The 40,820-nt window shown below is 31.9% G+C and carries 34 protein-coding genes and 1 pseudogene; 21 read left to right on the forward strand and 14 right to left on the reverse strand.

The genetic code is table 11. From position 1 onward, the window contains the following. From RMN92_RS00615 to RMN92_RS00630, 4 genes and pseudogenes are all read left to right on the forward strand, one after another. Window positions 1–327 (forward strand): annotated as a pseudogene (locus RMN92_RS00615) (3-hydroxyanthranilate 3,4-dioxygenase); the annotation flags it as partial. A 171-nt stretch (window positions 328–498) separates the two neighbouring features. After that, window positions 499–1,452 (forward strand): 2-hydroxyacid dehydrogenase, encoded by a 954-nt coding sequence (locus RMN92_RS00620; protein WP_309607523.1) that lies wholly within the window; start codon window positions 499–501, stop codon window positions 1,450–1,452. Window positions 1,453–1,518: 66 nt separating this feature from the next. Further along, complete coding sequence (locus RMN92_RS00625; RefSeq protein WP_309607524.1) at window positions 1,519–1,935, forward strand: DUF805 domain-containing protein; 417 nt, start codon at window positions 1,519–1,521, stop codon at window positions 1,933–1,935. Between the two features lie 33 nt (window positions 1,936–1,968). Continuing rightward, complete coding sequence (locus RMN92_RS00630) at window positions 1,969–2,250, forward strand: TM2 domain-containing protein (protein WP_309607525.1); 282 nt, start codon at window positions 1,969–1,971, stop codon at window positions 2,248–2,250. 57 nt (window positions 2,251–2,307) lie between these two features. Here RMN92_RS00630 and RMN92_RS00635 read toward each other — a convergent pair whose 3' ends face one another. Next, entirely contained in the window at window positions 2,308–4,125 is a 1,818-nt protein-coding gene (locus tag RMN92_RS00635) for a GNAT family N-acyltransferase (RefSeq protein ID WP_309607526.1), read from the reverse strand. Window positions 4,126–4,321: 196 nt separating this feature from the next. Between RMN92_RS00635 and RMN92_RS00640 the strand changes: the two genes are divergently transcribed. The 4 genes from RMN92_RS00640 (at window position 4,322) to RMN92_RS00655 (ending at window position 7,829) form a co-directional block, all read left to right on the forward strand. Continuing rightward, complete coding sequence (locus tag RMN92_RS00640; RefSeq protein WP_309607527.1) at window positions 4,322–4,921, forward strand: hypothetical protein; 600 nt, start codon at window positions 4,322–4,324, stop codon at window positions 4,919–4,921. A 6-nt stretch (window positions 4,922–4,927) separates the two neighbouring features. Beyond that, window positions 4,928–5,692, forward strand: a complete 765-nt coding sequence (locus RMN92_RS00645) for an exodeoxyribonuclease III (RefSeq protein WP_309607528.1) — start codon at window positions 4,928–4,930, stop codon at window positions 5,690–5,692. Between the two features lie 35 nt (window positions 5,693–5,727). After that, entirely contained in the window at window positions 5,728–6,678 is a 951-nt protein-coding gene (locus RMN92_RS00650) for an OmpA family protein (RefSeq protein WP_309607529.1), read from the forward strand. Window positions 6,679–6,794: 116 nt separating this feature from the next. Beyond that, window positions 6,795–7,829 (forward strand): NADP(H)-dependent aldo-keto reductase, encoded by a 1,035-nt coding sequence (locus RMN92_RS00655; protein ID WP_309607530.1) that lies wholly within the window; start codon window positions 6,795–6,797, stop codon window positions 7,827–7,829. 203 nt (window positions 7,830–8,032) lie between these two features. Here the strand turns inward: RMN92_RS00655 and RMN92_RS00660 are convergent, their stop codons facing one another. The 12 genes from RMN92_RS00660 to hemA all read right to left on the reverse strand — a co-directional run bounded on the left by RMN92_RS00660 (window position 8,033) and on the right by hemA (window position 19,304). After that, window positions 8,033–9,490, reverse strand: a complete 1,458-nt coding sequence (locus RMN92_RS00660; RefSeq protein ID WP_309607531.1) for a nucleoside recognition domain-containing protein — start codon at window positions 9,488–9,490, stop codon at window positions 8,033–8,035. A gap of 126 nt (window positions 9,491–9,616) precedes the next feature. Continuing rightward, window positions 9,617–10,330 carry a 3'-5' exonuclease gene (locus RMN92_RS00665; protein WP_309607532.1) on the reverse strand — a complete coding sequence of 238 codons (714 nt, stop codon included), beginning with the start codon at window positions 10,328–10,330 and terminating at the stop codon, window positions 9,617–9,619. Between the two features lie 104 nt (window positions 10,331–10,434). Further along, the gene (locus tag RMN92_RS00670; protein WP_309607533.1) at window positions 10,435–10,905 is read right to left on the reverse strand and encodes a methylated-DNA--[protein]-cysteine S-methyltransferase; all 471 of its coding nucleotides are present in this window, start codon (window positions 10,903–10,905) and stop codon (window positions 10,435–10,437) included. Between the two features lie 118 nt (window positions 10,906–11,023). Continuing rightward, window positions 11,024–12,013: a porphobilinogen synthase gene (gene hemB, locus RMN92_RS00675; protein WP_309607534.1), complete on the reverse strand. Its 990-nt coding sequence runs from the start codon at window positions 12,011–12,013 to the stop codon at window positions 11,024–11,026. A 7-nt stretch (window positions 12,014–12,020) separates the two neighbouring features. Continuing rightward, the gene (locus RMN92_RS00680; RefSeq protein ID WP_309607535.1) at window positions 12,021–13,055 is read right to left on the reverse strand and encodes a DUF4421 family protein; all 1,035 of its coding nucleotides are present in this window, start codon (window positions 13,053–13,055) and stop codon (window positions 12,021–12,023) included. 7 nt (window positions 13,056–13,062) lie between these two features. Next, window positions 13,063–13,992 (reverse strand): oxygen-dependent coproporphyrinogen oxidase, encoded by a 930-nt coding sequence (gene hemF, locus RMN92_RS00685; protein ID WP_309607536.1) that lies wholly within the window; start codon window positions 13,990–13,992, stop codon window positions 13,063–13,065. After that, complete coding sequence (locus RMN92_RS00690) at window positions 13,982–14,518, reverse strand: GNAT family N-acetyltransferase (protein ID WP_309607537.1); 537 nt, start codon at window positions 14,516–14,518, stop codon at window positions 13,982–13,984. The genes hemF and RMN92_RS00690 overlap by 11 nt, the downstream gene beginning before the upstream one ends. A 123-nt stretch (window positions 14,519–14,641) precedes the next feature. Further along, window positions 14,642–15,193 (reverse strand): hypothetical protein, encoded by a 552-nt coding sequence (locus RMN92_RS00695; protein ID WP_309607538.1) that lies wholly within the window; start codon window positions 15,191–15,193, stop codon window positions 14,642–14,644. A gap of 124 nt (window positions 15,194–15,317) precedes the next feature. After that, the gene (gene hemE, locus RMN92_RS00700; protein ID WP_309607539.1) at window positions 15,318–16,340 is read right to left on the reverse strand and encodes a uroporphyrinogen decarboxylase; all 1,023 of its coding nucleotides are present in this window, start codon (window positions 16,338–16,340) and stop codon (window positions 15,318–15,320) included. Window positions 16,341–16,395: 55 nt separating this feature from the next. Continuing rightward, window positions 16,396–17,067: a uroporphyrinogen-III synthase gene (locus tag RMN92_RS00705; protein WP_309607540.1), complete on the reverse strand. Its 672-nt coding sequence runs from the start codon at window positions 17,065–17,067 to the stop codon at window positions 16,396–16,398. Further along, window positions 17,067–17,987, reverse strand: a complete 921-nt coding sequence (gene hemC / locus RMN92_RS00710; RefSeq protein ID WP_309607541.1) for a hydroxymethylbilane synthase — start codon at window positions 17,985–17,987, stop codon at window positions 17,067–17,069. The genes RMN92_RS00705 and hemC overlap by 1 nt, the downstream gene beginning before the upstream one ends. Window positions 17,988–18,062: 75 nt before the next feature. Then, window positions 18,063–19,304 (reverse strand): glutamyl-tRNA reductase, encoded by a 1,242-nt coding sequence (gene hemA, locus RMN92_RS00715; RefSeq protein WP_309607542.1) that lies wholly within the window; start codon window positions 19,302–19,304, stop codon window positions 18,063–18,065. Between the two features lie 229 nt (window positions 19,305–19,533). Here hemA and RMN92_RS00720 point away from each other — a divergent pair, with 229 nt between their 5' ends. The 7 genes from RMN92_RS00720 (at window position 19,534) to RMN92_RS00750 (ending at window position 26,859) form a co-directional block, all read left to right on the forward strand. Next, the gene (locus RMN92_RS00720) at window positions 19,534–20,406 is read left to right on the forward strand and encodes a helix-turn-helix transcriptional regulator (protein WP_309607543.1); all 873 of its coding nucleotides are present in this window, start codon (window positions 19,534–19,536) and stop codon (window positions 20,404–20,406) included. Window positions 20,407–20,494: 88 nt separating this feature from the next. Beyond that, complete coding sequence (gene hemH / locus RMN92_RS00725; protein WP_309607544.1) at window positions 20,495–21,517, forward strand: ferrochelatase; 1,023 nt, start codon at window positions 20,495–20,497, stop codon at window positions 21,515–21,517. A 123-nt stretch (window positions 21,518–21,640) separates the two neighbouring features. Then, a complete protein-coding gene (locus RMN92_RS00730) occupies window positions 21,641–22,768 on the forward strand; it encodes a Fic family protein (protein ID WP_309607545.1) in 1,128 nt (375 codons plus the stop codon). A gap of 2 nt (window positions 22,769–22,770) precedes the next feature. After that, the gene (locus RMN92_RS00735) at window positions 22,771–23,325 is read left to right on the forward strand and encodes a CopD family protein (protein WP_309607546.1); all 555 of its coding nucleotides are present in this window, start codon (window positions 22,771–22,773) and stop codon (window positions 23,323–23,325) included. Window positions 23,326–23,381: 56 nt separating this feature from the next. Beyond that, window positions 23,382–24,800, forward strand: coding sequence for an ATP-binding protein (locus tag RMN92_RS00740; RefSeq protein ID WP_309607557.1), 1,419 nt, complete (start codon window positions 23,382–23,384; stop codon window positions 24,798–24,800). 11 nt (window positions 24,801–24,811) lie between these two features. After that, a complete protein-coding gene (locus tag RMN92_RS00745) occupies window positions 24,812–25,594 on the forward strand; it encodes an enoyl-CoA hydratase-related protein (protein ID WP_309607547.1) in 783 nt (260 codons plus the stop codon). A 146-nt stretch (window positions 25,595–25,740) separates the two neighbouring features. After that, window positions 25,741–26,859: an ATP-binding protein gene (locus RMN92_RS00750; protein WP_309607548.1), complete on the forward strand. Its 1,119-nt coding sequence runs from the start codon at window positions 25,741–25,743 to the stop codon at window positions 26,857–26,859. Between the two features lie 2 nt (window positions 26,860–26,861). Here the strand turns inward: RMN92_RS00750 and RMN92_RS00755 are convergent, their stop codons facing one another. Beyond that, window positions 26,862–27,611, reverse strand: a complete 750-nt coding sequence (locus RMN92_RS00755; RefSeq protein WP_309607549.1) for a transporter — start codon at window positions 27,609–27,611, stop codon at window positions 26,862–26,864. 82 nt (window positions 27,612–27,693) lie between these two features. Between RMN92_RS00755 and RMN92_RS00760 the strand changes: the two genes are divergently transcribed. The 6 genes from RMN92_RS00760 to RMN92_RS00785 form a co-directional block, all read left to right on the forward strand. After that, the gene (locus RMN92_RS00760) at window positions 27,694–29,565 is read left to right on the forward strand and encodes an Nramp family divalent metal transporter (protein WP_309607550.1); all 1,872 of its coding nucleotides are present in this window, start codon (window positions 27,694–27,696) and stop codon (window positions 29,563–29,565) included. A gap of 58 nt (window positions 29,566–29,623) precedes the next feature. Continuing rightward, window positions 29,624–30,271: a metal-dependent transcriptional regulator gene (locus RMN92_RS00765; RefSeq protein ID WP_309607551.1), complete on the forward strand. Its 648-nt coding sequence runs from the start codon at window positions 29,624–29,626 to the stop codon at window positions 30,269–30,271. A 208-nt stretch (window positions 30,272–30,479) separates the two neighbouring features. Beyond that, window positions 30,480–30,878, forward strand: coding sequence for a hypothetical protein (locus RMN92_RS00770; RefSeq protein ID WP_309607553.1), 399 nt, complete (start codon window positions 30,480–30,482; stop codon window positions 30,876–30,878). Window positions 30,879–31,712: 834 nt separating this feature from the next. After that, window positions 31,713–33,896, forward strand: coding sequence for a M12 family metallo-peptidase (locus tag RMN92_RS00775; RefSeq protein WP_309607554.1), 2,184 nt, complete (start codon window positions 31,713–31,715; stop codon window positions 33,894–33,896). Window positions 33,897–33,971: 75 nt separating this feature from the next. Continuing rightward, the gene (locus RMN92_RS00780) at window positions 33,972–38,222 is read left to right on the forward strand and encodes a T9SS type A sorting domain-containing protein (protein ID WP_309607555.1); all 4,251 of its coding nucleotides are present in this window, start codon (window positions 33,972–33,974) and stop codon (window positions 38,220–38,222) included. A 3-nt stretch (window positions 38,223–38,225) separates the two neighbouring features. Next, window positions 38,226–40,820 (forward strand): sialidase family protein (locus tag RMN92_RS00785; RefSeq protein WP_309607556.1); only part of this gene is annotated, 2,595 nt, incomplete at its 3' end.

The following is a 40,820-nucleotide window of genomic DNA, read 5'->3' on the forward strand; positions in this document are numbered from 1 at the left end:
ATTATTCAAGAAAATGGTGAACGAAAAGAGTTTGAAATGAATGCTGGCGATATGTATTTGCATCCAGCCAAAACACCGCATTCACCCGTAAGATCTGAAAATTCTATTGGTTTAGTAGTTGAAAGAAAGCGTGCCGGAAAAGGTTTCACAGACGGTTTGCTTTGGTTTTGCGAAAATTGCAACCACAAACTTCACGAAGTGTATTTCGAGCTGAACGATATAGAAAAAGATTTCTTGCCACATTTCCAACATTTTTATAAATCCGAAAAACTAAGAACCTGCCAAAAATGTGGAACAATTATGGAAACAGATTCTAGATTTATTTAATTTTTTTTTGGAGCTGTTCCCGCTATTCGTTACAATCTGTCATTGCGAGGAACGGGCGCCATCTTACGATTTGATTGCTTCGTTCCTCGCAATGACAGGATTTCCACTGCTATCGGGGCTAAATCAACATTATAATTAGCATCAAATCTATTTTAAAATTTTAAATAAACTATGAAACCCCAATCCATAAAAATTCTACATATCGATAGCAATCATCCCATTTTATTGGAGCAATTGCAAGAATTGGGTTTTACAAACCACGAAGATTACACTTCCTCAAAACTAGAAATCGAAGAAATAATTCATGATTATCAAGGTATAGTTATCCGCAGCCGATTCAAAATTGACAAATCATTTTTGGATAAAGCCACAAATTTGCAATTTATAGCCAGAGTTGGCGCAGGTTTAGAAAGTATCGATTGCGATTATGCCATATCCAAAAATATTCAGCTTATTGCAGCACCTGAAGGCAACAGCAATGCAGTGGGCGAACATACATTGGGCATGTTACTATCTCTTTTTAACAAACTCAACACAGCCCACAATCAAATTTGTCAAGGCAACTGGAATAGAGAATCCAATCGCGGTCATGAACTCGATGGCAAAACTGTGGGTATTATTGGCTACGGAAACATGGGAAAGTCTTTTGCAAAAAAACTGAAAGGATTTGACGTTACCGTTTTGTACTATGATATTCTTGAAAATTTGGGCGACCAAAATGCCAAACAAGTTTCCTTTGAGGAATTGCAACAAAAAGCAGATGTATTGAGTTTGCACATTCCATGGAACACATCAACAGATAAAATGGTGAATCAAGAATTTATTAATTCGTTTGCCAAATCGTTTTGGTTCATGAATACTTCTCGCGGCAAAAATGTGGTGACATCAGATCTGGTAGAAGCTTTAAAATTAGGAAAAATATTGGGTGCTGGACTGGATGTTTTAGAATATGAAAAATCATCATTCGAAAAATTATCAACTCAGGAAATGCCAGAGGATTTTCAATATTTAATCCATTCAGAAAATGTGCTACTATCACCTCATATAGCAGGCTGGACATTTGAAAGCCATCAAAAATTGGCGCAAGTCATAGTTGATAAAATAAAAGAAAAATATTCTGGCTAAATAAACAAATTTTTCTTAACGATTTGTGTAAAATTTATATATTAGCAGAATAATAAAATTATTTTTATGGTAGAATATTACAAAAGCGTGGTTTTTGAAAACTATGCAAATTTTTCGGGAAGAGCTAGAAGAAGCGAATATTGGTATTTTGTACTTGCTCATGCTCTTATTATTTCCATTCTTGGTATTGTGTGTGCAATTTCTTTTTCAATTTCCGAAAGTTTAGGTTACATTTTAATTGGATTATTGGTGGTATATGTTCTGGCTATCATTGTTCCTAGTCTTGCTGTTATTGTGAGAAGACTACACGATATTGGAAAAAGCGGTGTTTATTTCTTTGTTAGATTTATTCCATTTGTGGGTGGAATTTGGCTTCTTATATTATTATTTACAGAAGGCAACAATGGAAGAAATATGTATGGCGAAGATCCGAAAGAAATTTTCGATGAAATAGATGAAATTGGAGAAGAAACTGGATATTAACAAATAATTATAAATTTATAAATAATCATTACAATGGAAGAAACAAGACCAACACAAGATTTTAACAATCAAATTCAACCTGTTCAAGAGAATAAAAAAGTTGTTGCAGGTATTTTAGGTATAGTAATTGGATCTTTAGGGATTCACAAATTTTATTTGGGTTACACAACTGAAGGAATTATTCAATTGGTAATAAGTATAGTAACCTGTGGTTTAGGTGGTATTATTCCATTTGTGGAAGGCATTATCTATCTAACTAAATCTGACGAAGAGTTCTACCAAACTTATCAAGTAGGAAAAAAAGGTTGGTTTTAAATAAAAAACGAAAAAGCTACAAGTCAAATTGTAGCTTTTTTTATTTATGTAAATAACTTAAATTGACTCTCCTTTTTCAGCCAATTTACGTTCAAGTTCTGCGGTAAACTCTTCCATTACTGGTTTCATGGTACTTTCTGGAATATCTGAAATTCGAATGTACATTAATCCATCCGTTGCATTATTAAAAAGTGGATCCACATTAAAAGCTACCAATCTGGCATTTTGTTTAATGTATTTTTTAATCAAAACTGGCAAACGCAAATTTCCTGGTTCCAATTCATCAATAATTTTATCGAGTTTGTTTAAATCGGCTTCAGCTTCATCAAAAATAAAATCTTTATCAGCATCTTTGAGCTTTACTTTAAATTCTTTTTTTGGATGAATGTACTGTGCAATGTATGGATCGTAGTAATGAGATTTCATAAATTCTATCATTAAAGATTTTGAAAAATCCGAAAATTGATTGCTTATACTTACGCCACCCAACAGAAATTTATGTTCTGGATATCGCAAAGTAGTATGGATAATCCCGCGCCAAAGCAAGAAAAGAGGCATTGGTTTTTGTTGGTAATCTTTAATGATAAAAGCGCGACCCATTTCGATAGATTTGTGCATCATGTCATGCAATTCTGGTTCAAATCGAAACAATTCATTTAAATAATAACCATGAATCCCATATTTTGGAAATATTTCTGAACCAAGTCCCATTCTGTAAGCTCCTGCAATGCAATTGGCTTCATTATCCCATAAAAATAAATGATGATAATACCTGTCAAACTTATCAATATCGGTTGATTCATTGGTTCCTTCGCCCACTTCTCTGAACGTTATTTCGCGCAAACGCCCAATTTCATGCAATATATTTGGAATAGCATCAGCTGGAGCCAAAAAAACTTCGTAATTTTTGCTTTGCAATAATCTATAATCTGTTTTTCTTAAAGCCTCAACTTCAACCATCATTTTTTCAACATTGGCACCCGTAACAATTTGTTTCGGACTTCTAGGAATTTTCAAACTGTTTAAGCTTGGCGGAGTCAACAATTTGCTTTCTTTTTCGAAAGGATTTGCCAGCATGTATGTTTTTTTGCGTAAAAATTCCGAATAATCTTCAATGGTTTTGTATTCGTTTTGTTCGGCCACAGAAATTGGTTTTCCTATTCGAACTTTTATAACCCGATTTTTCTGTGTTAATAGTTCCGACGGCAATTTTGCTGTACGAAGTGTATCATCTATTTTGGAAAGAAAATAAAACAAACGGCTATTTTTAGCATGAAAATAAATCGGAACTACTGGAACCTGCGCTTTTCTAATTACTTTTATAGCGCCTTCTTCCCAAGGTTTGTCCACCATCAATTTACCATCTTTATATGTAGAAACCTCACCAGCGGGAAATATACCCAAAGGTTTACCATCACTCAAATGACGCAACGTTTCTTTAATTCCTATTACGCTAGATTTGGAATCCTTATGATTTTCAAAAGGATTTACTGGCATAATATATTTTTTCATTGGTTCAATTCTGTGCAATAAAAAATTGGCAATGATTTTAAAATTCGGTTCTCTTTCTAGCATCAATTTCAGTAGCAAAACGCCATCAATGCCGCCCAACGGATGATTTGAGATTGTAATATAGGCACCATCTTTGGGCAAACGTTTGAAATCTTCTTCTGGAATTTCAAATTTAATTTTGAATTCATCCAATATAGCATTCAAAAACACAGTGTCTTCTAGATGCTTGTTTCTATCATATATTTTATTCAAAATCGAAATTCGAAGTACTTTCATCAACAACCATCCTGAAAAGGTACCGAAAACCCCATATTTATCGGTATTTATAGCTTTTGAAACTTCTTTGGCGGTAACTAAACCCATTTATTTTTTAGCTTTAAGTAATGTTTACAAATATAGAAAAATTGACGAGAGTTTAACAATTGTTTTTGGTTTTATAAATTCAAATCTGGATAGTTTTGTTTTGCAAATAAAAATAGTTTTTGTGGAAAAGGAAACTGGTTTTCTGTTTTAATTTGATTATTTTTTATATACTTTTGAAACAAAGAATTATTTAGTAATGAACAGAAAAATATACTATTTGTTTTTGTTGTTTTTAATGATGTCGTGTGCTACTTCGAGCTATGTTTTAGAAAATAGAACCCAAACTACTGGATTGGATTTTACAAAAGGAAAATGGCTATTAAACGAAATTGATGTTCCATATAGTTTAAGCTATGAATTGAATAAACAAATTTTTACAGATTTCGAAAAAAACTTAGGCAGTCGTCTTGTTAGATTAAGTGATACAAAAGGAGTAATAGTTCCATATAAAATGGGATTTTATCCAAACAAGGAAACTTTAAAAAATCTGAAAATTGGTGCAAATGATTTTGATTATTTTATAAATGTAAAAGCAGAAATTAAAAAAAATCAATTTGGAGAAATTGACATTACTCCTCAAAAATTAAACCATGGAGGTAAAAAGCAATCTGAAGTTACCATAGAAATTTATGACCTCAATCTTTTGCAAATAGTATATTCGCAAAAAGCAATTGGTTCAGTTAACTTACCACAAAACAATGGTGACGTTAATTTATCAAATTCAGTTTACAACTTAATTCGAGGAGGTTACAAACGATTAATTAAAGATATAAATAATAAATCAATTATAGAATAATAACTAATGAAAATCATATCCTACAATGTCAACGGAATTCGAGCCGCTATAACAAAAGGCTTTCTAAATTGGTTGCAAGTTGCCAATCCAGACGTTATTTGTCTTCAAGAAATTAAAGCCAACGAAGACCAGATTCCAGTTGACGATATTATAAAAGCGGGATATCCTTTTCAGTATTATTTTTCAGCTCAAAAAAAAGGATATAGTGGCGTGGCTATTTTATCTAAAACCAAACCCAATAATGTAGTTTTTGGCGCCGGAATCCAACATATGGATTTTGAAGGCAGGGTTGTCCGTGCCGATTTTGATGGTGTTTCTGTCATGAGTTTGTATTTGCCATCGGGAACAAATATTGATAGGTTGGACCATAAATTTATGTTTATGGACGATTTTCAACATTACATAAATGACTTAAAAAAAGATTTTCCAAATCTTGTTATTTGTGGCGATTATAACATTTGCCATGAAGCAATTGATATTCACGATCCAATTCGGAACGCAAAAGTATCTGGATTTCTACCTCAAGAACGAGTGTGGATTGATGGTTTTATGAAATCTGGATTTATAGATAGTTTCCGTCATTTTAACAAAGAACCAGACAACTACAGTTGGTGGAGTTATCGCGCCGGCGCTCGAGGCAATAATAAAGGTTGGCGAATTGATTATAATTTGGTTAGCGAAAATTTAAAAGATAAATTAGTGCGTGCCGTAATTTTGCCCGAAGCCAAACATTCTGACCATTGCCCCATTTTGGTAGAAATCGAAGATTAATTTTAATAATAGTTTACAAATAAAAACCCGAAATAATGATAAAAAAAAGCCTACTCGTGTTACTAGCAATTGCTTTAACCACCTCCTGTGTTTCTAAAAAAATATTTTCAGATCTTGAAAATAAGTATACCGAATTAAAAAAAGAGCGCAACGCACTTGCCGATGAAAATGAAACCCTAAAAAACGTCAAGAAAGAAGCAGAATTGCTTAAAACTGATTTGGAAAAAACAAAAGCGGAAAGAGATAAATTAACTACAGATTATGCGGCTTCAAGCAATAACTTGAAAGCTTTGAAAAGTGCTTATGATGCTTTAGAAAAAAATAGTGGCGAAGCATTGCAATCAAACCTAGGTAAAAACAGAGAATTGCTGGCACAATTGGAAGCCAAGGAAAAAGCATTGGCAGTAGAAAAAGACCGTTTGAATAAATTAAATGCCGATTTAAAAGACCGCTCAGACCGCGTGAATGAGTTGGAAGGTTTAATTGCTTCTAAAGAAGCTTCTATGAAAAAATTGAAAGAAACCTTATCAAAATCTTTAAAAGCATTTGAAGGCAAAGGATTGACTATTCAACAAAAAGATGGAAAAGTCTATGTTTCTATGGAAAACAAATTGCTTTTTGAATCTGGCAGTTGGGCTGTTGGAGCCGAAGGTAAAAAAGCAGTTGTTGCTGTTGGAAAAGTACTGGGCGATAATCCTGATATTTCTGTTTTGATTGAAGGTCACACCGACAATGATAAATTTACAGGCGCTGTGGGTCAAATAGAAAATAATTGGGATTTATCTACCAAACGTGCGACAGCTATCGTAAATATCATTGGCGAAAATGCCAAAGTAAAAAAAGAAAACCTAACCGCCGCTGGACGTGGTGAATATTCTCCATTAATGAGCAACGAAACTCCAGAAGGAAAATCTAAAAACCGTAGAATTGAAATTATTTTAACGCCAAAACTGGACGAAATTTCTAAAATGTTAAATGAAATCTAGTAATTTGAAATAAACAATATTTATATTTTCAAAGGTTCAGAGTTTATACTTTGAACCTTTTTTTTTGAAGGTTAGCCTTTGTATCTTTGTGATTCTAAATTTGTACTTCAAAAAAAATGAAATATACTACATTGCCAAATATCAATATTCAAATCAGCAAAATATGTCTAGGAACGATGACTTTTGGTGAACAAAACTCTGAATCTGAAGCACATTCTCAACTAGATTTTGCAGTTGATAAAGGAATAAATTTTATTGATACCGCCGAAATGTATCCAATAGCAGCCAGAAAAGAAACACTAGGAAAAACAGAAATTTTTATCGGAAACTGGATTAAAAAAACTGGAAACAGAGACAAAATTGTTTTAGCGACAAAAATCGCTGGACCCAATCGAGGCATGCAATATATAAGAGAAGATTTGAGTTTCTCTAAAAAAAATATTATTGAAGCTGTCGAAAAATCTTTAAAAAATTTGCAAACAGATTACATCGATTTATACCAAATGCATTGGCCTGAACGCATTATGAATATGTTTGGTGAACGTGGAATTTCTAAAATCGATAATAATTGGCAAGATAGTTTTCATGACATTCTTACTACTTTCGATGGATTAATCAAAGCTGGAAAAATTAAAAATATTGGTGTTTCAAACGAAGCACCTTGGGCGGTAATGCGTTATTTACAAGAAAGTGATAAACACAATTTACCAAAAATAGCCACCATTCAAAATCCATATTCTTTATTGAACAGGTTGTTTGAAGTAGGTCTTTCAGAAATAAGTATGCGCGAAAACGTAGGTTTATTGGCTTATTCTCCGTTGGGATTTGGTATTTTATCTGGCAAACATTTGTCTGGAATAGATGCCAATTCTCGCATAGGTTTGTTTCCACAGTTTGTACGATATACAAATCCAAATGCTTTGAAAGCGACCAAATTGTATTACGATTTGGCGCAACAAAATGGATTAACGCTTACGCAAATGGCAATTGCATTTGTAAACCAGCAACAATTTGTAACTTCCACAATTATTGGAGCAACAACATTATCTCAATTGGAAGAAAATATCAATGCACATTCTGTTGTTTTATCGGATGAAATAATTTCTGAAATTAATAAAATCCAGGAATTAATTCCGAATCCCGCGCCATAAACTTTTAGTAACTATTAAGCCAATTAAGAAAACTGACACGAATTTCACAAATTTTCACAAATTTATTGTTAGTCTATTATTTCAATAATTTATGCGAATTTGCAAAACTTAAATTAATTCCTTGCATTTCAATACACATATTTTGAAAAAAATTTGTGAAAATTTGTGAAATTCGTGTCGATTTTTCAACATCATTTTTCAACCTAAAAAAACCAACTCGCCACCAATATTGCAGTAACTACACAAATTAAATCTACTAGAAGCATTGTACTAAGTGTATACCGCGTATTTTTAATTTTTACGGAACCAAAATATACTGCAATCACATAAAAAGTACTCTCGGCACTGCATTGAAAAATACTACTCAATCTTCCAGTCATAGAATCAGCTCCAAAAGTATTCATAGAATCTATTAAAAAGCCTCTCGATCCAGCTGAACTAAACGGACGAAGTATGGCCACTGGTAAGGCATCAGTAATTCCTTTATTGACTCCCATATTCGAAAATACAAATGCAATCCAGTTACTAATAATTTCAAATAAACCGCTATTTCTAAATAACGAAATAGCAACTAACATACCCAAAACATAAGGGAAAATAGTAACTCCCGTTTTAACTCCGTTGTTTGCACCTACTACAAACGAATCAAAAACTGTTGTTTTTAATTCACTAAATTTTTTCTCATTTATAAAAGAAAAGATCAAAGTAAAAGCAATAATTGCAACTAATATCAATGCAGAAAGATTAGAGGTGAAATAGTTTTTCCCTATTAAATCTAAATGGTTCACATAAAACAGCAACCCAACGATAGCAGCAATCAAAGTGACTAATCCAACAACAAGAGAAGCACTTTTAAAATTTATTTTTTGCTTGATTCCTACAATTAAAAAAGCAGCAATTGTACCTATAAACGAAGTGATAATGCAAGGCAACATAACATCGGCAGGATTGCTTGCATTGGCAGCAGCACGATACCCAATAATAGAAGTAGCTATTAATGTAAGACCCGAAGCGTGCAAACACAAAAACATGATTTGTGAATCACTGGCTTTGTCTTTCTCAGCATTAAGCTCTTGTAAACTTTCCATAGCTTTTAATCCAAATGGAGTTGCTGCAGAATCTAATCCCAAAAAATTTGCTGCAAAATTCAATGTCATGTAAGATATTGAGGGATGATTTTCTGGAATACTAGGAAATACTTTTACAAAAACAGGACTCAATAATTTGGCTAATTTTCCAGAGGCTCCCGAAATGATTAAGAGTTCCATCAATCCGCAGAAGAATGCTAGATATGCCATTAATGGAATAATCAAATCAAGTATTGTAGTTTTACAGGTTGGCAATAAACCGTCAGATTTTTGTACGCCACTATAAATTTTTACCGTTTTATTTTTGTAAACATAGGTAGTGTCTAGATTTTTAGTCTTGTTTGGATTCGTTTTTATTTTATCGATCACCATGGTTTGTTCTGGTGCTTTTTCAATACTATCTTTTATAAAAGCAGGCAATTGATTTAAATATTTTTCTGATATTAAAATGGGATCGTCTTTTTTACCATTTAATATAAAATCAATCGTGTAACTATTGCCCGAAAACAGGCTAAATACCACAAATACAATCGATGAAATAAATATAACGAGCCAAAATCTACTAAGTACCATGATTTATTTTTTTTGCTAATATAATATTTTTTAGGAGCTGTTTCCAGCTGTCATTCCAATCTTTTTTTAAAATTGATGAAAAATCAATTTTAAAAAAAGGATTTTCCCTTCCATCTGGGCTAAAAATTAAACATGAATAATTTCTTCCTCAATTAATAAATCTTCTTTTCGAAGTCGTAAAAAAATCTGAGCAACTGCAATGGTATCTTTTTCGCAATAGGTAACAATCCTGTCAATGTCTTTTTCTACATAAAAAACATGACCTACTTGCGAACCATCAATATCTCCTTTGGAAGTTGGAATTCCTAATACTTTACACATTAGTTTCAACGAAGTAAAGTGTTTATAATCGCCAAATTTCCATAATTCTAAAGTATCAAGATGTGGAATTTCCCAGGGTTTTTTCCCAAATAAATTGAGTTTGTTTGGAATGGATATTTGATTTATAATCATTCTACGAGCTATAAACGGAATATCAAATTCTTTGGCATTATGACCACACAAAACATGTTGAGGTTGGTTGAAATGATTGTTGAGTAGGTTGATGAAATCATTTAAGATTTTTTTTTCTTCACCAAAAAACGAAGTTACTCTAAAATTGCGAATATCTTCCTTGATGATAAAATAACCCACTGAAATACATACTATTTTTCCAAATTCTGCCCAAATTCCTGCTCTGTCATAAAATTCTTCGGCAGTAAAATCGTCTTTGCGTTGGTATTGGGTTTTGTGTTCCCAAAGTTGTTTCATTTCGTCGTCAAGCGAATGGAAATTTTCTTCTTCAGGAACAGTTTCTATATCAAGGAAAAGTATATTGTCAAGCCGAATTTTCTCAATCATAATTTTGACACGAATTTCACGAATTTACACAAAAGTAAAAACATAATTATATTTAACGAATATAAAATAATTCGTGCAAATTAGTGTAATTTGTGTCTAAAATTTTAAAATAAACTTTGTTGTGTTGTAGGATTTTCATGTTCTAACAACCATTTTTTTCGCCACAAACCACCAGCATAACCTGTGAGAGAACCATCGGTGCCAATAACACGATGACAAGGAACAACAATCCACAAAGGATTTTTTCCGTTTGCGGAGGCGGAGGCACGAATAACTTTTGGATCACCCAACTTCTTGGCCAAATCCAAATAATTTATGGTTTTCCCAAATGGAATATTACATAATTCTTGCCAAACTTTTTGTTGGAATTCGGTTCCTTTTGGATTCCTTTTGAAACTGAAATCAGTTCTTTTTCCATCGAAATATTCTTGAAGTTGAGAAACCGCTTCTTTAAGGTTCTCTGGAATTTTATTTGAAACAACACCTTCGGATAAAACCGAAATAATGCTTATTCCATTTTCATCTCCTTCAATTTTTGCAATTCCTAACGGTGAGTTTATAAAACAGGTATCCATTTGTAACTTTTAATTTGAATAAATATACGCCATTAATGCTTTCAATTCTTCACCCATTTATTAAAAATAATACCTAACAGGTTGAAAAAAAATCTGTTAGGTTAATATTGTTATGAATTTAAGAAATCAATTTCACAATATCTTTGGCAAAATAACTCGCAATTATATCAGCACCAGCACGTTTTATGGCTGTGGTTTGTTCCATCATAATAGCATCGTGGTCAAGCCAACCTCTTTGAGAAGCCGCTTTAATCATGGCATATTCGCCAGATACTTGATAAACCGCCACAGGAACTTGAGACATATTTTTTATTTCGCGAACAATATCCAAATAGGAAATCCCAGGTTTTACCATGACAATATCGGCACCTTCCTCAATATCCATTTGGGTTTCGCGAAGGGCTTCAATGCGATTGTGATAATCCATTTGATAGGTTTTTTTATCTTTTGGAATGTTTTGCAAATCGACAGGAGCAGAATCCAATGCATCTCGAAAAGGACCATAATGTGCCGATGCATATTTGGCAGAATAAGCCAAAATTCCAGTATTGTTCAACCCTTCTTCTTCCAACGCTTCTCGAATAGTGAGAATTCGACCGTCCATCATGTCGCTTGGCGCCACAAAATCTGCTCCAGCTTTGGCGTGGGAAACGCTCATTTGAGCTAGGAAATTTGAAGTGGCATCGTTTGCAATTTGTCCGTTTTCAATAATACCGTCATGTCCGTACATGGAATAAGGATCGAGTGCAACATCGGTCATCACTATTATTTCGGGCGCAATATTTTTGACAGTTTTGATGGCGCGTTGCATTAATCCATTTGGATTTAAAGCTTCTTTTCCAGCATTGTCTTTGAGATTATCGGGTACTTTTACAAAAAGCAAAACCGATTTTAAATTCAATTTTTGCAATTCTTTAATTTCACTTTCGAGATTGTCCAAACTCATTCGGAAATAATTGGGCATCGACGGAATTTCTTCTTTGATATTTTTGCCTTCTACTACAAATAGCGGAACGATAAAATCGTTTGGATGCAAAATCGTTTCACGAACTAGACTTCTAATGGATTCATTTGTGCGTAATCTACGGTTTCTTCTTAATGGGAACATACTTTTTTTATTTAATTCCTAAATGTTTTTCTATGTATTCAAATCCTTTTTTAACGGTTTTATTTTCATCAAACCTATAACCTGCAAAAACGCCAAAACTTAATTTTGTACTGGCAATTTCTGTTCTACTATCAAAATCCAAATTTCTATAATTTGTTCTTATTCCTGTAAAGAAATTTTTATTGTTGTAGCCAACGGCAAAATTTGATTCTAAAACAAAATTTATATTGGCCGTTTTATTTTGAATGTTAGAATTATCTGCTGGATTTACAAATAAATCAATCGAATTATTGAATCCAACACCAGGATGGGCTCCTAATGTAGAAAACCATTTTTTATATATTACAAAATTATGCATATATCCTAGTTGTACAAACACATCCAACGATTTTATGGAAGACAAATAGGTTTCTGAATTTTTCACTTTATTAACGTTTAATCTGTTTTGATAGTAAGCAATGGAAGGAATAAAACTGCCATCGCTTTTTATTTGGCGTTCCGTAAGCGATTCAAAAGCCCTGTATGAAAAATTCCTGTTTATAATGTAAAATGTTTTTCCTCCAATGGTATTGATTTCCATATCATTAAAAACTTCAATAGGATCTTCTTTTTCAGGATCATCCAGATAAAATCCTTTGATTGATTTAAAAACCACTTCTTGACGTAATCTATCGGTATAAAAAAATTTAAAACTTAAATCTAAAATTTTGGTTTTTCCGTACGGAGAATCTACATTATTTCCTGATAGAAAATCTGGTGAAACAGAAATGAATAATCCTAAAAATTTATAATCGAAAGAAAATTTTGTTTTGATAATGTTGTTTGGTATAAAAGCACTTTCAATATTATCTGTATAGTTTAATTTTGGAATGTTGTAAATGTCAATATCTGAATTTAAATCTATTTGAAAAATCATTTTATTGAAATAGTTTAATCGATATTCAGGATTATAGCCTTGTGTTTTTGCATGTATAATTTCGTCTTCATCTTGTGCACAAAGATGTAAGGTTGAAAGAATAAATATTAAACTGAATATTTTCATTAAATAATTAGAGTTCGATCCAATTTGTAGGATTAGATAGCGATGTTATTAATTTTTCCTCTTCACTTCCTTTTTCTGGATGATGGTCATAAACCCATTGCACATGCGGTGGCAAGCTCATCAGAATACTTTCTATTCTTCCATTGGTTTTCAAACCAAAAAGAGTTCCTTTGTCGTGAACCAAATTAAACTCTACATAACGACCACGACGAATTTCTTGCCAAGTTCTATTTTCTTCATTGTAAGGCAAATTTTTCCTTTTTTCGACAATTGGAACATAAGCTTCTAAGAAACTATTGCCAACTTCAGTTACAAAATTGAACCAATCTTCCATTGACATAATATCAGTTGGTTTGCAATAGTCGAAAAATAATCCGCCAATTCCTCTTGCTTCATTCCTGTGAGCATTCCAAAAATACTCATCGCATTGTTTTTTGTATTTTGGATAAAAATCAACATTGTGTTTGTCGCAAGCTGTTTTACAAGTTTGATGAAAATGAATTGCATCTTCATCAAATAAATAATAAGGTGTTAGATCTTGTCCACCACCAAACCATGAATTAATAACTTTCTGTGAGCCTGTACTGAGCGCAGTCGAAGTATCGTACATTTCAAAATATCGCCAGTTGGCGTGAACTGTTGGTACCATTGGATTTTTCGGATGAATGACTAAGGATAATCCACACGCAAAAAAATCGGCTTCGCCAACATTAAACATTTTTTGCATGGCTTCGGGCAATTTTCCATGCACTGCCGAAATATTTACACCGCCTTTTTCGATTACATCGCCATTTTCTATAACTCGCGTTCTTCCGCCGCCGCCTTCGGGTCGTTCCCAAATATCTTCACGGAATTTGGCTTTGCCTTCGACAGCTTCTAATCCAGCAACGATTTGGTCTTGAAGGTTTTGTATGTATTGGTAGAATTTATTTTTCATTTTTCAATTCATATAATTCCATATTTAATGGCGATTCATTTGGCGGTGTATATTCGTTTAAAAGTGTTTTTTGCCAAATAAAATGACACTTTTGTGCAACCTTGACACTTGCAATATTGTCTTTATGAACAATTATTTGAAGCTTTTCGAGACCAATAATTTCAAATGCATATTCCGAAATTGCATTTATTGACCTTGACATAAATCCTTTATTTTCATATTTAAAATCGATACAATAGGCAAATTCTCCTTGTTTAATTTCCCAATTTATTTCTTTGATTATAACAATTCCAGCAATTAAATTACTGATTGATTCTTTTATTGCAAATGTATATTCTGATTTCGATTCATATTCATTATTTTTATCAATAATATATCTCTGAGAAGATTCAAAAGTTGTATTTTTTGATAAAGTTACCGGAAAATATCGTTTGAATCTTTCAGAATTTGATACCATCATTTCAGATAAACTTTTCGCATCTTCGGTTTTTAAATAATCAATATGAAATGAATTTAAATTTATCATTGTTTTAAAATTAATTCTTCTTTTTTTCTAATCCTGCAAGGTCTTTTTTGACCTTGTAGGTCAATCTTTTTAGTTTATAAAAATACCTAAAAGGTCTAAAAAAACCTTGCAGGAGAATCTTTATTACTCAAAGGTATATTTTTCATTCAAAAAATCATTTTTTTGATTGTGACAAAAAATAAAATTTTCTAATCCGTCAAATAATTCTAAAACCTCTTCTCTTTCTAATTTAGTCTCTTTACTTGATAAATAAGATTGATATGACGAATACTTGAATTTTGTGAAATCTAAATTTAAATGATGTTTTGGATTAAGATGTATATAAGTAATCAAATGTTTTAAATAATTTTCATCATCTAACCTTTTTCTTTTAAAATGTTTTTCAAAAAGGCTACCAGTTCTATTGTTTTCTTTATTAAATGCTTTGGCATACGAATTAAAAAAATTTGAAAATCCTTGAGTCACAATTTCAGGTTCATCGTTTAATCGAATTACGAAATGGAAATGATTGTCCATTAAACAATAAGCGAAGATTGAAATTTTATTAATTAAATATTTAGAGAATTGATTTAAGAAAAAAATTTTATTTTCATTGGTTTCAAAAATATTTGTTCCATTTATACCTTTATTGTAGATATGATAGTAATTGTCTTTTTCTAAAACTTCTAATTTCATTTGATGATCTTTTTCGTTTCGCAATCCTGCAAGGTTTTTTTAACCTTGTAGGTTTTCTTGTTCAACAAATTCTTAATATTTATACCTACAAGGTTAAAAAACCTTGCAGGAAAACCCAAAACCACTAATTATATTCCTTCACAGCATCCACAAATGCTTTCGCGTGATCCACAGGAATATTAGGTAAAATGCCGTGACCCAAATTCACAATATATTTGTCTTTTCCGAATTCGTCAATCATTTCGTGCACCATTTTTTTGATGGTTGGAATTGGCGATAACAATCTCGAAGGGTCAAAATTTCCCTGTAACGTAATATTTCCACCAGATAAATAACGCGCATTTCTAGGTGAGCAAGTCCAATCTACACCAAGAGCGGATGCTTTACTTTTTCCCATTTCACCCAAAGCAAACCAACAACCTTTTCCAAAGACAATTACTGGTGTAATATCCGCCAAGGCTTCGATGATTTGATTGATGTATTTCCATGAAAATTCTTGATAATCAACTGGCGATAGCATTCCGCCCCAAGAATCAAAAATTTGAATGGCGTTGCAACCTGCTTTTACTTTTTCGATTAAATAAGCAATAGTTGTGTCGGTTATTTTTTGCAATAAAACGTGTGCCGCAACTGGATTCGAAAAACAAAATCCTTTGGCCATGTCAAAACTTTTAGAGCCTTTTCCTTCTACAGCATAACACATAATTGTCCACGGCGAACCAGCAAAACCAATTAACGGTACTTCTTCATTCAACATTTCTTTCGTTAATTTAATGGCATCAAAAACATAACCTAACGTTTCGTGAACATTTGGAACAACAACGCGTTCCACATCTTGAATGGTTCGAATTGGATTAGGCAAAAACGGCCCAAGATTTTCTTTCATCAAAACTTCAATTCCCATGGCTTGTGGCACAACGAGAATATCCGAAAATAAAATAGCAGCATCTGGCGCAATTCTACGAATGGGTTGCACCGTGATTTCCGAAGCCAATTCTGGTGTTTGACAACGTGTAAAAAAATCGTATTTATCACGCAAAGCAATGAATTCTGGTAAATATCTTCCCGCTTGACGCATCATCCAAACTGGTGGACGTTGAACTGTTTCGCCTTTTAGCGCTTTTAGGAATAAATCGTTTTTAATCATTTTTGTTTATGTTTAGACTTGACAGGTTTTTAAAACCTGTCAAGTGTCTGGAAATTTATAAATATTTTTCGATGCAACTCTCAATCACATCTTCAATAGTTGGATTTTCGGCAATAATTATATTTTTTGTGATTTTGTGTAATGCAGTTGCAGTAGTTTCCCCAATGCAAAAACAAGTTTCCGTTTTTATTTTATTGTCTATTAAATAACTTTCCACGCCAGAAGGACTAAAAAACAATATACCATCAAATTTTTCTTCTTTTGAGATTTTAAAAGGAGCCAATTTTGTTTGATAGACTTCTATTTCATTAAATTTTATTTTAGCATCTTTGAGTGCTTTTGGCAAAGTTTCTTTTCGTAAATTTCCACTAAAAAAAGTAAATGACTCTTTAGAGTAGATTAATGTTATAATTTCTGCCAGTTCAGAGGCATAATCCATGTAAACATCTGCTACAAAGCCATTTTGTTCTAATAATTCTTTGGTTTTTATACCCACACAAAAAACGGGTTTTGTTTTTAGTTTTTCCCAATCGAGTTGTTCCGTCAAACTTAAAACCGCATTTTGACTACTGAAAATTAGATTTTGGTTAATGTTTTTTAATTCGAAATTATTATTTTCTATTTGGATAAAATCTTCTTCCAGAATGTCAATATCAGCATCAATAAATACTTGCCTTTGTTCTGATGATAATGTTTTTGTGGATAATATGCTTTTTTGCTTCTCCATTATTTTTTTACATTATCCTTTATATTTTTCATCAATTCAGTTCCGCCATTAGTAAGAATTTCTTGGGCTAAATTATAGCCTAGTTTTTTCCATTCTTCGATTGGGACAATTTTTTCAACCTCAATTTTTTGTTTTCCATCGATGGATAATAAAATGCCTTTAAACGAAATTTCATCTTCATTGAAGATAGCCAATGCGCCAATTGGTGCTGTGCAACCACCTTCTAAAGTGCGAAGAAATTGACGTTCTATATAGGTACAAATATCGGTTTCCAGATTGTTTAATTCGGCAACAGCTTCTTTACAAAATTCGTCATTTTGCATCGCATGAATGACCATGGCGCCTTGTGCTGGTGCAGGAATCATCCAATTTAAATCGATAAAATTTTCTGGTTTAATGTTAATTCTTTCCAATCCAGCTGCGGCAAATATGGCTCCGTTCCAATTGTTGTCTTTCAATTTCTGCATTCTGGTATTTACATTTCCGCGCAAATCGACAACTTTGTGATTCGGATATTTGTTGAGCCACATGGCTTGACGACGTAAACTTCCAGTGGCAATTGTTGCTTCTGAATCTAGAAAATTAAGATTATCGTTGTAAACTAAAATATCTTTTTCGTTGGCACGTTTCAAAACTGCACCTTGCATTATTCCAATTGGCAAAGCAGTTGGAACATCTTTCATCGAATGGACAGCAATATCAATCTGGCTATTTATCATAGCAATATCTAGCGTTTTGGTAAAAATTCCCGTAATTCCGAGTTCGTAAAGCGGTTTGTCTAACAATAAATCGCCTTGAGCTTTTACCGCAACAATTTCGGTTTTGTGTCCTAAATCGTTGAGTAATTTCTCGACTGTTTTGGCTTGCCAAAGTGCAAGTTCACTATCACGAGTTCCTATTTTTATTGTTTTTTCTGCCACAATTTGGTGCAATTTTTTTACCGCAAATTCACAATTTTTAGAATTTGTGAATTTAAGTTGATTTTTTATTTTGAATTATAATTGAAATATTTTATTAATGTAATTGATGCTTTCATCAACCATTGTATCTTCATCTTTTAAATGATTTGCAAAATGGTTGGTTATTTTTTGAATGATGCGGTTACTTATAAGTTCTGCTTGTTCTTCATCAAACGAAGACAGTTTTTTTCGTTGAAAATTCAATTCTTTTTCTTTAATTGTATTCAATTTTGCTTTCAAAGCATGAATTGTCGGCGCATATTTTCTACCATTCATCCAAGCAATAAATTCATCTTTAATTTCTTCGATAATGGCTTCAGCGGCAGGAATATGTTGTTTTCTTTTAACAAGAGTTTCATCAGTAATTTGAGATAAATCATCCAAATGAATTAAAGTTACATATTCTAGATCTTTTACATTCTCGTGAACGTTTTTTGGAATAGATAAATCCAGAATTAGTAATGGTTTTTTTAAATTCAAAATTGCTTTATCTATTGTTGGATTTTGCGCTCCTGTTGCTACAACCACAACATCTGTTTTTTGAAGTTCAAGTTGCAAATCGGCATAATCTTTTACAATTAAATTGAGTTTTCCAGCCAATTTTTCAGCTTTATCTTTGGTTCTATTTATTAAAGTAATGTGTTCATTTTTAGAATGTTTCACTAGATTTTCGCAAGTATTTCTCCCAATTTTTCCTGTTCCGAAAAGCAAAATATTTTTTTCTTTAATATTTTCAACATTTTTCAAAATGTATTGAACCGAAGCAAATGAAACGGAAGTAGCACCTGATGAAATTTCAGTATCGGTTTTTATTTTTTTGCTTGCTTGAATTACGGCGTTTACCAATCTTTCCATAAAAGCATTAGCCAAACCAAGCAATTTACTTTCATTAAAAGCAATTTTTATTTGACTTATAATTTCAAAATCGCCCAAAATCTGACTGTCTAGACCGGTTCCTACTTTAAATAAATGTGAAATTGCTTCTTGATTTTTGTATACATAAGCTACTTTCTGAAAATCCTCTACAGTTCCGTTAGAATTTTCGCAAAGCAACTTTATTAATTGAAATGGGTGTTGTGCAAAACCGTAAATTTCGGTTCTGTTGCAGGTTGAAGTAACGATTAAACTTTCTATTCCTTCTTCTTTGGCTTGTAGCAATAAGTTGGATTTAGATTGTGAGTCAATGCTAAATTTCCCTCTTATCACAGCATCGGCTTTCTTGTAATTTAGCCCAATGGCATAAAAAGAAACGTGCTTTGACATTGTATTATTCTCCATAGTTTTCACTTCAAGTAAAAAGCTCAACAAAAGTATTACTATCGTGTTTACAAAAATAACGCTAGAAGGTCTATTTGTGTCGCTTAAAGATTTTTATAATTAAAAGTGTCTTTTTATCGTTATTTCTTTTAAATTTGTATTAAAATCAACACTTTTGAATTTATTAATTTAGAACAATTCTAAATAAATATTTCACTTTTGATTTTTATTTACTAAAAAAAATATCGCTGTGGGTTCTAGAGAAGAAATAAAAATTGATGACGATTTTATTTTAATTCGTTTTCAAAACGATTCCGACGAGAAAATTTCGTTTGAACGTCAAGTCCATAACGGCTTGATTCAATTTCATTTTGGTTTAAAAGGCAATGCCAAATTTATTTTCAATCAAGGGAATTACACTTTGGATTTGAAGGAAGAAAAATCATTATTGTTTTACAATCCACAGAAAGAATTGCCATTGCATTTGGAAATTGCGCCAAAATCATGGGTGATTTCTATTTTGGTATCAATTAAAAAGTTTCATGGATTATTTTCTACCGATGCAGAACACATACCATTTTTGAGTGATGAAAATCGAGACAAAAAATATTACGGCGAAGAAAACATTTCGCCATCCATGGCCATTGTATTAAATCAAATGTTTCATTACAACTTGAATCCATCAATCAAAAATTTGTATTACAAAGGCAAAGGATACGAATTGTTGAGTTTATTTTTTAATAGAAATGAAGATCCAAACGCAGAGCAATGTCCCTTTTTAATTGATGAAGAAAATGTATTAAAAATAAAAAAAGCCAAAGAAATCATTATTGCCAATATGGCCGAACCACCAGGATTGCAGGAATTAGCCGATCAAATAGGGTTGAATATTAAAAAACTAAAAATGGGCTTCAAGCAAATTTATGGCGATACGGTTTACGGGTTTTTGTTTGATCATAAAATGGAACACGCAAGGAAACTGCTGGATTCTGGCTCGTATAATGTCAATGAGGTAGGATTGAAAATTGGGTATAGTACAGGAAGTCATTTTATTGCGGCTTTCAAAAAGAAATTCGGAACCACACCGAAAAAATATTTAATGGCTTTGAATGTGAATATTTAATTGGCACATCAAACAAGAAATAAATAATTGTTAATCATAAAAATTAAAAAGTAAGAATAATTACTTTTAACAAAAATTAAATTTTATAATGAAAGGAGTATTACTCGTAAATCTTGGTTCGCCAGAAAGCCCAACCGCAAAAGATGTAAAGCCGTATTTAGATGAGTTTTTAATGGATCGATTTGTTATTGATGTGCCATTTTTACTGCGAGCCTTATTGGTTCGAGGCATCATTTTGCAAACACGTCCCAAAAAATCGGCTGAAGCCTATGCCAGAATTTGGACAGATGAAGGTTCGCCATTAATTGTGATTTCTAAAAAAATGCACAAAAAAGTGCAAAGTCTAGTAGATATTCCCGTCGCTTTAGCCATGCGTTATGGCACAATAACTATCATGAAAGGTTTGCAAGAACTCAAAGACAAAGGTGTAACAGAAGTGATGCTTTTTCCTATGTATCCGCAACATGCCATGGCTTCAACCACAACAATTATAGTTTTGGCTGAAGAGTTGCGAGCCAAACATTTTCCAGAAATGAAATTTACTACGGTTCCAGCATTTTATAACAAACCAGATTATATCAAGGTTTTGGCAGAAAGTATTAAAAAACACTTGGAAGGATTCGAATATGATCAGTTGCTGTTTTCTTACCACGGAATTCCAAAACGCCATATTCGGAAGACAGATATTACCAAATCGCACTGCAAAATTGATAGAACTTGTTGCAGTACACCAAGTCCAGCACATGAGTTTTGCTACAGTCACCAATGTTACGAAACTACAAAATTGGTAACGGAATATTTAAACATTCCAAAAGAAAAGTATAGCCAAACATTTCAATCAAGATTGGCTGGAGACAAATGGTTGACGCCTTATACTGACATAGAAATTAACAAAATGCCAGAAAAAGGCATAAAAAAACTAGCGGTTGTTACGCCAGCATTCGTATCCGATTGTTTAGAAACTCTCGAAGAAATAGCCATGGAAGCCAACCACGAATTCAAAGTTCATGGTGGCGAAGAGTTTATGGCGATTCCGTGTTTGAATGATGAAGATGCTTGGTGTGAGTTAGTTGCCAGTTGGGTTGAAGAGTTTAAGAATAATAAAAACTAAACTCAATTTTATTTAAGTATGGTTTTTAAGTAAATTTTAAACTTAAACTAAATTAAGTTTAATTTTTATAATTTTTTTTAAACTAATTAATTCTATATTTGTAAAAATTATGAATATTCAAAAATGAAAAGCTTTATATCAGGCAAATACATAAGTCAAGGTTACTATAAAAGTTTTCAACCAAATCTAATTAATAAGAATTGGCAAGTAGATGAAATGTCTGTTTTACAATTGTTAAGTAAAGCGGATCGTTTTTTAGGTAGATTGGATATGTATTCGGAATACGTGAATATTGACCTTTTTATAAGAATGCACATCGCTAAAGAGGCGACGCAATCTTCAAAAATTGAAGGAACACAAACAAATGTTGAAGATGTTTTTTTAAATAAAAAAGATATTTCTGAAGAAAAAAGGGACGATTGGGAAGAAGTTCAAAATTATATAAACGCAATGAACGAAGCTGTTAAACTGTTGCACACATTGCCCTTTTCTTCGAGATTAATAAAACAAACCCATAAAATATTACTCCAAGGAGTTCGTGGAAAGCATAAACTACCCGGAGAATATCGCTCCAGTCAAAACTGGATTGGTGGCGCAAGTATTGACGATGCAGTATTTGTTCCACCAAGTTATACAGAAATAAACGAATTAATGTCGGATATAGAAAAGTTTGCAAATGACGAATTAAATCCATTACCAGATTTAATAAAAATTGCAATAATTCATTATCAATTCGAAACCATTCACCCGTTTTTAGATGGAAACGGGCGGGTTGGTAGATTGATTATCACATTGTATTTGGTCGACAAAGGAATTTTGAAGCAACCAATTCTTTATTTATCTGATTTTTTTGAAAGAAACAGAATGTTATATTATGATAATTTGATGCGAGCAAGAACGCATAACGACATCAATCAATGGTTGAAGTTTTTCTTGACAGGAGTTATAGAAATCGCAAAAAATGGGGTTGAAACTTTTAATGGAATTATGCAATTGCAAAAAAATCTGGATTTAAAGATAAAAACATTAGGAATCAGAAGTGTTGAAGCGCAAAAAATCATCGATTTTCTCTATACAAACCCTATTATTGATGCATCAATGGTAGAAAAAATCATTAATAAATCTAAAGCAACGCATTACAAACTCATTGCAGATTTAGAAAAATTAGAAATAATAAAAGAAATTTCGGGAGCACAACGAAATAAATTTTATGTGTTTAAAGATTATCTAGATTTATTTAATAGTAAATAATAATGGAACTATACAATTACCTAAAATCGCTACACTTAATTTTTGTAATCACATGGTTTGTGGGATTATTTAACATTGTCCGCTTATTTGTATATCAAATTGAAGCTAACGAAAAACCATCGCCAGATCGTGAAATTATACTTTCTCAATTTAAAATAATGTCCTACAGATTGTGGTACATTATTACTTGGCCAAGTGCCATTTTGGCTAGTATTTTTGCGTTTTGGATGTTATTTTTTACGCCTTTGGGACAAGCTTGGTTGAAAATGCCTTGGATGCACGTGAAACTTGGCTTTGTTTTTGTGCTGTATTTATATCATTTAAAATGCCACCAAATTTTTAGGCAATTACAAAATGAAAAATTCAAATATTCTTCCAATTACATGCGTATTTGGAATGAAGGCGCTACCATTATTCTTTTTGCAGTAGTATTTTTGGTGGTTTTGAAAAATGCAGTGAATTGGATTTATGGAGTTATCGGAATTATTCTATTTTCAATTTTGTTAATGTTAGGATTCAAATTTTACAAACACATTCGAGAAAAATCAAAAAGTTAGTGAATACTGTTTTATCTATTAAAAGTTGGTCGTTGCGGGTTAGAATTTTTCTTTCCATGATTCTTATTACAATTATTTCTTCAATATTAATTGCGGGTGTTTCTATTCTTCAATTTCAAATTGAAAATAAGGAATACCACCAAGAAAGATTAGAAAGAAAAGAGAAGCAAATTAAAGAACATATAATTTATGTACTTTCAAAAACGCCACATCCATTAATTACTCAAAATATTCCTGCTATTTTTCAGTCAAGAATTTTTGAAATTTCAGACATTCACAATCTAGTAATTAATATTTATGATTTAAAAGGAAGGCTCATTATTAATTCTAATGCGCCTAACATTGAAGGACAATTGTCGCCTCTTATTCCAACTTATATTCTTGAAAATGTTAAGCATTCCAAAGACAATCGTTTCGTTACTTTGGCAGAAAAGGAAGGTGATAAATACAGATATTCCTATAGCTATTTAATGGATTATATCGAAAAAAAACCTATTGGAATATTAAAACTCCCTTACAAAGAAGACGATACTTTTTATAAAAACGAATTAGAAAAATTTTTATCAATTTTCGGATTGGTTTACATTGGCATGATAATTATATCAATTTACATTGCTTATTATTTATCGAGATTTATTACCAAATCTTTAAAAACTATTGCCGATAAATTGACAGAAACTAGTTTAACACAAAAAAATAAAAAAATTGAATTAAAAAGCAATAGTTATGAGATTGATCGCTTGGTGCAATCCTATAATAATATGATTGATGAACTTGAAGAAAGTGCCAACAAATTGGCGCAAAGTGAAAGGGAAGAAGCTTGGCGCGAAATGGCTAAGCAAGTAGCACATGAAATCAAAAATCCGCTCACACCTATGCGTTTAACAGTTCAAAGTTTCCAACGAAAATTTGATGTAAATGATCAAAATGTAAATCAAAAATTAGACGATTATTCCAAAACTTTAATCCAACAAATAGACACCATGAGCGCCGTAGCGTCGGCATTTTCGAACTTTGCATCAATGCCAGCACAACAAAATGAAACTTTGAATGTGGTCGACATAGTTGATTTGACACTTGATATTTTTAACGAAGAATACATAGAATTCAATGCCGATTCTGAAGAAATTATTACCAAGATTGACAGAACGCAACTCATTAGAATAATTACCAATTTGGTTAAAAACGCCATTCAAGCAATCCCAGAAGAACAAGAAAACAAAACCATTGTTGTTTCCGTTCGAAAAGAATTTAACCATGCTGTAATTTCTGTGAAAGATAACGGAAAAGGAATATTAATTAAAGATTTTGATCGTATTTTTGAACCAAAATTCACCACGAAATCTAGCGGAATGGGACTAGGTTTGGCAATTATTAAAAATATTATAGAAAATTACAACGGAACTATTACATTTGAATCACAATTAGGAAAAGGAACCACTTTTATAGTGTCACTTCCAATAATTAAACAATAAATAATCAAATTATGGCATTAGAAAATATAATTATCGAGCACGAAAAAGGGATTGCAACTATTTTTATTAATCGTCCAGAAAAATTAAATGCTTTAAATAAAGCAACCATTCAAGAACTACACGAAACTTTAAAACTGGCAGAACAAAATCCAGAAATAAAAGTTATCGTTATAACTGGAAGTGGTGAAAAAGCTTTTGTGGCTGGTGCCGATATTTCAGAATTTGCTCATTTTTCTGACGAAGAAGGGGCAACATTGGCAAGAAAAGGACAAGAAATTTTATTTAATTTTATAGAAAATTTAAAAACGCCAGTAATTGCTGCTATCAATGGATTCGCTTTGGGTGGCGGACTAGAATTGGCAATGGCTTGTCATTTTCGCATAGCTTCAGAAAATGCTAAAATGGGATTGCCAGAAACATCATTGGGCGTAATTCCTGGTTATGGTGGTACACAACGCTTGCCGCAATTGGTTGGCAAAGGACGCGCCATGGAAATGATTATGACCGCAGGAATGATTGATGCTCAAACAGCAAAAGCCTATGGATTGGTCAATCACGTAGTACCACAAGCAGATTTGTTTGCTACCTATAATCAATTAGCTGACAAAATCATGAGAAATTCTCCCATAGCAATTTCAAAAGCAATTGAAGCAATAAATGCCAATTTTAAAGATGGTGTAAATGGTTTTGATGTCGAAATTAGGACTTTTGGAGAATGTTTTGCCACTGATGATTTTAAAGAAGGAACTAATGCTTTTTTGGAGAAAAGAAAAGCTGAATTTAAAGGGCAATAAATACGTTAAATATCAAAATATTATACTTTTTCGATATCGTAATATCAAATTATCATACTTTTTTGATATCGTAATATCAAATTATTATACTTTTTTGATATTGTAATATCAAATTATTATATATTTGTATTTTAAATAAATGCAAAATGATAGCCAGAATCCAACAATCACAAATAGATTCCTACCTTTTTAAAGGAAAAGCAATACTTATATTTGGAGCCAGACAAGTAGGAAAAACTTCTTTAATAAAGAATACTATTAAAAACAAATCATTTATTTGGCTTAATGGAGATGAACCAGACACACAACAATTATTGGAAAATATTACTTCGGATAGGCTAAAAGCTATTATTGGAACCCATTCAGTTTTAGTTATTGATGAAGCCCAAATGATTCATAACATAGGATTATTGATAAAAAGAATGGTGGACAATTTTCCTGAAATTCAAGTTATTGCTTCTGGAAGCAGTGCCTTTGAATTGGCCGATAAAACCAAAGAAAGTATGGTTGGTCGTAAAGAAGAACTACAACTTTTTCCTTTGAGTTATTCAGAAATGGTAAAACATACTAATTTTGTTGAAGAAACGAGACTAATAAATCATCGTTTGGTTTATGGATATTATCCAGAAGTAGTTATTAATTTAGGAAATGAAGAAAAAATCTTGAATGATTTAACAGAAGGGTTTTTGTATAAAGATATTTTGAATCTGGAAGGTATCAAAAAATCTTCAACATTACAAAGATTGGCACAAATGCTTGCATTTAGAATTGGTTCTGAAATTAGCACCAATTCTTTGGGCAACGATTTGGGAATAAATCGGTTAACTGTTGAAAAATATATAGACATTCTCGAAAAAAACTTTATTGTTTTTAGTTTAAATGCCTTTAGTAGCAATCAAGACAATGAAATTAAAAAGAGCAAAAAAGTTTATTTTTGGGATAATGGTTTGCGAAATAGAATCATTAAAAATTTTAAACCCATAGAACTTCGCGATGATTTCGGAGCATTATGGGAAAATTTTGTAATTAGCGAAAGAAAAAAGAAATTATTTTATGAAAACCAGTACAAAGAAACTTATTTCTGGCGCAATACCCAACAAGCTGAAATTGATTTTCTAGAAATAAAAAATGATGAAATTGACGCGTTTGAAATAAAATTCAATCCCAAAGTAAAAGTAAAATTCACAAAATCATTTACAGAAAAATACCATCCAAAAACAACGCAAGTGATTCACAAAGAAAACTTTTGGGATTTTTTACTGTAAAATTATATTTTAACTCGAAAAGAATAGCCCAATGAAACAAAATATTTTGGTGAAATAGCTGAAAATCCAATACCTCCCGAAACATCCAACTGATGATTTGGATTAAATAAGTAACAAAAGCCCGCATCAAAACGGTGGTCGGGTTTTTCCAATTGAGGAATAAATCCATATAATTCAACATAACCACTAATTTTTTCTGAAAAAGTATAACCTGTTGTTAAGGTATAAATAAAAGTGGGTTGTGCGGTTTCACCATTCCATTCTGAACCAATATTGTAACTCAAAGATTGATTTTTGCTGATGGTATGTTGCATTGTAAATCGAAATTCTGGTGTATAATATTGTTTTATATATTCTGATGATGCTAATTTTGGAACTACTATATGACCAATAAAAGAAGTTAAAGGAATTAATCCCTTTTCCTCGAAAAGTCTTGATTTAAATCCAATTAAAATTGGATTAAATCCTGAATTTCTCTCAGAATAATTCCTATTTACCAAATATTCTGTAATCAACCGCAATTCAAAATGATCATTAATTCCGAAACGAGTCAATATAGTAGGCGCAACAATTTCTTTAAAGTTTTCATTCGTTTTTTCATAAGAAAATCCGTTCTCAAATTGAAAATAATGTGTGGGAACTATAAAAGGACATTCTGTTTGGTCAGGTCTATCGGTTTGAATTGATGGCAAATCCTGCCCAAAGCAATTGTATGTAAAAAACAACAAACAAATAATATTTTTAGTTTTCATAAAATTAAATTTAGACAAAACTAAAAATATTATTTTACAAAACTAAATTTTTTGCATATATTTGAATTTTAAATATTTAAAAATGGGTAAATCATTAGAAGAAGTAAACCAAACGGTTGCCACACAAGGTAAAACAACCATTTTCAGAAAAATATTGGCATTTTTCGGCCCAGCCTACTTAATTTCTGTAGGATATATGGATCCGGGAAATTGGGCAACAGATTTGGCTGGCGGAAGTCAGTTTGGCTATTCCTTGCTTTGGGTTTTATTAATGAGCAATATTATGGCGTTATTACTGCAAAGTTTAAGCGCTCGATTGGGAATAGTTACGCAACGGGATTTGGCACAAGCATCTCGTGAAACATATTCAAAATTTATTAATTATATTTTGTATTTTCTTGCCGAAATTGCAATTGCCGCTTGCGATTTGGCAGAAGTATTGGGAATGGCAATTGGACTTAATTTGCTTTTCGGAATTCCACTCATACAAGGAGTGGTAATAACTGTTTTAGATACTTTTTTGTTATTATTTCTAATCAATAAAGGCATCAGAAAAATGGAGGCATTTATTATTGCCTTAGTAGCTATTATTGGATTTTCTTTTGTGTTTGAAATGATTTTTGCACAGCCAGAAATAAAAAGTGTTTTGTCTGGATTAATTCCTAGTATACCAAGCGAAGCAGCACTTTATATTGCTATTGGCATTATTGGTGCAACCGTTATGCCACATAATTTATACCTACATTCCTCCTTAGTTCAAACCCGAAAATTTGACCGAAGTAAGGCCGGAATCAAACAAGCCTTAAAATATAATTTTATAGATTCTACCATTGCTTTAAATTTGGCATTTTTTGTAAATGCGGCCATTCTAATATTAGCAGCAGCTACTTTTTATAAAAACGGATTATTTGAGGTGGCAGAAATTCAAGATGCACACCAACTTTTGGCACCCATGTTAGGAACAAAATGGGCACCAATTTTGTTTGCTGTAGCTTTGATTGCTGCTGGACAAAGTTCGACTATAACAGGAACGTTGGCTGGTCAAATTATTATGGAAGGCTATTTGAATTTACGCATTCAACCTTGGGTTCGACGCATTATTACTCGATTAATTGCGATAGTTCCAGCAGTCATTGTGATTTCGATTTTTGGCGAAAGCGTCACAGGAAAAATGTTGATTTTAAGTCAGGTCATTTTAAGTTTGCAATTGGGTTTTGCCATTATTCCACTGATACATTTTGTTTCTGATAAATCTAAAATGAAAGGTTTTCACATCTCAAAAACCACTCAAATTGCTTCTTGGATTGTTGCTTTAATTATAGTTTCGCTCAATGCAAAATTGGTTTTCAATGAAATTCAAGGTTGGTTGCAAAGTTCGAGTAATCCAGTAATTCTTTGGCTCACAGTTGTTCCGCTGGCTTTTGGCTTTTTAGTTTTGCTGCTCTACATTGTTTTTAAACCATTTATTACAAAGGCAAAACACAATATTGACAATCATTCGCCACACAATTTGCAACTAAAATTTTCGCAGACTGGAAGCTATACAAAAAAGAATATTGCCATTTCTGTAGATTTTTCTTCCGCTGATGAAATTGCAATTAATAGCGCATTCGAATTGGGTGGCATGGATGCAAATTATACTCTTATTCACGTAGTTGAAACTGTTGGCGCTATTATTTATGGAGATAATATTGACGATCACGAAACCATTATTGACGAAAAATTGCTAAAAGAATATAAAGATATGTTGACTCATAAAGGATTTAAAGTCAATACGAAACTAGGTTTTGGAAAACCAAATGCTACAATTGCCAAGATTATCAATGAGTCAAATTTTGATGTTCTTGTCATGGGAACTCATGGACACACAGGTCTTAAAGATATTTTGTTTGGAACAACAGTCGATAAATTGAGACACAAAATATCAATACCATTATTTATAGTAAAAAATTAAATCGGGACATTACATTATAGTATTGTTTGGGCTAAACCAATTTTTAAAATTCAATCGAATGACTGCATCTGAAGAAAATTATATTAAAGTTATTTATCATTTGTCTCATGTGTCGCCAAAAGGCGTAAACACAAATGCTATTGCCGGAATGATAGAAACCAAAGCTTCTTCAGTAACAGATATGATTAAAAAATTAACAGAAAAAGGTCTTTTAATTTATCAAAAATACCAAGGTGTAAACTTAACAGAACATGGTTTATTGACTGCTAAAATGATTGTTAGAAAACACAGATTGTGGGAAGTTTTTTTGGTTGAAAAACTACAATTTTCTTGGGATGAAGTACATGAAATTGCTGAGGAATTAGAACACATAAAATCTGAAAAACTAATCAATAAATTAGATGCTTTTTTGGGCTTTCCGACCGAAGATCCTCATGGTGACGAAATCCCAAATAAAAAAGGCGAAATCCTCATTATAGACAAAAAATTATTGTCTGACGGATTGGTTGATAAAAAATATATTTGTATTGGTGTAAAAGATACATCTAAAGAGTTTTTACAATATTTAGACAAGCAAAAAATTTCTTTAGGCACGAAACTAAAAATTGTTCAAAAAGAAATTTTTGACAATACTTTTACAGTCAAAATTAACGATAAAACAGTTACTATTTCAAATAAAATCGCTACTAATTTATATGTTAAATAGGTAAAGAAGACTTTTGTAAAAATCTACAATAATGAATGTTGTTTTATTTTCTTGTATTCATAAGCTTTTGTTATTAAATTAGGTATATATTTGTTGAACAAACTTTAATAGTCAACTTAAATTATTGCTATTTGGTTTGTTATTAGTATCAAAAGATCCATATTAGGTAAATTTGATTTTGAAATTAGCAAATCTAAAAAATAATAACATGAAAAATATAATCCTATCATTTATCATTCTATTCGGTATTTCTGCTTGTTCTCAAAAAAAAAACAGTGTGAGTAAATCTGAAATTTTTACTCAAAAAGTCATCAAGAAAAAAGGAACCCAACTTGTATTGAAAAGTGTTGTTAATGACTCTCGTTGTCCAGAAGGTGTAAATTGTATTTGGGCAGGTGAAATTGAAATTATTGTTTCTGTTTACAAAGACAATAATTTTGTAAAAGATGAAAATATTTTACTTTCTCCAAAATTATACAAAGAAAATTTGGCTTGGTTCGCAGATTATTATCCTTCCAAAAAAATAACCGAAATTGGTGTTTTACCCTATCCAAAAAACGGTGTTGTTACATATCCTAAAGATTATTTTGTAAAGATTTATTTTTAATTTCAATCCTATTAGTAAGAAAATATTATTCATTATTAAAAGAGTCAAATTTAGTTAAATTTGACCCTTTTATATTTTTCTAATTTCTACATATTGGTTTTCGAATTTATTAATTGTTTCTTTTTAACCCATTACAGTAATTATTTTTTTAAACAATTTTTTACAATTTTGTTTCACTAATGCTGTGAAGGATTCTTTACATTCAGACTTTAAAAACGGTAGACAGACAATTTGGTTTTAACTGACTTTATTTTTTAAGGGAAAAAATTAATTTGTAGTTAACCCGTTGGGTGTAATTTTTTTATAGCTAAATTATTATGATTTTGTAACACTAACTTGTTGAAGTGTCTTTTAATTGGCTCTTCGACAATCTCAGACTGACATTTACGTTTTAATATATTCTATTTTCAATAATAAATCATTTTTTTAGATAATTTAAGTAATTGAACCCAATGGGTTTGTAGTTAATTTAATTAATTCCATACGACGAATTCTTTTTACTAAATTTTAACAGAAATATAAGACAAATAATTACTTTTTTTAATACTCAGTTAAAACAAAAAGTCGTTTTTCAGGAATTTATGTCGTTTTTCAGCAATAGGATTGTTTATTCATTTTTAATTTTACAAATTAATTAGCTCTTTAAATTTAACTACAATAATCTTATACTTTATCTTACAATTGGTACGTTTTAGCAATTTTTATAAATAATCATTAACATCAGTTTTTATGTTTGGAATATGAATTGAAATTATTTTTGTTTCATTATAACATTTTAATTGATAAAATATTAAACCTATTAATTATTAACATTACAACTAAATTTTTAGAAACATGATGCAAATTATATCCATTATAAAAAAAGTATTCATTGGTATAATATTATTGAACCATTTTTTTAGTTATTCCCAACAAGAAATTCCTAAAAAAGTAGCAGAATTTATTTCTAAGAATACTAAATTCGAAACTATTTCAACTTTTCAATCATCAGATAACAAAGGTGGTATTGATATTTCAAAAACAGTCAATGAGGCAACTTTAGCAAAAATAAATCTTGAACAAGTTAATAAAATTATTACGAATAAATATCACAATATTGAAATTGAAATTCCGTATCAAGGAAAAACAATTAATGTTCAGTTGTATCAGGTAGATATTTATGCTGAAGGATTTCATGTCGATACGGATAAAGAAAAAAACATAAACTATCAAAAAGGCATTCATTATCGGGGTATTGTAAAAGGCGATGAAAAGTCTGTTGCCTCTTTTAGTTTTTTTAAAGATGAATTCTCTGGACTTGTTTCAAATGCAAATTTAAGTAATCTGACTATTGGAAAACTTCAAAAACCGAATAATATTGAAGATTATATCATTTATGCAGACTCAAATTTGAAAATACCCAAAAATTTTAAATGTAATGAATTAGAAAGTGATGGAGAAATTCAAGAAAAGAATATTATTTCAAGTCAAAACAAATCTTTAACTACAAAATGCGTAACTGTTTATTATGAAATGGATTACGATTTCTATTTAGCCAATGGAAGCAGTATCTACAAAACAACAAACTGGATGAGTGCCGCATTCAATAGTCTTCAAACTTTATATAATAATGATGGGATTTCAATTGCTTTTAAATCATTGTTTATTTGGACAACTCAAGATCCGTACCAAAGTGTTGGACCAACATCCGCAGAGTATTATAATAAGTTTGAGTCAATAAGACCAAATTTTGATGCCAATATGGGAATGCAAGTTGGTTTAAAAGATGGTGATTTGGGCGGAATAGCTGGTGGTATGCAAGATTGTAGTAGGGGTCGTAGCTACTGCAATTTGTATTTTGAGTATGATGCCATTCCGCTTTTTTCGAACACAATAAATCTAATGGCACATGAATTCGGGCACACACTTAGTTCACCTCATACCCATTCTTGTTCTTGGAATGGCAACAATACGCCCATAGACAATTGTCCATCTGTGGCATCATGGTATAGTCCAAGTGCAGAAGGATTTGCATGTTATGTTCCACCGGGTATAATACCTAGGGCAGAGAAAGGCACCTTTATGAGCTACTGCCAATTGGTGGATGTAGGTGTCAATTTTGCTAATGGTTTTGGTCCTCAACCCAAGCAGAGAATTATAAATTTTATTGAAAGCAGACCTTGTTTGGGTACAACTTGTATAAATACTTGTTTTAATAAAATCACAACTTCAAGTGTATCAAATATTACCAACACAACTGCAACAATAAGTTGGACTGAAGAAGCAAATGTTATTTCATCGGAAGTTTCAATCTTTCCTGTTGGTGAAACTTCGGGCAGTTGGATAACATTGACGACAAATCCTCAAATTATAACTGGACTTTTGCCAAATACATATTATAAAATTCTATTTAAAAATGGTTGTTCAGAAGGATTATTGGGCACCAAATCTATATTTACAACCAGCGGAGATTTTTGTTCAGGAATACAGTTAACAGATTCAGGTGGAGCCGCTGGAAATTATAAAAATAACGAAAATATTACCAGAACGATTATTCCTGGCGATACCAAAGCCCAAGCCAAAATTACATTTACTGAATTTGATTTAGAATTAAATCAGGATTACCTACATATTTATAATGGACCTGATGCAACTTTTAAAGAATTGACAAATTCAGGATTAACGGGTAATACAGTTCCAAAATCTATTACGTCAACAGCGATAGATGGATCTTTGACATTAAGATTTGAGTCCACCTCAAATAATGTCAAAGCAGGTTACTTAGCAACTGTGTCTTGTTCTGCTGGAACCATAGATTTTAGTTATTATCCAAATCCTACTATTGATTTACTTTCAATAGTTGCCAATATGAACATACAAAATGTTACAATTTATAATGTGGCGGGTCAATTATTATATGACAATCAAATGAATGATTCTGAAATAAATGTAGATATGACAAAATATGCCACGGGAACTTATTTCTTTAAACTCAAATTTGTCGAAAAGGAAGTCAATTTCAAAGTCTTAAAATTGTAAAATATGAAGTTTATTCCACTCATTTCAAATGCAATTAATTTTTATATTATTACCCAATCAACTAAAAAAAATACCATGAAAACTAAAATTTATTTATTGCTTTTTTTTCTATTTATACTGAATAGTTTTTCGCAAGAAACCAAAATGAATATTAAGGATTTTGTTAACTTTTCCGATTTGCCAGCAAAGACAAACGACACGCCAAGTTGGGCAAATCAGTTTTACACAAATCCAGATCAAATTAATGTCAATAAATTAAAAACAGATATTAATAATTGGGTTATAGCTGAAAAAAGAGAGAAAAAAGATAATGTAAAAAAAGAAAATAGAAGCGAACAAGAAAACGAACTCAAAGAAAATATCTCGGAAAATCCAATTGTTCGATTTGCAATAAATTTTGTAAAAAAAGTGCCTAGCAACTGGATAAATGATGCAGGATTTATTGTTATGCCTACAACAAATGCTTTTTTTAAAGAAGCTGATGATCAAGAAAAAAATAGAACCAGTAATTACAATAAAAACAATAATAAAAATGTTTCAGCTAATAACTGGTCACAAATTGGGTCTAAAGAAATAACGGAAAATGGTAAGCAAATTGTGAGTAGCACCAATATATATTTTATTAGTGTTGCACCATCGTCAACCAATATAAGACTGGCAAGTGGTGAAACAGGTTTGCTATACAAAACAACAGATGGTGGCGCCAATTGGTCAACTATATCAGAAAACACCGGCCCAAGCGCATTTCATCCAACAGATGTGAATAAAATTATTTTAGGCAGCAATCCGTTCAGATTAAGTTCAGACGGTGGGGCAACTTGGACAGTAAAACCAGTTACAGCAGAATGTAACGAAATTTTATGGTCAAATAATGGTACAACAATTCTAGCAGCCACAAACCAAGGTGTTTTCGTGTCTAGCGATGGCGGAATAAATTTCAGCATTAAACAAACTGGTTCATTTATGGATGTAGAATTTAAGCCTGGCAGTTCAACTATTGCTTATGCAATAAACAATGCAGGCGTTTTCTATAAAAGTACAGATGCAGGATTAACATGGGTGGTAAAACCTACCAACTACAATTCAAATAATAACAAAAATGGTTTTTTAATAGCCGTTTCGGATGCTAACCCAGAATTAGTGTGTATTGCTTCTTTAACTGGTACCACTTTTGATGTTGGTAATGCAGTAGAAATAATTAAAAGTACCAACAGTGGTGAAAATTTTGCACTACTTTCAAACTCCAGTATTGGTTATTCGCAAGGTTTTTACGATTTTGTTTTTGGTATTTCTCCTGCCGATGTAAACACCTATTTTTTTGGCATTTGCTCCTTTTATAAATCAACAGATGGCGGTTTAACATTTAATGCAATTGGTGGTTATAATCCACCTTTTGGAACCCACCCAGACATGCAAGATATGGTGCTTTTTGGAAATACTGTTGTGTTATCCACCGATGGCGGCGTGAGTGAATCTACCGATAGTTTCACAAGCCTAGATAACTGGAAAAGCACCTGCAAGGGCTTAGTTGGTTTGGATTATTGGGGATTTGATCTAGGTTTTAATACCGACCAAATGGGAGGTGGCAAATACCACAACGGTAATAATATGTTTAATCCAGAATGGAACAATGGAAAAGCATTACACCTTGGCGGTGGTGAAGAGGCGAATGGAAAAACCATTTTTAGCAGACCCAATTCAATGTTTTTTTCTGGTGTTGGTAAAAACTTTAAACAAATCGACATAACATATAACCCAAATTTTACGGTTACCTTTCCGTTTACATTAGAAAATAATCTATATTTATATGGAACGCGCAATAGCGATACCACCTCAAATACTATTGATAGTAATATTGTTTATTCAGGAACTGGAAATAGCATTATGATATCATATGACAATGGTGCAACTGGTCAAGTTCTAAAAAATTTCGGATCGCCAGTTTGGGATATAAAAACCACTCGAAAAGATTCCAAAGTGATTTATGTTATGACCGAAACTACTGGTCTTTGGAAAACTATTGATGGTGGTATAAATTGGACAAGTTGCAATATAACCCTAAATAATGTAGATTTAATACCTGAGGGACTTAAATGTCTTATTGATGTTTCACAAACAAATACCAATGAAATATGGTTAATCCATAAAAATTATTTTTCAGATGCAAAAGTTTTTAAAAGTACCGATGGTGGACAAGTTTGGACAGACTTGTTAACACCAACAATCAATAATATTGAACCAAGACAAATTCTACACCAATATGGTTCTGATGGAGGAGTTTATTTTATGGGAAGAATAGGTAGCGATGCCAAATGTTACTATAGAGACAACACAATGACCGATTGGGTTGAATACTCTGCCAATTTAATGACTAAAACATTAAACGGAAATGTTTTTTTAAAAGCAACTTACTTCAAAGAAAAATTAAGAGTCGCAGGCTCGCTAGGAGTTCAAGAGATTTCGTTTTATAAAAAAAGTAACCCTGTAGCACAACCAACCACCAATGTCAAAGACATTTGTGTAAACCAAGAAATAAAATTCAGCGATTATAGTATTTTGGATTATACAGGTGCCACTTGGGAATGGTCGTTTTCTAAAACACCAATTTATTTAAACGGTACAAGTGCAGGTTCAAGAGACCCAATTGTAAAATTTTTATCACCAGGAGTTGTAAATGCAACGTTAAAAGTAACCAACAGTTCAGGAATATCAGACACAAAAACGGTAACAAATTTTGTAACTGTAAATTATGACGCTGCTACTTGCTTAAACTTAAATTCTGATTTTGACTATGAAGTAAATTGCGTAAATACTATTCCAATTGCCCCAAGTATTGCTGTGGGAAGTCAAGGAATAGTTACGAATTTTAATGGTGCAACAACCGGAAAATTTTTAGTAAAACTGAATCTTTTTACCAATTGTCAAAATTTGACTGGCAATTTAACTGCCATGGTCAATTTAGATACCAATCAAATTAGTGTGATCCGTTATAGTCATTTTGATGATGGCGTTTTGCCAATACAAGTCACAGGAAACAATACCAACAATGTAACCAGTTTTAGCAATCGTTATGCACAGGTATCTTTTTCATTAATCAATAAAACATTATATCTAAACCATGTTTTCAATTATTGTGCATCAATTGGTCAGACTGGCAAAACTGTTACTTTACAAGAATCGTGTTGGCAACCTTACGGCACAACAGGTATTAGCAGTGGCGATTTTGCAGAATTACAAAAATGTGATAATCAAATCCCACAATCGGCAGCGGTTACAAACAATAGCGATATATTGGTAACAGATTTTGCCAATGCAACCACTGGTCTTTTTTATGTAAATCTAAATGCATTTACTTCTTGCAACAACGCTACCAATAATTTAAAAGCTATTGTAAACCTAGATTCAGACATAATACATGTGCTTGGATACCAACATTTTGCTTCAACAAATTCAGATATTGTTGGAAACGAAACCAGTTCTGTAACCAGCACATTGACTACAAATGCACAAGTAAATTATTTTATTAGCAACAATAAACTATATGTAAAAAGAATTTTTAATCCTTGTGGAAACGGAAATTTCAGACTCAACCCGTCTTGCTGGTCTGCAATGGACGACGATCAAAATGGAATTGATAATACACTTCAACCTTCAAATTGTAACAACACAATTTCTGGCAATGTAATAACGAATTCGAGTGCAAATCTCATTGAAGATTTTTCATCATTTGCACCAACACAAAAAGGAGTTTTTGTTACGCTAAACATCGGTACCAGTTGCAATAACACAACTGCAACTGCTTATTTGAATGTAGATTTAGATAATAATTTAATTCATGTCATCAATTATAAACATTTTGGATCAGCAACATTTTCGACTGTTTTAAACAATGATTCTCCAAATGTTTATTCTGAATCTGATGCAAACGGAAAATTGAAATTTTCTTTGATTAATGATAAATTGTATATTCAACGAGTGTCAACACCATGTGCAGGAAGTAATTATCAAATAACTAATTCATGTTTTTCATTGGCTTCAGACCAAGTTTTGGCAATGGAAAATTTCATTTCAAATTCTGCAACCAGCATTGTTGCTTTTCCGAATCCTACAACCAATTCATTTACTATTGATACAAAATCGAATGGTTCAGAATTTGGTTTAAGTATTTACAACATCGATGGTAAGTTTATCACCTCTAAATTTGAAAAAACAGCCGATAACTTGTTGCAAGTAAATATGGAACAATATGCTGAGGGTTTGTATTTTTTGATATTACATAATAAATCTGATGATAAATACAATTATTTGAAAATAATTAAAAAGTAAACCATGAAAACTAAAATTTATTTATTGCTATTATTTTTAATGACAATCAATAGTTTCTCGCAAGAAACCAAAATGAGTATTAAAGATTTTATAAATTTTTCTGATTTACCATCAAAAAATAGCGAAACACCAAGTTGGGCAAATCAATTTTATGACAATCCAGACCAAATTAATGTCAATAAATTAAAATCAGATGTTAACGATTGGGTTATTGCTGAAAAAAAAGAAAGAAAAGATAAAGTTAGAAATGAAAATGAAAATGAACCAGAAAACGAACTTAAAGAAAGCGTATCAGAAAATCCAATTGTGCGATTTGCAATAAATTTTGTAAATAAAGTGCCTAACAATTATATAAATGAAGTTGGATTTATAAATATGCCAACTAGAGAAGCGTTTACAAAAGATGCTGAAAATCAGGAAAAAAGCAGAACCAATAACTATAACAAAACTAATAATAAAAATGTTTTAGTAAACAATTGGTCGCAAATTGGATCTAAAGAAATAGTTGAAAATGGTGAGCAAATTGTAAGTAGTACTTGTATATATTACATCAGTGTAGCGCCAACTTCAACAAATATTAGATTGGCAAGTGGCGAAACAGGTTTGGTATACAAAACAACGGATGGTGGTGCCAATTGGAACACTATTGCGCAAACACCTGGTCCTAGCGCATTTCATCCAACAGATGTAAATAAAATAATTTTGGGAAGCAATCCGTTCCGATTAAGTTCAGACGGCGGGGCAACTTGGACAGTAAAGCCAGTGGCAGCAATTTGTAACGAAATTTTATGGTCTAGTAGTGGCTCAATAATTCTAGCATCAACAAACCAAGGTATTTATGTATCTAACGATGGTGGATTAAATTTCAGCCTTAAACAAGCTGGCTCTTTTATGGATGTGGAATTTAAGCCAGGGAGTTCAACTATTGCTTATGCGGTTAACAATGCAGGCGTTTTCTATAAAAGTACAGACGGCGGATTAACATGGACAGTAAAACCTACCACTTATAATGTAAATATCAATAGAAAAGGTTTTTTAATAGCCGTATCGGACGCAAACCCAGATTTAGTATCTATTGCTTCTTTATCGGGTATAAATTTTGATACTGACAATAAAGTAGAATTAATAAAAAGCACGAACAGTGGCGAAAATTTTGCGTCACTTTCTGTTACTAACATTAAACATTCGCAAGGTTACTACGATTTTGTTTTTGGCATTTCTCCTGTTAATGAAAATACCTATTTTGTTGGCGTTTGCTCTTTTTTTAAATCAATAGATGGTGGTATAACTTTTAATGTAATTGGTGGCTATGATCCACCTTTTAGAACCCACCCAGACATGCAAGATATGGTGCTTTTTGGAAACACAGTTGTCCTTTCTACTGATGGTGGTGTGAGCGAATCTAGCGATGGTTATACAAGCCTTTCTAACTGGAAAAGCACTTGCAAAGGTTTAGTTGGTTTGGATTATTGGGGATTTGATTTAGGTTTTAATACCGATCAAATGGGTGGCGGAAAATTCCATAATGGCAATTCAATGTACAATCCAGAGTGGAATAATGGAAAAGCAATATATGTTTATGGTGCGGAAGAAGCAGATGGAAAAGCCATTTTTAGCAGACCCAATTCGATGTATTTTTCTGGTGAAGCCAAAGATTTTAAACAAATAGATATCAATTATAATCCAAATTACGCTTCTACTTTTCCATTTACATTAGAAAATAACCTATACTATTTTGGAGAACGCAATAGCGATACTACTTCAAACACAACTGATAGTAATATTATTTATGCAGGAACTGGTAATAGCATTGTAATATCTTATGACAATGGCGTAACAAGTCAGGTTTTAAAAGATTTCGGATCACTGGTTTGGGATATAAAAACCACTCGTAAAGACGCTAAAGTGATTTATGTCATGACACAAAGTACGGGTCTTTGGAAAACGAGTAACGCTGGTTTAAACTGGACTTTATGTAAGTTGACATTTAATAATGTAGATTTAACACCAAACGGACGCTACCTTTTCATAGATATATCGCAGACCAATACAAATGAAATTTGGTTGACCTACAACAAAGAATATACAACTTCACGGATATTTAAAAGTACCGATGGCGGTCAGGTTTGGACGGATTTAAATACACCCATCTTAAATGATTTTCAATCCAAACAAATAGTTCATCAATATGGAACTAATGGTGGAGTCTATTTAATGGGGCAGGCCTATGGAACTTCAAAATGTTATTACAGAAACAACACCATGACCGATTGGGTTGATTATTCATCAAACTTAGTGAAGCAAACCGCTACAGCTCGTAATGTCTTTTTAAAACCGTCTTACTTTAAAGAAAAATTAAGAGTGGCAGGAACCATAGGAGTTCAAGAAATATCTTTCTATGAAAAAAGTAATCCTGTGGCACAACCAACCACCAATATAAAAGACGTTTGTGTAAATCAAGAAATAAAATTCAGCGATTATAGTATTTTGGATTATACAGGTGCCACTTGGGAATGGTCGTTTTCTAAAACACCAATTTATTTGAATGGTACAAGTGCAGGTTCAAGAGACCCAATTGTAAAATTTTTATCACCAGGA

The organism is Flavobacterium sp. (genome assembly GCF_031363805.1).
In the GTDB taxonomy this organism is placed as follows: Bacteria; Bacteroidota; Bacteroidia; order Flavobacteriales; family Flavobacteriaceae; genus Flavobacterium.

What these genes read in the sequence shown, in the direction of transcription:
- RMN92_RS00630 (WP_309607525.1), top strand. Translation starts at nt 1,969, where the DNA reads ATGGAAGAAACAAGACCAACACAAGATTTTAACAATCAAATTCAACCT.
- RMN92_RS00640 (WP_309607527.1), top strand. Translation starts at nt 4,322, where the DNA reads ATGAACAGAAAAATATACTATTTGTTTTTGTTGTTTTTAATGATGTCG.
- RMN92_RS00735 (WP_309607546.1), top strand. Translation starts at nt 22,771, where the DNA reads ATGGAACTATACAATTACCTAAAATCGCTACACTTAATTTTTGTAATC.
- RMN92_RS00620 (WP_309607523.1), top strand. Translation starts at nt 499, where the DNA reads ATGAAACCCCAATCCATAAAAATTCTACATATCGATAGCAATCATCCC.
- RMN92_RS00690 (WP_309607537.1), bottom strand. Translation starts at nt 14,518, where the DNA reads ATGATAAATTTAAATTCATTTCATATTGATTATTTAAAAACCGAAGAT.
- hemE (WP_309607539.1), bottom strand. Translation starts at nt 16,340, where the DNA reads ATGATTAAAAACGATTTATTCCTAAAAGCGCTAAAAGGCGAAACAGTT.
- RMN92_RS00645 (WP_309607528.1), top strand. Translation starts at nt 4,928, where the DNA reads ATGAAAATCATATCCTACAATGTCAACGGAATTCGAGCCGCTATAACA.
- RMN92_RS00625 (WP_309607524.1), top strand. Translation starts at nt 1,519, where the DNA reads ATGGTAGAATATTACAAAAGCGTGGTTTTTGAAAACTATGCAAATTTT.
- RMN92_RS00780 (WP_309607555.1), top strand. Translation starts at nt 33,972, where the DNA reads ATGAAAACTAAAATTTATTTATTGCTTTTTTTTCTATTTATACTGAAT.
- RMN92_RS00660 (WP_309607531.1), bottom strand. Translation starts at nt 9,490, where the DNA reads ATGGTACTTAGTAGATTTTGGCTCGTTATATTTATTTCATCGATTGTA.
- hemH (WP_309607544.1), top strand. Translation starts at nt 20,495, where the DNA reads ATGAAAGGAGTATTACTCGTAAATCTTGGTTCGCCAGAAAGCCCAACC.
- RMN92_RS00705 (WP_309607540.1), bottom strand. Translation starts at nt 17,067, where the DNA reads ATGGAGAAGCAAAAAAGCATATTATCCACAAAAACATTATCATCAGAA.
- hemB (WP_309607534.1), bottom strand. Translation starts at nt 12,013, where the DNA reads ATGTTCCCATTAAGAAGAAACCGTAGATTACGCACAAATGAATCCATT.
- RMN92_RS00770 (WP_309607553.1), top strand. Translation starts at nt 30,480, where the DNA reads ATGAAAAATATAATCCTATCATTTATCATTCTATTCGGTATTTCTGCT.
- RMN92_RS00750 (WP_309607548.1), top strand. Translation starts at nt 25,741, where the DNA reads ATGATAGCCAGAATCCAACAATCACAAATAGATTCCTACCTTTTTAAA.
- RMN92_RS00695 (WP_309607538.1), bottom strand. Translation starts at nt 15,193, where the DNA reads ATGAAATTAGAAGTTTTAGAAAAAGACAATTACTATCATATCTACAAT.
- RMN92_RS00745 (WP_309607547.1), top strand. Translation starts at nt 24,812, where the DNA reads ATGGCATTAGAAAATATAATTATCGAGCACGAAAAAGGGATTGCAACT.
- RMN92_RS00655 (WP_309607530.1), top strand. Translation starts at nt 6,795, where the DNA reads ATGAAATATACTACATTGCCAAATATCAATATTCAAATCAGCAAAATA.
- RMN92_RS00635 (WP_309607526.1), bottom strand. Translation starts at nt 4,125, where the DNA reads ATGGGTTTAGTTACCGCCAAAGAAGTTTCAAAAGCTATAAATACCGAT.
- RMN92_RS00680 (WP_309607535.1), bottom strand. Translation starts at nt 13,055, where the DNA reads ATGAAAATATTCAGTTTAATATTTATTCTTTCAACCTTACATCTTTGT.
- RMN92_RS00650 (WP_309607529.1), top strand. Translation starts at nt 5,728, where the DNA reads ATGATAAAAAAAAGCCTACTCGTGTTACTAGCAATTGCTTTAACCACC.
- RMN92_RS00730 (WP_309607545.1), top strand. Translation starts at nt 21,641, where the DNA reads ATGAAAAGCTTTATATCAGGCAAATACATAAGTCAAGGTTACTATAAA.
- RMN92_RS00740 (WP_309607557.1), top strand. Translation starts at nt 23,382, where the DNA reads ATGATTCTTATTACAATTATTTCTTCAATATTAATTGCGGGTGTTTCT.
- RMN92_RS00665 (WP_309607532.1), bottom strand. Translation starts at nt 10,330, where the DNA reads ATGATTGAGAAAATTCGGCTTGACAATATACTTTTCCTTGATATAGAA.
- hemF (WP_309607536.1), bottom strand. Translation starts at nt 13,992, where the DNA reads ATGAAAAATAAATTCTACCAATACATACAAAACCTTCAAGACCAAATC.
- hemA (WP_309607542.1), bottom strand. Translation starts at nt 19,304, where the DNA reads ATGGAGAATAATACAATGTCAAAGCACGTTTCTTTTTATGCCATTGGG.
- RMN92_RS00755 (WP_309607549.1), bottom strand. Translation starts at nt 27,611, where the DNA reads ATGAAAACTAAAAATATTATTTGTTTGTTGTTTTTTACATACAATTGC.
- RMN92_RS00760 (WP_309607550.1), top strand. Translation starts at nt 27,694, where the DNA reads ATGGGTAAATCATTAGAAGAAGTAAACCAAACGGTTGCCACACAAGGT.
- RMN92_RS00670 (WP_309607533.1), bottom strand. Translation starts at nt 10,905, where the DNA reads ATGGATACCTGTTTTATAAACTCACCGTTAGGAATTGCAAAAATTGAA.
- RMN92_RS00765 (WP_309607551.1), top strand. Translation starts at nt 29,624, where the DNA reads ATGACTGCATCTGAAGAAAATTATATTAAAGTTATTTATCATTTGTCT.
- RMN92_RS00775 (WP_309607554.1), top strand. Translation starts at nt 31,713, where the DNA reads ATGATGCAAATTATATCCATTATAAAAAAAGTATTCATTGGTATAATA.